This window comes from Salinimicrobium tongyeongense (assembly GCF_026109735.1).
GTDB lineage: Bacteria > Bacteroidota > Bacteroidia > Flavobacteriales > Flavobacteriaceae > Salinimicrobium > Salinimicrobium tongyeongense.
Genome location: NZ_CP069620.1, coordinates 978,973 through 1,036,643, shown reverse-complemented (window position 1 = coordinate 1,036,643; position 57,671 = coordinate 978,973). Strand labels below are relative to the sequence as shown.

The 57,671-nt window shown below is 43.9% G+C and carries 47 protein-coding genes, 1 tRNA gene and 1 pseudogene (2 of these 49 only partly in view); 38 read left to right on the top strand and 11 right to left on the bottom strand.

Annotated features, from left to right (window positions below; translation table 11 throughout):
* The 9 genes from JRG66_RS04505 to bglX form a co-directional block, all read left to right on the top strand.
* On the top strand, positions 1–139 hold the final stretch of the coding sequence (locus JRG66_RS04505) for a helix-turn-helix and ligand-binding sensor domain-containing protein (protein WP_265164565.1). 2,606 nt of this gene lie to the left of the window's left edge; only the last 139 of its 2,745 coding nucleotides appear in the window; its start codon lies beyond the left edge, outside the window; it ends in the stop codon at positions 137–139.
* Positions 140–356: 217 nt separating this feature from the next.
* On the top strand, positions 357–3,362 hold the full coding sequence (locus JRG66_RS04500; protein ID WP_265164564.1) for a SusC/RagA family TonB-linked outer membrane protein: 3,006 nt from the start codon (positions 357–359) through the stop codon (positions 3,360–3,362).
* Between the two features lie 12 nt (positions 3,363–3,374).
* Positions 3,375–4,952 carry a RagB/SusD family nutrient uptake outer membrane protein gene (locus JRG66_RS04495; protein ID WP_265164562.1) on the top strand — a complete coding sequence of 526 codons (1,578 nt, stop codon included), beginning with the start codon at positions 3,375–3,377 and terminating at the stop codon, positions 4,950–4,952.
* Positions 4,953–4,954: 2 nt separating this feature from the next.
* A complete protein-coding gene (locus JRG66_RS04490) occupies positions 4,955–6,667 on the top strand; it encodes a LamG-like jellyroll fold domain-containing protein (RefSeq protein WP_265164561.1) in 1,713 nt (570 codons plus the stop codon).
* A 74-nt stretch (positions 6,668–6,741) separates the two neighbouring features.
* Positions 6,742–8,085 carry a glucoamylase family protein gene (locus JRG66_RS04485; protein WP_265164560.1) on the top strand — a complete coding sequence of 448 codons (1,344 nt, stop codon included), beginning with the start codon at positions 6,742–6,744 and terminating at the stop codon, positions 8,083–8,085.
* Between the two features lie 27 nt (positions 8,086–8,112).
* Entirely contained in the window at positions 8,113–9,489 is a 1,377-nt protein-coding gene (locus tag JRG66_RS04480; RefSeq protein ID WP_265164558.1) for a glucoamylase family protein, read from the top strand.
* A 51-nt stretch (positions 9,490–9,540) separates the two neighbouring features.
* A complete protein-coding gene (locus JRG66_RS04475; protein WP_265164557.1) occupies positions 9,541–10,344 on the top strand; it encodes a carboxylesterase family protein in 804 nt (267 codons plus the stop codon).
* 4 nt (positions 10,345–10,348) lie between these two features.
* On the top strand, positions 10,349–12,154 hold the full coding sequence (locus JRG66_RS04470; protein WP_265164556.1) for a family 43 glycosylhydrolase: 1,806 nt from the start codon (positions 10,349–10,351) through the stop codon (positions 12,152–12,154).
* Between the two features lie 34 nt (positions 12,155–12,188).
* A complete protein-coding gene (bglX, locus tag JRG66_RS04465) occupies positions 12,189–14,459 on the top strand; it encodes a beta-glucosidase BglX (RefSeq protein ID WP_265164555.1) in 2,271 nt (756 codons plus the stop codon).
* Positions 14,460–14,661: 202 nt separating this feature from the next.
* Here the strand turns inward: bglX and JRG66_RS04460 are convergent, their stop codons facing one another.
* Together JRG66_RS04460 and JRG66_RS04455 are read right to left on the bottom strand one after the other, a co-directional pair.
* Entirely contained in the window at positions 14,662–17,256 is a 2,595-nt protein-coding gene (locus tag JRG66_RS04460; protein ID WP_265164554.1) for a glycoside hydrolase family 2 TIM barrel-domain containing protein, read from the bottom strand.
* Between the two features lie 19 nt (positions 17,257–17,275).
* On the bottom strand, positions 17,276–18,175 hold the full coding sequence (locus JRG66_RS04455; protein WP_265164552.1) for an alpha/beta hydrolase: 900 nt from the start codon (positions 18,173–18,175) through the stop codon (positions 17,276–17,278).
* A 208-nt stretch (positions 18,176–18,383) separates the two neighbouring features.
* Here JRG66_RS04455 and JRG66_RS04450 point away from each other — a divergent pair, with 208 nt between their 5' ends.
* The 6 genes from JRG66_RS04450 (at position 18,384) to dnaG (ending at position 23,565) form a co-directional block, all read left to right on the top strand.
* Positions 18,384–18,953, top strand: coding sequence for an RNA polymerase sigma factor (locus JRG66_RS04450; RefSeq protein ID WP_265164551.1), 570 nt, complete (start codon positions 18,384–18,386; stop codon positions 18,951–18,953).
* Complete coding sequence (locus tag JRG66_RS04445; protein ID WP_265164550.1) at positions 18,934–19,647, top strand: hypothetical protein; 714 nt, start codon at positions 18,934–18,936, stop codon at positions 19,645–19,647. Before JRG66_RS04450 ends, JRG66_RS04445 begins: the two co-directional genes overlap by 20 nt.
* Positions 19,648–19,711: 64 nt before the next feature.
* Positions 19,712–20,740 carry a hypothetical protein gene (locus tag JRG66_RS04440; protein WP_265164549.1) on the top strand — a complete coding sequence of 343 codons (1,029 nt, stop codon included), beginning with the start codon at positions 19,712–19,714 and terminating at the stop codon, positions 20,738–20,740.
* A 110-nt stretch (positions 20,741–20,850) separates the two neighbouring features.
* Positions 20,851–21,048, top strand: a complete 198-nt coding sequence (locus JRG66_RS04435) for a hypothetical protein (RefSeq protein ID WP_265164548.1) — start codon at positions 20,851–20,853, stop codon at positions 21,046–21,048.
* A complete protein-coding gene (locus JRG66_RS04430; protein WP_265164547.1) occupies positions 21,048–21,317 on the top strand; it encodes a type II toxin-antitoxin system RelE family toxin in 270 nt (89 codons plus the stop codon). Before JRG66_RS04435 ends, JRG66_RS04430 begins: the two co-directional genes overlap by 1 nt.
* A 295-nt stretch (positions 21,318–21,612) precedes the next feature.
* Positions 21,613–23,565, top strand: coding sequence for a DNA primase (gene dnaG / locus JRG66_RS04425; protein WP_265164545.1), 1,953 nt, complete (start codon positions 21,613–21,615; stop codon positions 23,563–23,565).
* On the opposite strand, the gene JRG66_RS04420 is transcribed toward dnaG, so the two are convergent.
* Together JRG66_RS04420 and nadE are read right to left on the bottom strand one after the other, a co-directional pair.
* Positions 23,558–24,196, bottom strand: coding sequence for a response regulator transcription factor (locus JRG66_RS04420; RefSeq protein ID WP_265164544.1), 639 nt, complete (start codon positions 24,194–24,196; stop codon positions 23,558–23,560). The genes dnaG and JRG66_RS04420 overlap by 8 nt on opposite strands.
* 140 nt (positions 24,197–24,336) lie before the next feature.
* Positions 24,337–25,125 carry an NAD(+) synthase gene (gene nadE, locus JRG66_RS04415; RefSeq protein ID WP_265164543.1) on the bottom strand — a complete coding sequence of 263 codons (789 nt, stop codon included), beginning with the start codon at positions 25,123–25,125 and terminating at the stop codon, positions 24,337–24,339.
* A gap of 103 nt (positions 25,126–25,228) precedes the next feature.
* Here nadE and gldB point away from each other — a divergent pair, with 103 nt between their 5' ends.
* Complete coding sequence (gene gldB, locus JRG66_RS04410; RefSeq protein WP_265164542.1) at positions 25,229–26,188, top strand: gliding motility lipoprotein GldB; 960 nt, start codon at positions 25,229–25,231, stop codon at positions 26,186–26,188.
* The gene (gldC, locus tag JRG66_RS04405; RefSeq protein WP_265164541.1) at positions 26,188–26,523 is read left to right on the top strand and encodes a gliding motility protein GldC; all 336 of its coding nucleotides are present in this window, start codon (positions 26,188–26,190) and stop codon (positions 26,521–26,523) included. Before gldB ends, gldC begins: the two co-directional genes overlap by 1 nt.
* A gap of 354 nt (positions 26,524–26,877) precedes the next feature.
* On the opposite strand, the gene yihA is transcribed toward gldC, so the two are convergent.
* Both yihA and JRG66_RS04395 read right to left on the bottom strand, forming a co-directional pair.
* The gene (gene yihA / locus JRG66_RS04400; RefSeq protein WP_265164539.1) at positions 26,878–27,480 is read right to left on the bottom strand and encodes a ribosome biogenesis GTP-binding protein YihA/YsxC; all 603 of its coding nucleotides are present in this window, start codon (positions 27,478–27,480) and stop codon (positions 26,878–26,880) included.
* A 9-nt stretch (positions 27,481–27,489) separates the two neighbouring features.
* On the bottom strand, positions 27,490–28,254 hold the full coding sequence (locus JRG66_RS04395) for an alpha/beta fold hydrolase (protein ID WP_265164537.1): 765 nt from the start codon (positions 28,252–28,254) through the stop codon (positions 27,490–27,492).
* 286 nt (positions 28,255–28,540) lie between these two features.
* On the opposite strand from JRG66_RS04395, the gene mraZ reads away from it, so the two are divergent.
* From mraZ to JRG66_RS04290, 21 genes and pseudogenes are all read left to right on the top strand, one after another.
* On the top strand, positions 28,541–29,014 hold the full coding sequence (gene mraZ, locus JRG66_RS04390) for a division/cell wall cluster transcriptional repressor MraZ (RefSeq protein WP_265164536.1): 474 nt from the start codon (positions 28,541–28,543) through the stop codon (positions 29,012–29,014).
* The gene (gene rsmH, locus JRG66_RS04385; protein ID WP_265164535.1) at positions 29,001–29,900 is read left to right on the top strand and encodes a 16S rRNA (cytosine(1402)-N(4))-methyltransferase RsmH; all 900 of its coding nucleotides are present in this window, start codon (positions 29,001–29,003) and stop codon (positions 29,898–29,900) included. The genes mraZ and rsmH overlap by 14 nt, the downstream gene beginning before the upstream one ends.
* Before the next feature lies 1 nt (position 29,901).
* Entirely contained in the window at positions 29,902–30,219 is a 318-nt protein-coding gene (locus JRG66_RS04380) for an FtsL-like putative cell division protein (RefSeq protein ID WP_265164534.1), read from the top strand.
* Positions 30,219–32,225 (top strand): PASTA domain-containing penicillin-binding protein, encoded by a 2,007-nt coding sequence (locus JRG66_RS04375; RefSeq protein ID WP_265164533.1) that lies wholly within the window; start codon positions 30,219–30,221, stop codon positions 32,223–32,225. Before JRG66_RS04380 ends, JRG66_RS04375 begins: the two co-directional genes overlap by 1 nt.
* Entirely contained in the window at positions 32,222–33,685 is a 1,464-nt protein-coding gene (locus JRG66_RS04370) for a UDP-N-acetylmuramoyl-L-alanyl-D-glutamate--2,6-diaminopimelate ligase (protein WP_265164532.1), read from the top strand. Before JRG66_RS04375 ends, JRG66_RS04370 begins: the two co-directional genes overlap by 4 nt.
* 27 nt (positions 33,686–33,712) lie before the next feature.
* Positions 33,713–34,954 carry a phospho-N-acetylmuramoyl-pentapeptide-transferase gene (gene mraY / locus JRG66_RS04365; RefSeq protein WP_265164531.1) on the top strand — a complete coding sequence of 414 codons (1,242 nt, stop codon included), beginning with the start codon at positions 33,713–33,715 and terminating at the stop codon, positions 34,952–34,954.
* Positions 34,954–36,315, top strand: coding sequence for a UDP-N-acetylmuramoyl-L-alanine--D-glutamate ligase (murD, locus tag JRG66_RS04360; protein ID WP_265164530.1), 1,362 nt, complete (start codon positions 34,954–34,956; stop codon positions 36,313–36,315). The genes mraY and murD overlap by 1 nt, the downstream gene beginning before the upstream one ends.
* Positions 36,316–36,340: 25 nt before the next feature.
* Positions 36,341–37,549 carry an FtsW/RodA/SpoVE family cell cycle protein gene (locus JRG66_RS04355; RefSeq protein ID WP_265164528.1) on the top strand — a complete coding sequence of 403 codons (1,209 nt, stop codon included), beginning with the start codon at positions 36,341–36,343 and terminating at the stop codon, positions 37,547–37,549.
* On the top strand, positions 37,546–38,649 hold the full coding sequence (murG, locus tag JRG66_RS04350) for an undecaprenyldiphospho-muramoylpentapeptide beta-N-acetylglucosaminyltransferase (RefSeq protein ID WP_265164527.1): 1,104 nt from the start codon (positions 37,546–37,548) through the stop codon (positions 38,647–38,649). Before JRG66_RS04355 ends, murG begins: the two co-directional genes overlap by 4 nt.
* Positions 38,650–40,004: pseudogene (gene murC, locus JRG66_RS04345) on the top strand (UDP-N-acetylmuramate--L-alanine ligase).
* Positions 39,991–40,710 carry a cell division protein FtsQ/DivIB gene (locus JRG66_RS04340; protein ID WP_503827430.1) on the top strand — a complete coding sequence of 240 codons (720 nt, stop codon included), beginning with the start codon at positions 39,991–39,993 and terminating at the stop codon, positions 40,708–40,710. The pseudogene murC and the gene JRG66_RS04340 overlap by 14 nt, the downstream one beginning before the upstream one ends.
* Before the next feature lie 3 nt (positions 40,711–40,713).
* Positions 40,714–42,057, top strand: a complete 1,344-nt coding sequence (gene ftsA, locus JRG66_RS04335; RefSeq protein WP_265164525.1) for a cell division protein FtsA — start codon at positions 40,714–40,716, stop codon at positions 42,055–42,057.
* Between the two features lie 62 nt (positions 42,058–42,119).
* On the top strand, positions 42,120–44,111 hold the full coding sequence (gene ftsZ, locus JRG66_RS04330) for a cell division protein FtsZ (protein ID WP_265164524.1): 1,992 nt from the start codon (positions 42,120–42,122) through the stop codon (positions 44,109–44,111).
* Between the two features lie 120 nt (positions 44,112–44,231).
* Positions 44,232–44,684: a GatB/YqeY domain-containing protein gene (locus JRG66_RS04325; protein ID WP_265164523.1), complete on the top strand. Its 453-nt coding sequence runs from the start codon at positions 44,232–44,234 to the stop codon at positions 44,682–44,684.
* A 147-nt stretch (positions 44,685–44,831) separates the two neighbouring features.
* Positions 44,832–44,905, top strand: a tRNA-Arg gene (locus JRG66_RS04320).
* A 657-nt stretch (positions 44,906–45,562) separates the two neighbouring features.
* Positions 45,563–46,966, top strand: coding sequence for a hypothetical protein (locus JRG66_RS04315; protein ID WP_265164522.1), 1,404 nt, complete (start codon positions 45,563–45,565; stop codon positions 46,964–46,966).
* A gap of 132 nt (positions 46,967–47,098) precedes the next feature.
* Positions 47,099–47,566 (top strand): hypothetical protein, encoded by a 468-nt coding sequence (locus JRG66_RS04310; protein WP_265164521.1) that lies wholly within the window; start codon positions 47,099–47,101, stop codon positions 47,564–47,566.
* Position 47,567: 1 nt separating this feature from the next.
* The gene (locus tag JRG66_RS04305) at positions 47,568–48,353 is read left to right on the top strand and encodes a CsgE family curli-type amyloid fiber assembly protein (RefSeq protein ID WP_265164520.1); all 786 of its coding nucleotides are present in this window, start codon (positions 47,568–47,570) and stop codon (positions 48,351–48,353) included.
* 6 nt (positions 48,354–48,359) lie between these two features.
* On the top strand, positions 48,360–48,767 hold the full coding sequence (locus JRG66_RS04300) for a curli assembly protein CsgF (RefSeq protein ID WP_265164519.1): 408 nt from the start codon (positions 48,360–48,362) through the stop codon (positions 48,765–48,767).
* A 5-nt stretch (positions 48,768–48,772) separates the two neighbouring features.
* The gene (locus JRG66_RS04295; RefSeq protein ID WP_265164517.1) at positions 48,773–50,152 is read left to right on the top strand and encodes a CsgG/HfaB family protein; all 1,380 of its coding nucleotides are present in this window, start codon (positions 48,773–48,775) and stop codon (positions 50,150–50,152) included.
* Between the two features lie 22 nt (positions 50,153–50,174).
* Positions 50,175–51,677: a carboxypeptidase regulatory-like domain-containing protein gene (locus tag JRG66_RS04290; RefSeq protein WP_265164516.1), complete on the top strand. Its 1,503-nt coding sequence runs from the start codon at positions 50,175–50,177 to the stop codon at positions 51,675–51,677.
* A 66-nt stretch (positions 51,678–51,743) separates the two neighbouring features.
* Here JRG66_RS04290 and JRG66_RS04285 read toward each other — a convergent pair whose 3' ends face one another.
* The 5 genes from JRG66_RS04285 to JRG66_RS04265 form a co-directional block, all read right to left on the bottom strand.
* Positions 51,744–52,439 (bottom strand): potassium channel family protein, encoded by a 696-nt coding sequence (locus tag JRG66_RS04285; RefSeq protein ID WP_265164514.1) that lies wholly within the window; start codon positions 52,437–52,439, stop codon positions 51,744–51,746.
* Positions 52,440–52,442: 3 nt separating this feature from the next.
* Positions 52,443–54,161, bottom strand: coding sequence for a TrkH family potassium uptake protein (locus JRG66_RS04280; protein WP_265164512.1), 1,719 nt, complete (start codon positions 54,159–54,161; stop codon positions 52,443–52,445).
* A gap of 301 nt (positions 54,162–54,462) precedes the next feature.
* Complete coding sequence (locus JRG66_RS04275) at positions 54,463–55,140, bottom strand: response regulator (protein ID WP_265164511.1); 678 nt, start codon at positions 55,138–55,140, stop codon at positions 54,463–54,465.
* Positions 55,133–56,209, bottom strand: a complete 1,077-nt coding sequence (locus JRG66_RS04270) for a sensor histidine kinase (protein ID WP_265164510.1) — start codon at positions 56,207–56,209, stop codon at positions 55,133–55,135. Before JRG66_RS04270 ends, JRG66_RS04275 begins: the two co-directional genes overlap by 8 nt.
* Positions 56,210–56,454: 245 nt before the next feature.
* Positions 56,455–57,671 carry the 3' portion of a S9 family peptidase gene (locus JRG66_RS04265; RefSeq protein ID WP_265164508.1) on the bottom strand. It continues 772 nt past the right edge of the window, so the window shows 1,217 of its 1,989 coding nt (coding positions 773–1,989); its start codon lies off the right edge, out of view; the stop codon is at positions 56,455–56,457.

Sequence of the window (57,671 nt, the reverse complement as noted above, 5' to 3'; positions counted from 1 at the left end):
GAACCTTACTTCAAAAGAGATTGCGCCGTTAATGGGTATAAGCGTGAGAGGGGTTGAAGTACATCGATACAGGCTTAGAAAAAAGATCAATGTAGACACTTCAGAAAACCTTACCAACTGGCTAATTGCTAATTTTTAAAAGTTTCAGGTGTCAAAAATGCCTTAAAAACACTACATCATCACTACATCAGGTTGTTATTTTACTTTTAAAATATTACTTCAGGTGGCCGGTAATATGTTTATTTACAGTGTATTTAACACTAAACAGTCTTGATGTAGCAATTGTGTACTATAACGTTTTCGAGTCTTCGGGTTCTAATGTAATTTCATGTCAAATTTTGTAAACGGTTTACCCTATGAAAATTAAATTATTACTCACATTTTTGGCGCTCCTGTTCTGCGGAATTGGATTTGCCCAACAACCAAAAACTATTACGGGTACCATTGTTGGGCCCGATGGTATGCCTTTACCGGGTGCAGAGGTGAAGGTGATTGGTAAGAATATTTTTGATATTACCGATTTCGATGGAAATTTTGCTCTTGAAGGAGTGGTTGAAGGTGATACCTTCAGAATTACTTTTTTAGGATTTAAGCCTCAGGAATTACCTGTGGTTGGGGCGAATGATTATCAGATAACTTTAGAAGAAGACGCCGCTGCTTTAGATGAAGTCGTGGTGGTGGGATACGGTACCCAGCGAAAAGCCGATCTTACCGGTTCAATTGTTACCGTAGAGTCTGAAGAAATTGAAAAAACGCCCACTTCAAACGTCATGCAGTCCTTACAGGGAAAAGTGGCAGGGGTGCAAATTACCTCTGTTGGATCTCCGGGTAATTCGCCCAACGTGAGGGTGAGGGGTCTTGGTACCTACACAAGTGGTACCAATGTGCTTTATGTAGTTGATGGTGCCCTTTATGACAATATTGACTTCTTAAGCACAAAAGACATCAAATCTATCAACGTGTTAAAAGATGCATCCTCTTCAGCCATTTACGGGGTAAGGGCTGCAAACGGGGTTATTATTGTGGAGACCAAATCTGGGCGTATAAACCAGAAACCTCAGTTTGAATACGACGGTTATACCGGGGTGCAGAGAGCTCAGGACGTTGTGAAAATGGCTAATGCCGAACAGTTCACCACCATGGTTTACGAATCGGGGTCACAGGCAGATATCCAGTTCGTTCTTAATGCCATGCAACGCTTTGGGCGCAGCAGGGTTAACCCCAATGTTCCCGATGTGAATACCGACTGGTATGATGAGATTTTAAGAGAAGGCCTTATTCAAAGCCACAGTATTGGTGTTTCGGGTGGGGGAGATAATGTAACCTATTCGGTTGGTGCCAATTATTTTGCTCAGGAAGGTATCCTCGATATGAAGAACGAGTATGAAAGGTTTAACATTCGTTCTAAAATGGATGTGGATATTACCGACAGGTTCAAAACCAGTGTGAACATGGTATTTAGTAATGCCACCCAGTTTCAGCCCGATAATGCTGCCTGGTTCAATGCATATTTCGCGGTACCCATACTTCCGGTTTTTGACCCTCTCAACACTGCAGCTTCACCTGTGAGATATGCTAATGCCCAGCTTTTGGGCTACCGGAACACCCAAAACCCGCTTCCAATCACAAGATTTAATGAAGATCGTCTTAAGATCAGGAAGCTGTTGGCTACTATGGATTTTCAGTATGAGATCATTGAAGATAAGCTGGATTTAAAAACCACTTACAGCCATAACTTCTCTGCATTGGAAGAACGTTATGTCAACCTCCCATATACTCTGGGTAATAACTATGAAGTTCAGTCTTCAATTAAAAGGGAAAACAACACTTTCTCCAACCAGTATTGGGATAACGTCTTAACTTACAAAGACCAGATTGGAGACCACAGGTTTACAGCCATGGTGGGTACTTCCTTTAGAGATGAGGCTTCAAATGAATTTGAGGCAACAGGTGAAAGAATTAGGGGGATAGGCCTGGAATCAAGCTGGTACCTGAATTTTGCCGATCCGGAATCTTTCAATAATAACGTGGAAGAAATAGGAAAAAGATATTACGGAATGTCCTATTTTGGAAGGGTTTCCTACAGCTTTATGGACAGGTACCTGCTCTATGGAACCTACAGAGCCGACGGATCTTCGAAATTTACACTTGATCCATGGGGATATTTCCCTTCCGTTGGTTTAGGATGGGTAATTTCCGAAGAAAATTTTATGGATAATGTAGGCGTTATAGATTTTCTGAAATTACGTGCTGCCTGGGGTAAACTTGGTAATGACAATGTTGCTGCCAGCGCCGGTTCCAATACTATTGATGTTGTTTCTGCGCCCTTTGGCGATAACCCGCGCACCGGGATCGTCTCTACCAGTGTTTTCTCCAACAATACCTGGGAGGTCATAGAAGAACTTAATTTTGGGGTTGATCTTGAAGTTCTGGAAAACAGGCTGTCTCTTACTGCCGATTATTACATCAGGGATACCGAAAATGCCATTCTTCCGGTTTATATTCCTATTGTAGACAAAAGCATAGAGAGAAATTCTGGAGTAATCAGAAACCAGGGTCTTGAATTCAGCGGTAACTACTTTGGTGAGATTGGAGAAGATTTTGAATTTTCTATAGGAGCAAACTTCACCACCCTTAAAAATGAAGCTACCCAAATTGAAGACGAGAGAGGATACATAGATTCCGGCTCGGCAGAATTCCGCCAGAGAACTATTGAAGGTGGTCCTCTTTTTGGGTTTTACGGCTATGAAAGAGTAGGGGTTTACCAAAATCAGGCGCAAATTGATGCCGATCCTATTGCAGTAAATAACAACCTGGTTCCCGGAGATCTTATTTACAGAGATCAAAACAACGACGGAATGATTACCGATGAAGACAGGGTGGTATTAGGATCATTCCTGCCCGACTTCACTTACGGAGGTAATATTTCGATGAACTACAAAGCTTTCGATTTTTCCATGAGCTTTTACGGACAGGCAGGGAATAAGATCCTTAACAGAAGAAGGGGGGAAATTATTTTCACCAATGATACCAATATGGATGCCGACCTGGCCATTAACAGATGGCATGGGGAAGGCACAAGCAATATCTACCCTTCTGCTGCCGGGATGCGCAAGGCATGGAACCAGCGCCTAAGTGACTTTTGGGTTGAGGATGGAGATTTCTTCAGAATTCAAACCATGCAGCTCGGCTATACCGTAGAACAGGAAGATTTCCCATGGATGCGGGTTTATGTTACCGCTGAAAGGCCTTTCTCTTTCTTCGACTATAACGGATTTACTCCTGAAGTGCCCGATGGTGTAGATAGACAAACCTATCCGGTGCCATCAATCTATACAGTGGGAATAAATGTTAAATTTTAATTGACAGACGAAATGAAAACTTCAAAAAATATATTAATCCATCTTTCTGTACTGGTTTTGGCACTGGCAGTAAGCTCCTGTTCCGATAAACTCGATACGCAGGAAGGTCAGCTCAATACGGGAGACATTGATTACACCGATGCCAGCCAGATGATAGACCCTTTAATTGGCGCCTATTATGAAATTAGCAGTCTTGGCTGGGAAGAGCCTTTGCTGCTGGGAGTGCGCGGTGATGATGTGAATTCGGGAGGTCTGGGTGACCAGCCTCTTTATACCGAAACCGATCTTTTCAATTACGACAAAGATTTCTGGATGTACAACCAGGTTTGGAATTCCCATTACAATGACATCATCAACATGAATACTGCAATTTTGCAGATAGAAAACTTCATGGAATATGCCAATGAAACAGATTTTGCCCGTGGCGAACAGTACATTGCCGAAATCAAGGTAATACGGGCCTGGCTTCATTTCAACCTGGCCAGGAACTGGGAAGACATTTTCATTATTACTTCAAATCAGCCTGAAGCCGAACTGGAGCAGGGAGTTGCGACAAAAGATCAAGTGATGCAGTTTATCTCCAGTGAAATGGAGGAGGTGATACCGCTTCTTCCGGATGCAAGACCAAATCAACGTACAGACCTGCCGGGAGGAATTACCCGTTACACCGCTTATGCTATGAAAGCCCTCGCTGAACAGGAACTTCAGAATTACCAGGCCGTGGCCGAGGCTACAGGGGCTATCATAAATTCAGGTTTGTTTTCTCTTTACCCAGATTTTTATCAGCTGTTTAAGAAGCCGGGAGAATTGAGCAATGAAAGCTTACTTGAGCTTCAATATTCAGATTATGGCTCTGAGTCGGGAGAGGCTTTCTACCATCTCTATGCGCCTTTCGGGCCACAAAACTGGGATCCTGCGAGAGAGAATGCCGAAGCAGGATGGGGCTTCTATGAGCCAAGCAACAAGTTCATTGGCTTTATGATTGACAGGAATGAAACCGTACGTCTTGAAACCAGCGTGTTGTTCACTCCCGAAGGAATCGCAGAACTGCAGGCAGAGGGCTATACCATCCCTTCGTTTGTTAGCAATGTGACACCTTCCGATGATGTGATCAACAACTATGTAAGAGCAGATTTTGCCAGCGGAAAACATTATTTACCATCTGTACAGCTTACCGATGGGCGTAATAATTACGGGGCCGGTAAGAACTTTATCGTGATAAGATATGCCGAAATCCTGCTCATGTATGCCGAAGCAGTGACCAGGGGCGCAAGCGCTACCGCAATTCCTGCCGATGAGGCCGTAAACCTGGTGAGGGAACGTGCAGATATGCCGGCACTTTCAGGCGTTACTACTGAACAGGTGCTCGATGAAAAATTTGCCGAACTCGCCATGGAATGGGGAATAAGGTATTACGATATGATTCGTCTTGACAAATACCAGGAACTAAGCTACGATGGCAGAACATTCACCGCCGCAGATGAGTACCTGCCTTATCCACAGGCACAGGTTGACGCCTTGCCTTTAGAAGCTACCAACGTAGATACTAATACGGCACTTAATGATGTATTATCAACTTTAAACAGGTAAAAATGAAAAATTTAAATATAAGAATTTTCGGCTTTCTTGCCTTCTTGTTTATCCTGGCAGGTTGTGAGCGTGAAGGGATTGACCCAATCACCAGGGTAGAACCCGGGCAGGATGAAGGAGCTCCCCAGGTCAATATAAAATACCCCCAGCAGGGCACCGTGATTAAAGAAGCTTCAGAGCTTTCTAATATTACCATAGATCTTGAAGTTGAAGATGACATAGAGATCCAGGAGATCGTGGTTCTTGTAGATGGGCAGGAGGTAGAAACCTTTACCGAATTCACCGATTACCGTATAGCGCTCAAAAAAGTCACTTTTGAAGGGCTTTCAATGGGTGAGCATACAGTGACAGTTAGGGCTACAGATATTGAAGGTAAAGAAACCGTGCAAACCACAACCTTCAGCAAAGAACCTCCATATACGCCTGTTTTTGAAAACGAGATATTCTACATGGCTTTTGATAAAAGCTTTATGGAACTTATAGAGCTGGAAGAGCCCACTCAGGTTGGAGACCCGGGATTTTCAGATGAGGCCAAAGAAGGAACTGGCTCCTATGAGGGGGCTGTAGATTCTTACCTCACGATACCTCTTGCAGAGCTTGAAGATGAGTTCACTCTTGCATTCTGGTACAAGATGGATCCTGCCACAGAGAGAGCCGGAATTTTAACAGCGACCGATGACAGTGATAGAAATCAGGGCTTCAGGTTATTTAGAGAACCTGCTGGCACCGATGCCCAGGTAGTGAAGTTAAATGTAGGTACCGGTGAGAGTGATATCTGGAACGATGGCGGTACTCTTTCTACCGTAGAACCCGAATGGACGCATATTTCCGTTACGGTTTCCCCAACAGGAACAGCAATTTATTTTAATGGCGTTCTCGTAAGAGCCACTACGCTTGATAATGTTGCTATAGATTGGACAGGGGTTGAAAACCTTGTGATAGGCTCAGGGTTAAACTTCGATGGTTGGGGCCATAATTCAGATACAAGTCTTATCGATGAATTAAGGATCTTTGATGAGGCAATGACTGCGGAAGAAGTAAGCCTGATGGTGAACCCTCCTTCCGAAGATATATCCCTTTACCTGCCTTTTGACGGAAATTACAACGAACAGGTCTCCGGCCGAAGCATTAATGTGGTTGGGTCTCCTAAGTTCACACAAGATGCCAAAGAAGGAAGTGATGCTTATCTAGGGGCCGATGGCGCTTATTTGACCTTCCCTTCACAAAATCTTTTAGACGAAGAGTTCAGTGCTACTTTCTGGTACAAGGTCAATGCCAGCCCAGATCGTGCGGGTATAATTTCCATTAGCGCCGTAAATCCTGAAGGGGCTAATAAAAACAACCTCACCAAAGGCTTCCAGTTATTTAGGGAAGCATCTGGCGACAGTCAGCGAATTAAGGCAAGTGTTGGAACCGGGAACGGGAATAGCTGGAATGACGGCGGATTGATAGATCCGGCGGCCGGGGAATGGGTGCATATCGGATTTGTGATTACCGAAAACAAAAGCAGGATCTACATCAATGGAGATCTTGCAACCGAAGCTCCCGTTACCGGAGGGGTTGACTGGACCGGTGCCGATCTTGTTTCGGTAATGTCTGGTGCTCCGCGTTTCGTGGAATGGAACCACCTTTCAGATCAAAGTGCTATAGACGACCTGCGTTTCTACCGGGTTGCTCTAACAGAAGAGGAAATCGAAGCCGATATGAATAATTGATCATAAGCCAAAACACTCCTCAAAAATGGCATTTTTGAGGAGTGTTTTTCTAAAATTTTCCAAACCCCTACTAAATGAAAAGTCTTCTAAAATACTTTTCCCTGCTGAATATTGTCGTGCTTTTCCTTGCCTGTTCAGATGATTCGGGCCCGGGATATCAGGAACCCTACATTCCTGACCCTGGTAATGGCGAAGAACCGGTGCCACAATTGACCGATGAAGAACTGCTGGACCTGGTACAGGAGCGCACTTTCAACTATTTCTGGGATTTTGCCGAACCCAACAGCGGCATGGCCCGCGAAAGGTCTCAAAATGATGCCTATGGCGGCGATGCGCCGCATATAGTCACCACCGGGGGCACAGGTTTTGGTCTGGCATCATTTCCTACGGCGGTAGAACGCGGCTGGATTAGTGAAGCTGAAGCTTTAAGCAGGTTAGACAAAATTTTGAGTTTCCTGGAGGAAGTGCCAACCTATCACGGGGCGTTTTCTCACTGGTACATGGGGAATACTGCTAAGACAAGACCTTTTAGCAATTTGGATAACGGCGGTGATCTTGTGGAAACCGCATTTTTGATGCAGGGCCTGTTGATCAACCGTGAATATTTCGACGATGCCCAAATTGATGAGCGAATTACCACTTTATGGGAAAATGTAGAGTGGGACTGGTACACTAACGGGCAGAATGTGCTTTACTGGCACTGGTCGCCTTCTTATAAATTTGAGATTGGCCTTCCCGTTAAAGGCTGGAACGAATCCCTGATTGTTTATGTACTGGCCGCTTCTTCGCCCACGCACCCAATTTCTGCGGAAGTTTACACTAATGGCTGGGCTTCAAACGGAGGGATCGTTACCAACAGGAACCATTACGGCTTAAACCTGCCGCTGGGGCCATCTTACGGCGGACCGCTATTTTTCAGCCATTATTCCTTCATTGGTTTAGATCCGCGTAACCTGGAAGATCAGTACGCCAATTACTGGCAGCAAAATACCAGTCATACCCTTATTAATTATGAATACGCGGTTCGCAATCCGAAGAATTTTGAAGGCTATGGCGAGAATTCCTGGGGCCTTACAGCTTCCGATAATCACCAGGGCTACGCCGCGCACAGCCCAACAAACGATTTAGGAGTCATTACGCCAACCGCGGCTTTGTCCTCCTTTCCCTACACACCGGAAAAATCTATGGCTGCGCTGCGGCATTTTTATGAAGATTTAAATGATGAACTCTGGGGTGAATATGGATTTTATGATGCTTTTTCTGAAGAACACAACTGGTTTTCTAACGGCTACCTGGCCATAGATCAGGGGCCTATAGTAGCCATGATCGAGAATTACCGCACCGGGCTTCCGTGGAGGCTTTTTATGGCGAATGAAGAAATTCAGGCAGGGCTTGATAAACTCGGCTTTACCTATTGAATTCAGATGAATAAAAAATACAATTAGATGTTTAAAAAATATTCTTTACTGGCTTTTTTATTAGTCCTCACCAGTGTTGGCTGTAAAGAAGGCAGGACAAAGGAGCAGGAGCTTTCGGCTGATAAATCTCAGCAAAAAAATCTTTCAAAAGAGGCACTTTTGGATACCGTGCAAAAGCAAACCCTTAAATACTTCTGGGACTATGCCGAACCCAACAGCGGCATGGCCCGGGAGCGCTTCCACCCCGATGGCAATTACCCGCGCAATGATTCGCATGTGGTCACTACCGGCGGCTCAGGCTTTGGGCTCATGGCCATAGTGGCAGGAATGGAAAGAAATTTCATCCCCCGGGATTCTGCCGTTGCCCGATTAAACAAGATTGCCGATTTTCTTGACAAAACTCCGAGGTTCCATGGCGCATGGCCGCATTGGATCAACGGGGAGACCGGCGACACCCAGGCCTTCGGGAAAAAAGATAATGGCGGCGATATTGTGGAAACTTCCTTTCTCGCGCAGGGATTTATTGTGGTAAGGGAGTATCTCAAAAATGGCACTGAAGCAGAACAGGCTGTTGCCAAAAAGTACAACGACCTCTGGAAAGGCATCGAATGGAACTGGTACACCAATAACAAGAACGGGATCTACTGGCACTGGTCGCCTGTTTACGAATGGGAGATGGATTTTATGATAGAAGGTTATAACGAATGTTTGATCACCTATATCATGGCGGCTTCGTCACCAGGCCACGCTATTGAACCTGCAGCCTATCACGAGGGTTGGGCCAGGGGCGGTGACATTGTTTCTGATGAAGAAGCTTACGGCCTACCGCTTATCCTGAAGCACAACACTTCCGGAAGCAGGGGCGGGCCACTTTTTTGGGCGCATTATTCCTACCTGGGGTTAAATCCGAAGGGATTAAGCGACAGGTACGCCAACTACTGGGATGTGAACGTGAACCACAGCCTCATCAATTATGAATATGCCCTGGAAAATCCGAAAGATTTTGAAACGTACGGCAAAAATTCCTGGGGCCTTACCGCCAGCTACACCCGAAATGAAGACAATGGCGTAGGCTATGCTGCACACTCTCCCGATGATGACCGTGGCGTGGTTTCGCCAACTGCGGCCATAAGCTCTATCCCTTACACTCCAGAGAAATCTTTGGATGCCATGAGGTATTTTTATGAAGATCAACATGAGTTGTTGTGGGGGCCGGCAGGCTTTTATGATGCCTACAGCCTCGAGGGTGAAGACTGGGTGGCACCTTATTACCTTGCAATAGACCAGGGGCCGCAGGTGGTCATGATTGAGAATTACCGTTCCGGATTGATTTGGGATCTGTTCATGCAGGCTCCCGAAATTCAGGAAGGATTGAAAAAACTGGATTTTACCATCCAAAAATGACATTTTTAGAATAATTTTTCTTAAAATCTGTCAGCTTTAAATTTTACAATTATGAAAAATAACATTTCCCTTAATTTTCTTCTGTTTGCAGGCTTTTTCATGCTTATTTCAGCTTCAGGAATGGCCCAGGAGCGGTCAGAGTTTCAAAAAAAGCAGTTTATTCAGCAAAACGACACTTTAAACTATCGCATTCTCTTTCCGAAGAACTTTTCCGAAGAAAAAGAGTATCCGTTAGTGCTTTTTTTACACGGCGCGGGGGAAAGGGGAAGCGATAATGAAGCCCAACTCGTGCACGGGAGCGATTTGTTCCTGAAAGAGGCGAACCGGGAAGATTTTCCGGCTGTGGTTATTTTTCCACAGGCCCCAAAAGAAGATTATTGGGCAAAAGTGGAGGTTGACCGAGACAAAACCCCTTTAGAATTTAATTTTAAGAATGAAGAGGAGCCTACCAAAGCCCTACATTTGGTGATGGCTCTTCTGAATTCTGTTATTTCGGAAGATTATATCAATAAAGACAAAATTTATGTGGGCGGACTTTCAATGGGGGGAATGGGTACTTACGAGATCCTTTCCAGAATGCCCAAAACCTTTGCCGCGGCTTTCGCCATTTGTGGCGGCGCAGATCCCGGCATAGTTCGAAAATATCCTGAAGGATTTAATATCTGGATTTTTCACGGCGAACAGGACAACGTGGTTCCTGCCGAACTTTCCAAAACCATGGCTCGCGAGATCAACACTGCCGGCGGTAATGCAAAATTGTCCCTTTATCCAAACGATAACCACAACAGCTGGGATTCAGCTTTTTCTGAACCCTATCTCCTGCCGTGGTTATTCTCTCATCAAAAAAAGGATTAGATAAATGAAGGCCTTAAATCACATTATCACAGCAGTAGCGGTATTCTTCAGCTTCTTTGCGCACTCGCAGGAAGTTGTGCCCAAGACCTATATCAATCCGCTGGATATCGACTATTCCTACATGGTTTATAATTCCAGCAAGAATATTTCCTACCGTTCGGGTGCAGACCCTGCGGTGATTGAATTCCGTGGGGAATACTACATGTTTGTCACCCGTTCTTTTGGCTACTGGCATTCAAAAGACCTGGTCAATTGGGAATTCATTAAACCTAAACAGTGGTTCTTTGAAGGTTCTAATGCACCAACTGCTTTCAATTACAAAGATTCGCTGGTGTATTTCGCCGGAGACCCTGCGGGTTATGGTAGTATTTTATACACCGATGACCCCAAAAGCGGGGAATGGACGCCCACGGCTTCCATCACCAGCAACATCCAGGATTCCGAATTGTTCATAGATGACGACGGCAAGGCCTATCTTTACTGGGGTTCTTCAAATGTGTACCCGCTTAAGGTGAAGATGTTGAACAAAGATGATCGTTTTCTGGAAACCGGCGTGGAAAAGGAATTGATCAACCTGGTGGAAGAAGAGCATGGCTGGGAACGCTTTGGAGAAAATAATTTTCATCCTACTTTAAAAGAAGGATATATGGAAGGAGCTTCCATGACAAAGCACAACGGCAAATATTACCTGCAATATGCTGCGCCGGGCACTCAATTTAATGTATATGCCGATGCAGCTTACGTGGGTGAAACCCCACTGGGTCCCTTCAATTACATGAAGAATAACCCCTACAGTTTTAAGCCTGGTGGTTTCGCCAATGGTGCCGGTCACGGTATTACTGTGAAACAAACTAATGGGCAGTACTGGCATTTTGCCACAATGGCACTGGCGTCAAATTCTCACTGGGAGCGGCGGCTGGCTATGTGGCCAACCTATTTTGATGATGAAGGCCTGATGTATACCAACACCAGCTATGGAGATTATCCGCTGCACGCACCCGGCCATCCTACCAAAGCAGGCCTGCATACCGGCTGGATGCTGCTGTCTTATAAAGGAAAAGCTACAGTTTCTTCCACACAAAAGCAGATCCGGAAAAGTACTTCTACCGATGGCGATTACGACATCACTGAAATGCCGCTCGAAAAGAACAGCGACGGAGAGATCATCTCTAAAGTACTTACAGACGAAAGCCCTAAATCTTTCTGGGTTGCCGAAGCTAATGATGATCAACAATGGGTGGAAATAGAAATGCTTTCCCCCGGAAATATTTACGCTTTTCAGCTGAATTTTCACGATGAAGACTCTGGCATTTATACCCGCACCGAAGGTTTACGTCACAGGTTTACGCTGAAGGTTTCAGAAAATGGCAAAGACTGGAAAACCGTGGTAGACAGGAGCAACAGCTATATAGATGCACCAAATGCTTACCTGCCGCTGAATGAGCCTGTAAAAGCAAAATACGTGCGCTATAACAATCTGCAAGTTCCGGGGAAGAACCTTGCCTTGTCAGAAATCAGGGTGTTTGGAAAAGGATTGGGTAAGAAACCGGCAAAAGTAAAAGGTTTTACCATAAACCGCCAGGAAGACCGAAGAGATGCTGCCTTTAAGTGGGAACCGGTGAAAGGAGCCCAGGGTTACAACATCCGCTGGGGAATAGCACCCGATAAGCTATACCAGTCGTGGCTCATCTACGGTGAAAACGAACATTTTATGCGGAACCTCGATAAGGGAACTACCTATTACTTCAGCATAGAAGCATTTAATGAAAATGGCATTTCAGAAAAAACTGAGATCCGGGAAGTAAAATAAGAACAGGCAATTATAATTTTTAAAGGATACAAGAATGAGAAAATTTAATCTTTCAGTCGCATTTCTGTTATTTATGGGGCTTTCATATCTCCAGGCACAGGAAAGAATCCCGCAGGTGGAAGCCCTGCTGGAGAAAATGACTTTAGAGGAAAAAATAGGGCAGCTCAACCTGCTCACTCCCGGTGGCGGGATAGCCACAGGATCTGTAGTGAGTGAAGATGTGGAGGCCAAGATTAAAGCCGGTCAGGTGGGTGGTGTTTTTGGGGTATCTAGCCCCGAGAGGGTGCGCCAGGCCCAGGAGCTGGCTGTGAAGAACTCCCGCCTGGGAATTCCGCTGCTTATCGGGTCCGATGTTATTCATGGTTACAAAACCACTTTTCCTACTCCGCTGGGGCTTTCTTCCAGCTGGGATATGGAGTTGATCAAAGAAACTGCTAAAGTGGCGGCCAAAGAAGCTACTGCTGATGGGATCAACTGGAACTTTTCCCCTATGGTAGATATTTCCCGCGATCCAAGATGGGGCCGTGTAGCCGAAGGTGCCGGGGAAGATGCATATTTGGGCTCTCAGATTGCGATTGCTATGGTAGAAGGTTACCAGCAGGATGATCTTACACAGCCTCAAACCATGATGGCAACGGTGAAGCACCTTGCGCTTTATGGTGCTCCCGAAGGGGGGCGCGATTACAACCGCGTAGACATGAGCCGCACCAAGATGTTCAATGAATACCTGCCGCCTTACAAAGCTGCTGTAGACGCCGGTGTGGGAAGTGTGATGACTTCTTTTAACGATATAGATGGTGTGCCTGCAAGCGGGAACAAATGGCTGCTTACCGACCTGCTTCGAGAAAGATGGGGCTTTGACGGATTTGTAGTTTCCGATTACACTTCGGTAAATGAGATGATCGCCCACGGAATGGGAGACCTGCAGGATGTATCGGCAATGGCTTTAAAAGCAGGTTTGGATATGGACATGGTAGGCGAAGGATTCCTCACCACGCTGAAAAAATCTGTGGAAGAAGGAAGGGTTTCCGAAGGAGAGATCACTACTGCCGCCCGTCGTATACTTGAAGCCAAGCATAAATTAGGTTTACTTGATGATCCTTACAGATATTCTGATATAAGCAGGCCCGAAAAAGATATCCTAACGGCAGAGAACAGGCAGCTGGCACGTGAAGCAGCAGCCCAGTCATTTGTTTTGCTGAAGGATCACAACCAGGTGCTTCCGGTGTCAAAAAAGGCAAAAATCGCACTCATTGGTCCGTTGGCAGATGATCAATCAAATATGCTGGGAACCTGGGCGCCAACCGGAGACTTCAAACTTTCGGTTCCCGTACTTGAAGGTTTCAAAAATGTAGCCCCAAAGGCAAAGATCACTTATGCTAAAGGTGCGAACATCACTAACGATACAGCTTATGCGAAAAAAGTAAATGTATTTGGCCCCAAAGTAGAAATTTCTGATCGCTCTCCCGAAAAATTGCTTCAGGAAGCCTTAAAAGTTGCCAAAGCAGCCGATGTTGTTGTGGCTGTGGTGGGGGAAGCCAGTGAAATGAGCGGGGAAGCGGCCAGCCGTACCAATATTCAGATTCCGGAGAGCCAAAAAAGGCTTATCAGGGAACTCGTTGCCACCGGCAAGCCTGTTGCCCTTGTGCTTATGAGCGGTCGCCCCCTTGATATTTCCGAAGAAATGGACATGCCCCTAAGCATCCTGCAGGTTTGGCACCCGGGTGTGGAAGCCGGAAATGCCATTGCCGATGTGGTTTTTGGCGACGTAAACCCTTCAGGAAAACTAACAATGAGCTGGCCGAGAAACGTAGGACAAATCCCCGTGTACTACGGCGAAAGAACTACCGGAAGGCCTGCTGCTTCAGAAGAATTTGAGAAGTTCAAATCGAATTACCTCGATGTGGTTAATTCCCCGCTCCTGCCGTTTGGTTACGGGTTGAGCTACACCAGTTTTGAGTACGGGAACAGCAAAGCCAGCAGCGAAACTTTGCGTCCAGACGAAGAGATTATCATTAGCACCACCGTGACCAACACCGGGAAAAAAGCCGGAAAGGAAGTTGTACAGCTTTACATTCACGACAAAGTGAGAAGCCTTACCCCTCCAAAAAAGCAACTTATCGCTTTCAAAAAGATCGAGCTGAAACCGGGAGAATCAATGACTGTTGAATTTCCGGTTACTGTAGACGATCTCAGGTTTTACAACGGGTCTTTGGAATATGTGTATGAGCCGGGGGAATTTGATTTCTTTGTGGCTGGTAGCTCTGATAGTGATTTTGACGGCACATTTACCGTGGTAGAATAATACAATGAATTGAATTTATAAGCCCTGTTACTGCGGAAGCGGTACAGGGCTTTATTTTTTAGTGGCAATCCGGGCAGGCTATTTTAAAGCCAGTTTAAACTGAAGCTTTAAAAAACAGTAAATAAAAGTAGCTTAGCTTCCAAAAAGGGGATTTAAAATGCCATTTTTGGAAGTTGATTTTAAAGTTGGTACAAGCATTACATTATAATTTTTCCAGTTTAATTCCTGAAAGCAGCGATCTGCCTGCATTTTCAGAAAATTCTACGCTAATACCTCTTTCTGTCTTCACCCTATAAGAAATTTCTACGGCGCGAATTCGGCCGTAATCGCGTGCCAGGTTAAGGTCTTCAGAAACAATTTTCCCGTTAATTTTCACATCAAAACTCCGCACTCTTTCCGGTTTCTTTTCTTCGGAAGTGTTGAGGTTGTAAATGTTCTCTTCGGAAGCATTGAACTCGGGTTCTGCAAACAATAAGGTGACTCTGTAAGTGCCTGCTTCCACATCAAATTTATAAGCTTCGATGCCTTCGCGCATGGTTTGGAACAGCGGATCATTCCCGGTTCCCTGGATATCTGAAGCCGTGCCCTGGAACTTGGAAGCCGATTTCTGGTATACCTCGCCGCCCACATAACCAAAGCCGCCCGGTTCATACTGCTGGTCGCTGATCCAGATTTCTTTTGTTACGGGATCTTCGTAATTCACATGTGTACCCACATTGATGGACAAATCCGGCCTGTCGAGGTTTTTCAGAAGGTCTTTTCTGGGGAGCACGTGGATGGTTCTGGAGTGGGAGATGTCGCCGGTGGTGGCGGTGAGCTGGTGGGTTCCTTCGGGAAGCTGCAGTTCAAAAAATGCGATTCCGTCATTTACTTCCGAAGAAATTTTAAGACTGTCATTGATGCTTAGGCTCACCCTTTCAGCATTTGAAAAAACCGGGATGCTAATTGGGTCATTTTTATGCTGCGGAAATTTTTGTTCATAATTCTCCCCGGCTATATAGATCATTGGTTCATCTAACAGTCTCGCCTGGTAGTAATAGTAAATATCCTTCTTGCTGCGGTCAAAATTGAGCAGGCCTTTCTGGTTGATGTAAGGCATGGCGTCCTGCCTGAAGGAGGAACCAAAATCGGCGAAATTCCAGGCGGCCATTCCCACCACAAAGTCACGTGCCAGCACCTGATTGATGTAGCTGCGGTGCAATTTTAACTGGTAGGCTTCACTGTAGTCCCAGGGTTTGGGATCTTCGGTCTGGATGCGCACATCGGCGCCCGGCCCGTATTCCGAAATGATGAGTGGCCGGTTTGGATAGCGTTCGTGCTGCTCATCAAGAAATTTCCCGAAGTTTTCAAGCCCCGGCGAATACCAGCCAAAATAGAGGTTCCAGCCAATCACCTCGGGAATGTCGGCAATTCCCGAGGTATTGTAAAGTTCATTTTCGTGCAGTGCCATCACGCTCAGTCGGTGAGGATCGAGTGCTTTGGTGAACTTTTCAAGCTTTTCGGCCAGGGCTACAGAGGTTTCAATTTTGTCTTCTTTTTCGCTTTCCGTCAACTCGTTGTTGAAAACCAGCCGAATGAAGATCTCGTTCATATAACCCCAGAAGATCACCGATGGATGGTTGAAAAACTGCTGAATCTGTTCCTGCTGCATTTGCAGGGCCACGTTGTGATACTCGTCTGTCGCGGTGACATCGTTGATCACCGGCACTTCAGACCACACGATGAGTCCCAGCTCATCACAGATCCTGTAAACTTCGGGGTCTTGCGGGTAATGAGCAGTACGCACAAAATTCGCCCCCATTTCTTTGATCATCCTGTAATCGCTTTTGTGAATGGAGTTGGGAAGTGCATTTCCCAGTCCTTGTAGATCCTGGTGTCGGTTTGCACCAATAAGTTTAATTGGTTTTCCATTCAGGAAAAAGCCTTTTTCGGGATCGGCTTCAAACCAGCGAAATCCGAATTTAGAACTGAATTCATCCAGCTTTTCTGAAGATTTCCCGTTCGCTAAACTGATCTCAAAACTGTACAGCTGCGGATATTGGGGAGACCAGAGGGCGGGGTTTTCTACTGAGGTTTCAAAAATGACATTTTTTGACTCCTTTGCTTTTAACCGGATTTTTTTAGTCAGTTTTTTTAATTTTTGAGCATTGGGATCAAATATTTCTAAGCTTACAATGGCATTTCTGAAAGCTTCACCGTCATTTACCACTCTGGCTTCTACCTGTACCAGGGCCTTTTCTTCTGAAACTTGGGGCGTGCGAACCAAAATATTGCCCGCAGCAGCATTTTCCAGTTCAAAATGAAGTTTATCGGTGATAATTAATTCGAGATCGCGGTAAATTCCGCCGTAAAAATTGAAATCGGCATCCAGCGGCGGGATATTGGTGTCGTGGCTGTTGTCAACGACTATTTTTAGTTCATTTTCGGAAGCGAACTTCAATTCTTCAGAAATATCAATGACAAATCCGGTATAGCCGCCAATGTGTTTTCCGGCAGAAGTGCCGTTTACAAAAACTTCGGTCACCTGGTTGCTGCCTTCAAACTTCAGGAAAACCTGTTTATTTTGCCATTTTTGAGGGGCAAAGAGGGTTTTTGTGTAGGTTCCTTTTCCGCGGAAATATTCCTTCCCGTCTTTAAATGCGTCTTCGGCATTCCAGGTATGAGGAATATTCACAATTTTTTCAGGCTGAACTTCCGAAGAAAAAATCCAGGCCGAATTAAGGCTTTGCACCTGTCGCTGGGCGATTGCCGTACTGCTTAAAAGAACAAAAAGGAAGAAAGAACAGGTGGTTTTCATGATTAAAGGTTTTTAAATGTTAGCGCCCAACTTCTATCTGGAGCTGCTCTTTGTTGAGGAAAACCCGGTGGAAGAAATCGAAAACCTGATCGAGTTCATTAAAGGGCATCCCCGAATGCTCGTGTTGGCCGCCTTCAAAGCTGTACAACAGGTAGGAGGTGTTGAGGTCCTTCAGTTTTTGGGCGATGGTTTTTGAGCCGTCCAGCATCAGGTAACCTGGCGCACCTGGTTCGCAAAGATGGTGTGGCGCGGTGGCATAGGGCACGAGCTTGTCTTTAGTGCCGTGAAAAAATACGCCGGGAACGGCATTTTTGGCAGTGAGGTAGCGGGCGTCAACAATGGCACCGGCCAGAGAGAAAACCCCGTCGATATCTATATTTTTATATTTACCCGGTTCGCTGAACATGAGCTGGGGGTTGTACACCGCATTTAAAACGGCTTCGGCGCCGGCACTGCTGCCGCCCACAATGATCTGTTCGGGATTGATGCGGTATTTCTCAGCATTTGTTATCAGAAATTGCACGGCATCCATAAAATCTTCAGCAGCTTTTTGAAAGGTTTCTATTTTTCCGGAAGCTTCATAATCACAGCCAAAAGACCGGCCTTTTCGGGTGAGGCGGTAAGAGATTTGAACCGCCACGTAGCCTTTGCGGGCCGCTTGTTGCGAAAATTTCACCAGATCTTCATGTGCACGGGAGCCGCCAGAGAATCCGCCGCCATGCATAAAAACGATCAAAGGCCTTGAGCGGGCAGTATCATTTTTAGGAGTATAAATATCCAGTTTTAAAGCTTCGGCGTCTTTTACGGCATAAGTTTCGGTAAGGGCGGGAGCAACTTCAAAAATGAGGTCTAAAAAACGTTCCTGAGCGGGGCAGAGGCAGTAAATAAAGAGGAAGCAAAAGCTTAAAAAATAGCGCATAAGGTAGGGGTGTTAAAAGCCTCTAAGATAAGTTTTTTTCTTGTTTCTATTGGGCTGAGGCCTGTTAATCTCCACTTGAATTTCCCTTTTTGAGAAGATTTGAATGAAGCTGCCACAGCTTATTTTGAAAAAAATCTAAAGCCTCAGGCAACCTTTTGTAACTTTCACTCGTCTATGTTAATAGAAGGCCTTTTGAAAAGCTAAGCAGGTGAAAGTAATTCAACTCTTTAAAAATGATGCTCTGTTGATAAAACGTGCGGCTGCGGGCAACCGGCAGGCACAGCGAAAGATCTATGAGAAAAATTCGGGGAAGATGTTAAGCATTTGCAGGCAATATGTGAAAGATTTGCATCACGCCGAAGAAGTGATGCTCAACGGCTTTTTTAAGGTCTTCACCCACCTGGAAGATTTTAGGGAGGAAGGCAGTTTTGAAGGCTGGATGCGCAAGATCATGGTGCGGGAGGCAATTTCTTTTCTCAGAACCAATAAGCGCAACATTTTTGCTGAAGACGAGCTGCCCGAAAATGCAGATTTTTCATACTCTTTCACTTCTGAATTTAATGCGGCACACATTCAGGAGGTGATAGACGGTTTGCCCGAGGGTTATAAAATGGTGTTTTTAATGTATGCTGTTGAAGGTTATAAGCACCATGAAATAGCAAAAATGCTGAATATTTCAGAAGGAACTTCTAAATCGCAGCTTTTCAAGGCGCGAAAAATGCTCCAGGAAAAGCTGGCACAGGAAAACAGGACAGAATATGGAACCGGAAAGATTTGAAAAGAACCTAAAAAAGCTGCTCGATGGCAGGGAGATCAGGCCCTCGGCCAGTGGCTGGGAAAAGCTGGAACAGCGGCTGGAGCACAAAAAGAAAAAACGGCCTTACCTGCTGTGGATAAGCGCAGTTGCAGCTGTTGCCACTTTCTTCTTTGTGGTGGAGACCTATTTTAATACCCCATTTACTTCGGAAGAACCACAACTGGTAGAGGAAAAGCCTGCACCACCCGTGCTGGAAGAAAAAACTTTAGAGCCGGAAATGATTCAAATAGCTGCTGCTGAAGAAAACGAAAAAGCAGAAGAGGAAGAGAAAGCTTCAGAAGAAACACCTGTCAAAAATGCCATTTTTGAGGCCCCTGTAGCTATGGTTTCTGAAGCAGAAAGCGAAGTAGCTTCGGGGAATTTTTCCGAAGTAACCGAAGAAAAAAAGCCGCTAAAAGAAATCTATCCTGCCGAAGCTAATGTGGAAGTTGCCGTAAATGAAAACCGTGCTGCAGTGAGTGATAATGAGGTGGAAGCCCTGCTATTGCTGGCAACTGCCGAATTAAAAGCTGATACTGTTTTTACGGTAAATTCTAAAGACCTGCTTTACCAGGTAGAATACGAGCTGGAGCAGTCTTTCAGGCAAAAGGTCTTTGAAGTGGTAAAAGAAGGCATTTCACGAGCTAAAACGGCAGTGGCAAATCGCGATTTTTAATACGAAACAATTCATCAATCAATCAATTAACGGGCTTATTTAAAAGCCTCTAAAAACCAGAACCATGAAAAAAAATATCTTTTTAATGCTCCTCATCTTTTGTTCGGTAGTTGTTAACCCGGCTGTAGCCCAGGAACAAACGAATTCAGAAAAGATCGAACAGCTTGAACAGCAGAAGGAGCAGATCATCGCCGAAGAAAAGCAGGAGCTTAAAAAAGAAGTGGAGGCCATAAACCGGCGTGCCGAAGCAAAAGAAATTGACTGGGAAGAAGCCGAAAAGCTGAAAAGTGAGGCAGCCCGAAAACGCGCAATGAACATTCAAAACCGCGTGGCCATTATCGATAACCAGATCGCTTTACTTACAAGGGAAGAAAGTCGCGATGAATGGTCGTGGGGTGAAGCAGAAGAAATGGAAGACCAGGAGGATGACAACTGGTTTGACAAAAGCCGTTACAGCCGCACTTCTACGCACCTTGTAATGGCGGTGGGTTTCAATAATGCTTTGGCCGACGGGCAGTCGGTCAATGATTCAGATTTTAAAGTAGGGGGCAGCCGTTTCTTTGAAATTGGGATGGCATGGAGGACCCGGGTGTTCGAAAAATCTAATTTTATGAGGTTGAGGTATGGGTTTTCCTTTCAGTTTAACGGCTTAAAACCTACAGATAACCGCTATTTTGTAGAGGATGAGGGAGAGATCGGACTTGAAGAATTTCCGCTGGAACTTGACAAGTCGAAATTCAGAATGGATCACCTGGTTTTCCCGGTACACTTTGAATTTGGCCCTTCAAAGAAAGTGGAATCTCCCCGCAGCGTTTGGTTCTCAACCCGAAATCAATTCAAGATTGGGCTGGGGGGTTACGCAGGGGTGAACCTGGGAGAACGTCAAAAACTGAAGTACGAAGAAGACGGGGAGAAGGTAAAGGAGAAACTGAAAGGTGATTACAACACCAATGACTTTATCTACGGCCTTAGCGGATATGTGGGCCTTGGTGGCACAGCCTTGTATGTGAAGTACGATCTTAATACGATTTTTAAAGATCAGGCTACCGATCTACATAATATTTCTGTGGGATTGAGATTTGATGTGAATTAGTCGTTACTTTCAATAAAATAAAGGATTACTGTATTTATCAGCTCCATACCTGAGAGTAAGAAAGATTCCGTTTTTTATTATCTTTAAAACAAAGAACAATATCACGACAAATGGATACTTTAATTATTAATACAAAGAAATCTGGGAATGCCGAGTTAATTCTTGAACTGGTTAAAAGATTGGGAGAAGAAGGAAAAATCCTTTCTAAGGAAGAGCAGGAAGATTTTCTTTTAGGGCAAATCATGGATACGGAAATAACCGGTAGGGATGTGAGCAAGACTTCAATATTGAAGAAACTCAGGGAATAATGGAATTAGAATTTGATCGCAGTTTTGAAAAAGCACTTGATAAAATTAAGGACAAAAAACTTTTTGAAGCTATTGAATTTTTAATTCTGGAATATGCAGAAGCAACGACTTTAAAAGATCTTAAAAATGTCAGGAAAATTGTTGGCTATTCTAATTACTACAGAGTTAAAATTGGGGATTATAGAATGGGAATACAGTTTCTTAAACCAAACACTATACGCTTTGTGACTGTACTGCACCGCAAGGATATATACAAAAAATTCCCATAATGAATTATTAGAAAAAAATTAGATGTTATAAGGAGGCCATATTTTTACTGGGGTAAATCTGTAAAGGAAATAGAAGGAGGTCTCAAATAGTATAATCTCATTGTGATACGTATTAAATATCCTCATCCTCACCATCTGGGACTGCCGGCAAAACCCTGCAAAATTGAGCTTGTGAGTATCATTAGAAGAGAATATACAATAAAGCCTCACAGGAAAACCAGGTAAGTATTTTCAATAGCCTGATCCTTTTCTTTTTTTTAGATAGCTTACATTTGCCAAAATTTCCGCAGTAAAAGTGATCTCAAAAAACACCATAGATAAGGTTTTTGAAGCTTCCCGCGTAGAGGAGGTGCTGGGTGATTTTGTGAACCTGAAGAAATCGGGTAGTAACTACAAGGGATTGAGCCCGTTCAGCGATGAGCGCACACCCAGTTTCATGGTGTCTCCGGTGAAGCAGATATGGAAAGATTTCTCCAGCGGAAAAGGTGGAAATGTGGTGGCTTTCCTGATGGAACACGAACATTTCACTTATCCTGAAGCTATAAAATACCTCGCCAATAAATACAATATTGAGGTGGAGGAGACCGAGCAGAGCCAGGAACAAAAGGAGCAGGCCAATGAGCGGGAAAGCATGTACCTGGTATCTGAGTTTGCTGCAAAGTACTTTCAGGATAACCTGCTTAAAACCGAATTGGGCAAGGCAATTGGCCTGAGCTACTTCAGGGAGCGCGGATTTACCGATGAAACCATTGCTAAATTTGGCCTGGGCTATTGTCTTGATGACTGGAACGCCTTTACCAATGAAGCCCTGGGCAAAGGTTATAAGCTGGAATACCTCGAGAAGACCGGGCTTACTATAGTTAAGGAGGACAAACAGTTCGACAGGTTTAAAGGCCGGGTGATGTTTCCCATTCAGTCAATGTCGGGCAGGGTTTTGGGTTTTGGCGGCAGGATACTCGGGAATGACAGAAAAGCTGCGAAATACCTCAACAGTCCCGAGAGCGAGATCTACCATAAAAGCAAGGTGCTTTACGGGATTTACCATGCCAAACAGGCTATCGCCAAAGAAGATAACTGTTACCTGGTAGAGGGATATACCGATGTGATACAGTTCAACCAGGCGGGGATAGAAAATGTGGTCTCTTCTTCGGGAACGGCTTTGACGCCAGAACAGATAAGGCTTATTAACCGCCTCACAAAGAATATCACGGTACTTTTTGACAGCGATGCCGCAGGGCAGCGCGCTTCCATTAGAGGGATAGATCTTATTCTGGAGCAGGGCATGAACGTGAAGGTGTGTGCTTTCCCGGAAGGAGAAGACCCCGATAGTTTTGCAAAGAAGAATTCCGAAGAAGATATAAGGCTTTACCTGGAGCATAATTCCAAGGATTTTATCAATTATAAAGCTTCCCTGTTGATGGAGGAGGCAAAGAATGATCCGGTAAAGAAAGCTTCCCTTATCAGGGATATGGTGAGCAGTATCTCCAAAATTCCGGATAATATTCAGCAGGAAGTTTATGTGCAGGAGACCTCGCGCATCATGGATATTTCTGAAGATGTTTTGTTTACCACTTTGGCCCAGTTGTCCGGGAAATCAACTGCTAAATCGGCACCAAAGAAAACGAAGCAGTTTGAAGTAGTGAGGGATGAGCCGGGGCCACAGGTGAAAGTTGATGAACTCTATGTGTTGGAGCGAACTATTATAAGCCTTTTGCTGCATTATGGCATGATAGAAGAAGATTTTGAAGACCTGGTGGTGAAAGTTGACGAGAAAGGCGAGATCTCCCTGGAACCCGAAATAGTGAGGGCCAAGGTATACGAAAAGATCTTTCTTGATTTGCAGGAAGATGAGGTGGCTTTTGCCAATGAACATTTTCAGAAGATCTATCAGCTGGTCATTAAGAAATACAACGAAGAGCAGGAATTTTCTATAGACACTTTTGTGAATGAGCTCGCGCCTGAAAATGCTTCGGAAGTTACAAGTATTCTAATGGACGAAGAGCAGTATGTGCTTCACGACTGGGAGAGGATGGAAATTTTTGTGAAGGGGAAAAAAGCTGAAATCGGCCGACTCGTAAATGAGACCATTCTGGCTTTAAGGAGGTATCTTGTCAACAGGAAAATAAACGAACTCAACCGCAAAATTAAGGAAGTTCCCCCCGAAGAATCAACCGGTATTCTACAGGATATTATGGATTACATTTCCCTTAAAAAAGTCCTTTCGGGCAAGCTCAACCGGGTTATGTAGGTCTAATTTGCAGCAGGCGTGCCTGGTTAATAAGATCGGCAAGGTTGTCTACCCTCAATTTTTTAAGCAGCCTGGTCTTGTATGTGCTCACCGTTTTTTCATTAATATCCAAAGCTTCGGCAATATCTTTATTGCGTTTCCCGGTAGAAAGCAGGTTGAGCACTTCAATCTCACGGGTAGAAAGTTTTTTGTACCGGGAAACAAGGTTGTTTGTTCTCGTGGTGCCGGTATTAATTTTTTCACTTATTTCCTTGTTGAGGTAGATGCCGCCGCGTGCTACCTGGTGAACTGCTTCGGTAAGCACCTCTGTAGATGCCGTTTTTGAGAGGTAAGCAGAGGCTCCTGCCTTTATGGAATTGAGGGCGTACATCTCTTCGGGATGGCAGCTAAGAATGAGGATCTTTGTTCCCGGGTTTTCAGATTTTATGGTTCGTAAGGCGGTGATTCCGTTAATTTCGGGCAGGTCAATTTCCAGGATCAGTACATCGGGATTTTTGGTTTTCAAGGCTTTAAAAAGATCCTTCCCGTTGGTCACTTTTCCCACTACTTCGTACACCCCTTCCTTCTCCAGGAGAGAAGAAATTCCCATTCGGGTTATGGGGTGGTGGTCTGCAATTAGAATTTTAGTCATTGTTCGAATTTTAGCACAAGAAATTCCATGGGCATTCCCATCATAATCTTCTGATTAATAGTTTTCGATCGTAAAGTAAGGGGGAGAATGAAATTTACTGCCTAATTCTCTCGAAAAATAATTTTTTCGATAAACTGCAATTATTTCAGGTCAAGAGGAATTTCACAAACGGGAATGGGTTCCATTTTGTGTTTATTGGCATTATGCCGCATTTTGTAAATGTGAAAAACTTCCTGCTGGCGTCCTGTAAAATCGTCTTGCGTTTTGCCTTTTTCGGCTTCCTTCATAGCCCATTCGAGTTCGTCGTAACTGGCTCCTATCTGGTCCTCATCGCTGCGGCTGTCGCCAAATAGGCCATCGGTAGGGGCAGCGATTATAATACTGTTAATCACATCGAGTTCCCGGGCAATCTCGTAGACTTCACTTTTCATGAGGTCGGCAATGGGAGAAAGGTCTACACCGCCATCCCCGTATTTTGTAAAGAATCCCACGCCAAAATCTTCCACTTTATTGCCTGTTCCGGCTACCAGGTAATTGTGTAGTCCTGCGAAATAGTAAAGGCTGGTCATACGCAATCTTGCGCGCACGTTGGCCATGGAGAGATGCAGCTTTGGGCTTTCCTCTACCTGGGGCACTGCCTGGGAAAAAGTATCGAAAGTAGAAGTGAGGTCTACCTGCACATCGGCCACGTTGGCAAATTTCTTCTTGAGGTTACCAATGTGTTCCTGTGCCCTGGTCACCTGGTCTTGAGACTGATGAATGGGAAGTTCAACACAAAGAGTTCTCATTCCGGTTTTGGCGCAAAGGGCCGAAACCACTGCCGAATCTACACCCCCACTTATTCCAACCACAAAACCGTTCATTTTGGCCTGAGCGGCATAATCTTTTAACCAGTTTACAATGTGATCAATTACCTGTTTAGTTTTCATAAGTGTTGGTCAGTTTCTTTTGGAGATATATCTTTGTTAACAAATATAGTTCTTCAGCCAATTATCTGGAAATAGCTTGCGTTAAACCATTCTTAATTTGCTTATGTTAAAAAAAGTCCTTTTTTACTGCCTGTTTGCCAGCCTTTTATCTTGTGCCGAAGATGACAGGAAGGAAAAAGAGATCGCAGCTATTCCTGTAGATTTGGAGGTGCAGAGATTTGATCAACGCTTTGCAAATGCCACAGCCGATAGTCTGCCGGCCCTAAAAAAAGAATTTTCTTTCCTTTTTCCGCGGCAGTATCCCGACATTCTTTGGGTACAAAAAATGGAAGACACCATTCAACTGGAGCTTAACAAAGCCGTAGCTACCCAGTTCCCCGATCTAAAGGAAACAGAAGATGAGCTGGAGCAGCTTTTCCAGCATATAAAGTACTATTTCCCGGAGCGCAACATTCCGAAGGTAATTACCCTCACTTCTGATGTTGACTATCGCAACCAGGTGGTGTGGGCAGATTCCCTGCTGCTGGTGGCCCTCGATACGTATTTGGGCATGGATCACCCGCTCTATGTAGGCGTACAGGATTACATAAAAAAGGAAATGCGCAAAGAGCAAATCGCCGTTGATGCCGCCGAAGCATTTGCTCAAACCCTGGTGCCCGGGCCTTCTTCACGAAGTTTCCTTGCGCACATGGTTTACTATGGAAAGCTCCTGTACCTCAAAGATATTTTACTGCCGTTTAAAACGGAAGCCCAAAAAATGACCTATTTACCTGAAGAACTGGCCTGGGCTGAAGCTAATGAAGACCAGATTTGGCGCTATTTTGTTGAGCGGGAACTGCTGTATTCTTCAGATTCCGATCTGCAGACGAGGTTTTTGTATCCGGCGCCTTTCTCTAAATTCTTTCTGGAACTTGATGCTGAAGCTCCGCCACGCCTGGGCCAATATCTTGGCTGGCAGATAGTGCGGCAATTCATGGAAAAAAATGACGTTTCTGTTGAGGAGATGATAAAGACAGATGCAGAAAGCATATTCAATAAATCTAAATATAAACCCCGAAAGTAATGGCAATAGCAAAAAAATCAAATATCAATATTAAAGTATCTTTAGACGAAAACCGCGTACCCGAAGAACTCCATTGGAGCGCCGAAGACGGAGGGGTGGAAAACCAGGAGGCCAAGGCCATGCTGCTTTCCATGTGGGATGCCGAACAAAAAGAGACGCTAAAAATCGACCTGTGGACCAAAGATATGCCGCTTGACGATATGAAGATGTTCTTTCACCAGACCCTCGTCACCATGAGCGACACCTTTTACCGCGCCACCCAGGACGACAAAATGAGAGATACCATGAAAGATTTCTGTGATTTCTTCGCCGAAAAAATGGAAATCAAGAAGTAGTTTTTTAGTCATTAGTCATTAGTCATCAGTCATTAGTGGTCAGTAACCTGAAATTTTTGAGACGAGATTATATATGAATTCCAGGCTGAAAAAGGTTCTAAAAATCACATTTTAGAACCTTTTTTTCAGAATTCCATCCTGATATTTTTGGTAGAATAATTTCGTATAAGCAGGTTTTTCAGAAGTATTTCCGAAGAAATGTTCGTGGATTCGTGGCAGAAAGGTTAGCCTTCAAAAATGACATTTTCAGGACCTTTTCAGAAAGTTTCAGAATGATGTTTTATGTGTATTTCCGAAGAAATATTCGTGTATTGGTAGCAGAAACTTCCCCTTCAAAAAAGGCATTTTTGGGGCCTACTCCTTAAGGTTGTCGTTGATGTTCTGGATGTATCCCAAAACTTCTTCGCTTCCCAACCCGTTGGCCGATGAAGTGACAAAGTACTGTGGCATTTCTTCCCAGACCTGCAGCATTTCTTCCTGGTAATTTTTAATATTGCGCTCCAGGGCATTGGGTTTTAGCTTATCGGCTTTGGTGAAGATGATGCAAAAAGGAATCTGGTGTTCCCCCAGCCAGCTCATAAATTCCATGTCTATGGCCTGTGGCTTATGGCGGCTGTCTATGAGCACAAAAGCACAAAGCATTTGCTCGCGCTTCTCAAAATACTGCGTGATAAACTTCTGAAAAGTCTTTTTAGCCGATTTTGACACCCGGGCATAGCCATAGCCGGGCAAATCTACAAGGTACCAGCTCTGGTTGATCAAAAAATGGTTGATGAGCTGTGTTTTTCCGGGCCGACCAGAGGTCTTGGCGAGATCTTTTCGGTTTGTGAGGGCGTTGATGAGCGAGGATTTGCCCACGTTACTGCGGCCAATAAAAGCATATTCGGGCAGTTTGCTATCCGGACATTTGGAAACATCGGAATTGCTGATCACAAATTCGGCCGATTTGATCTTCATAAGACAGGTTTAGTATTTACGGGTGGTAAACCACCTGTAGAGAATCTCGTTGAAGGCGTCGGGATGTTCCATCATGGCTGCATGGCCACATTTCTCGATCCAGTAAAGATCGGAGTCGGGTAGCAGGCGGTGAAAATCCTCGGCGACTTCGGGAGGGGTAACATTGTCATTGCGGCCCCAGATAATGCAGGTGGGAGTTTGCATTTTTGGAAGGTCTTTAGACATATTGTGGCGAATGGCGCTCTTGGCAATGGCCAGGGTTTTGATCAATTTGTTGCGGTCATTAACCGTTTCAAATACGTCATCAACTATTTCTTTGGTCGCCACTTTTGGGTCGTAGAACACATTTTCGGCTTTTTTCCTGATGTAGTCGTAATCTCCCCTTTTTGGATAGCTTTCGCCCATGGCGCTTTCGTAAAGGCCAGAACTTCCGGTGATTACCAGGGCTTTGATAGCTTCAGGATAAAGTTTTGTGCAGAGTAGTGCGATGTGGCCGCCAAGGGAATTCCCCAAAAGAATGACTTTCGAATAGTTCTTGTGATCTATAAACTCCTTCAGGTATTTGGCAAAGGTGGCAACACTTGTTTTTAAAAGGGAGAGTTCGTAAAGAGGTAATTTAAGCAGAACAACTTTGTACCCCTTTTTCGGGAAAAAACTCAGCACGCCTTCAAAGTTGCTCAATCCTCCCATTAAACCGTGGAGGATGATAATTGGTGTTCCTTCACCTTCCTCCACATAACTGAATTTTCCTTCTTCCCGTAGATTATTTTCCATTGATGCCTTTGCTGTTAGCTTCGCAAATATAATGATTTCCCTACAAGTATATCGATTTTGCAGAAGCTGCCATAATTTTCAGGGACCCAATTTTCACATTTTTCCGGTGAATCACTCAAAAAAATCCTAAAATTTTTTAACAAATTCTTCTTACAACTAAAACTGCTTCAAGTAGTTGGTTTAACAGGTGCTTGAGTGGGCAGATGGGGAAAATTTATCAACAATGTGGTAAAAAGTGGTAAAATGTGGTTTAAAATTCAATATATTTGAATCATAAACTGTAGGAGTGGTAAATCTCATTGGTACATACGAATGCAAAGTAGACGCAAAGGGCCGGCTCATGGTGCCTGCGCCTATGAAAAAGCAGCTTGTGCCCATCATTCAGGACGGTTTTGTGCTTAAACGTTCCCTGTTTGGAAACTGTTTAGAGCTCTATCCCATGCAGCGATGGAACGAGTTGATGCAGGAGGTGGGGAAGCTCAACAGGTTCGTTAAAGAGAACATGGACTTTATAAGAAAATTTACGGCAGGTGTTAAAATTGTAGAAGTAGATACCAACGGGCGGCTTCTCATTCCAAAAGACCTTATTCGCATTGCAGGCATCAATAAAGAAGTGGTGATTACTTCTCCTATTGATACTATTGAAATCTGGGATAAGGATGAGTATGAGAAAGCTATAGATACACCGCCTGAAGAGTTTGCTGAACTTGCCGAACGTGTAATGGGTAATAAAAGTGTAGAAGGAAATGGCTTATCATAACCCTGTATTGCTGAAGGAGAGTGTAGATGGTTTGAATATCCAGCCTTCGGGGGTTTACGTGGATGTGACTTTTGGTGGTGGCGGGCATTCCCGGGAGATCCTTAAAAAATTGGGGCCCCAGGGAAAGCTTTTTGCTTTTGATCAGGATAAGGATGCTTTGGCGAACAAGATCGACGATGAAAGGTTTAGCCTTATCAATGAGAATTTCAGGTTCATAAAACGCTTTTTAAGGTTTTATGGCGTAAAGAAAGTTGATGGCATTTTGGGTGATTTTGGGGTTTCTTCCCATCAGTTTGACGTGGCCGAACGCGGCTTCTCCACACGCTTTGAGTCAAAGCTCGACATGAGGATGAATCAAAGTAGTAGCCTTAGCGCTTTTGAGGTGGTTAATAATTATGAAGAAAAGCAGCTGCGCACAGTGCTCTCCCAATATGGAGAACTGCGTAATGCCCCAAAAATAGCGCGTACTTTAGTCTCTGCGCGCAAGGACGGGGAGATAGCGACCAGTGAAAAATTAAAGGAGGTGTTGCAGCCTTTTTTGCCTGCGGGGCGGGAGCATAAAATTCTGGCGCAGGTATACCAGGCCATAAGAATAGAGGTGAACCAGGAAATTGAGGTGCTCAAAGAATTCCTGCTTCAAACCGAGACTTTGCTGAAACCGGGAGGCAGGTTGAGCCTTATCAGTTATCATTCTTTGGAAGACAGGCTGGTGAAAAGGTATATAAGAAACGGGATGTTTGAAGGAGAGCCAGAAAAGGATTTCTACGGAAATATTTCTGTGCCTTTTCAAAAAGTGGGAAAAATGATAGTGCCTGGTTCCGAAGAGATTAAGCAGAACAACAGGGCGCGCAGTGCAAGATTGAGAATAGCCGAAAGAACTGAGTAGTATGAAAGAGAGTTTGTACAACATCCTTAAAGGAAAGTTTCTTATTAGCAACGACGCCTTTAACAACTGGCGTTTTATCCTTTTTTGTACGGTGCTGGCAATTTTTATGATTGGCAGCTCTCACAGTGCAGAACAAAAGGTGCATGAAATAGCGAGGCTTAACGATGAGGTGCTCGAGTTGAGGACAGAATTTCTTGACGGCAGGTCTAACCTCATGAAGCTTAAAATGGAATCGACAATTACAGGGAGAATGGCGCAAAAGGGTATCAAGCCGTCTGATGTGCCTCCCACAAAGATCATAGTTAAAGAAAAAGAGTAATGGCAACTACCGAGAAGCACATACTTTATCGCATCTACGTAGTGGCGGGTTTTATGTTCCTGCTTGCTTTTGCTGTGGGCTTTAAGCTTCTTAATATACAGGTGGTTGAGGGGGAGAATTACCGGGAGATGGCCGAGCAGCGCACTTACCGGAATTTTGTTATTCCGGCAAACCGCGGAAATCTTTACGATGCCAACGGTAATTTGCTGGCAACATCAATACCCAAATATGATATAAGGTTTGATGCGGTCACGGTTTCAGATAAGAACTTCCAGGAAAATGTGGGCCCGCTTGCCAAAGAACTCGCCAAAATGTTCGGGGAAGATTCTTCGCGCTGGGTGCGAAAACTGCGTTCGGCCAGGGCTAATAAACACAGGTATTTGCTTATTGCACGTAACCTTGGATATTCAGAATATATTAAGGTAAAGAATTTTCCGATGTTCAAACTGGGTTCTAACCGCGGCGGAATTATCGTGGAGCAGAGAACGGTTCGGGAACATCCTTTAGGGAAAATGGCCGAACGCACTGTGGGTTACGAGCGGCAGGACGACAGCGGTTACTATACACGGGTGGGCCTTGAAGGTGCTTTTGGACCCTATCTTAGGGGCAAGGAAGGCAGGCGTTTAAAGCAGCGTATCGCCAAAGGCCAGTGGAAACCGATAAGCGACAATAACGAGGTGGAGCCAAAAGATGGCTATGACCTTATTTCAACCATAGATGTGAAAATTCAGGATATCGCCCACCACGCTTTGCTGAAACAGTTGGAGAAATATGAGGCCGATCATGGCTCGGTAGTGGTGATGGAAACCGAAACCGGCGAGATCAAGGCAATCTCAAACCTGGGGCGCACTTCCAAAGGCACTTATTTTGAAAAACTGAACTATGCCGTGGGGGAAGCCCATGAACCGGGATCTACCTTTAAGCTCATGTCTATGATCGTGGCTCTTGAAGATAAAGTGATTGATACCAGTACCGTGGTAGACACAGAGAAGGGCCAGATGATCATTTACCGAAGAAGAGTGCGGGATTCCAAACACGGGGGCTACGGAAAAATTTCAGCAGGAAAAGCTTTTGAAGTTTCCTCAAACGTGGGGATCGTAAAGCTGATCTATGAGAACTACAAAGATCAGCCCGAGAAGTTTGTAGACAGGCTAAAAGACATGCACCTTGATGAAAGCCTTGGCCTTGCCATCAAGGGCGAGGGCACGCCTTATATTCCTACTCCGGGAGATAAGACCTGGAGCGGGTTATCGCTGCCGTGGATGGCTTACGGGTATGGAAGTATCCAGATCACGCCCTTGCAAACCCTTACATTTTACAACGCCATTGCCAATGGGGGCGAAATGGTAAAACCCCGCTTTATCAAAGAGGTTAAAGAGTGGGATAAGACCATCGAGAAGTTTGATAAAGAGATCATAGATCCACAAATATGCAGTCCCGAGACTGTGGCCAAAGTTACCGATCTGCTTAAAAATGTGGTTGAAAAGGGTACTGGAAAAGGGCTTTATGACCCGAATTTTTCCATGGCCGGAAAAACCGGAACTGCCCAAACCGAATACTGGAAAGAGGGCTGGGCCCAGAATCCGCAGTACATTTCTTCTTTTGTCGGCTTTTTCCCGGTAGAGAACCCTAAGTATTCATGTATTGTGGTGATTCACAAGCCCAATAACAAAACCGGTTATTACGGGGCCGATGTAAGCGGGCCGGTCTTTAAAAGGATCGCCCAGAAGATCTTTACAGATACGCCTGTGCTCGATGAGTTTGAGACGCTGGAGCGGGTTGACCCTGCTATTGAAAAGAATTACGAAAAATATTATGCCGCCGCCAGGAAACTGGGCAAAGTAGTGCCCGACCTGAGGGGGATGCCTGCCATGGATGCAGTTTCCCTCCTGGAAAATCTTGGGGTGAAATATGAAATATCCGGAAACGGAGAGGTGAGTCAGCAGTCGGTTAAACCCGGAACAAGCATTGCTGAAGGCCTTACCATAAAATTAAAATTGAGTTGATTTATTTAAAAGACATATTATACAGGGTTTCTCTTGAAGCAGTAGTGGGGAATACGAACATTGCTGTTAACAACATTCATTTTGATTCCCGGAAAGTGGGGTTCAATGATGTTTTTGTAGCTATTCGCGGAACCCAAACCGATGGGCATGCTTATATAGCTAAAGCTGTTGAGCAGGGCGCCCTGGCCGTAATCTGTGAAGAAATGCCCGGCAACACCGTCAACGGGATTACTTATGTGAAAGTCAAAAATTCACAGGAGGCCCTGGCTTTTATGGCCGATAATTTCTTCGGAAACCCTTCTGAAAACCTTAAACTGGTGGGGGTTACGGGAACAAATGGAAAGACTACCGTGGCCTCGCTCCTGTACCAGCTCTTTACAAAAGCCGGGTATAAGGTTGGCCTGCTTTCTACGGTAAATGTAATGGTGGGCGAAGAGAAATTTCCGGCCACCCATACCACCCCAGACTCCCTTAGCATCAACTCATACCTGCAAAAGATGAATGAGGCCGGTGTGGAGTTCTGTTTTATGGAAGTAAGCTCTCATGGCATTGCCCAGCACCGCACTACCGGATTGAAATTTGCCGGCGGGATTTTTACGAACCTCACTCACGAGCACCTCGATTACCACAAAAGTTTTGCAGAATACAGGGATGTCAAAAAGGCCTTTTTTGACCAGCTTCCTGCTTCGGCTTTTGCCCTTACCAATGGAGATGACAAGAATGGAAAAGTGATGCTTCAGAATACAAAGGCGAAGAAATACTCTTATGCCCTAAAGTCTGTAGCCGATTATAAAGCCCAGATCCTCGAAAACGGATTTGGCGGAATGCTGCTGAAGGTCAATGAGCAGGAAGTCTGGACCAAACTGATAGGAAACTTCAATGCCTACAACATACTCGCAATTTATGCGGCTTCAGAATTACTTGGGTTAAGCACTTTGGAAAGCCTGAAGCACATTAGCGAGCTCAATGCTGTTAGCGGCCGGTTTCAGTATTACATTTCCGAAGGAAAGATTACTGCCATTGTAGATTACGCACATACGCCCGATGCTTTACAGAATGTGCTCGAAACCATTAACAGCATAAGGACCAAAAATGAAGAATTGATCACGGTTGTGGGTTGCGGGGGAGATCGTGACCGCTCAAAAAGGCCAAAAATGGGGCATATTGCCTCGGCCCTAAGCACCAGGGTGGTGTTTACCAGCGACAATCCGCGTACCGAAGACCCCGATAAGATCATAGAAGAAGTGGAGGCCGGGGTGGAGCCGCAGCATTTTAAGAAAATAATGTCGGTTACCAGCAGGTTGCAGGCCATAAAGACAGCCTGCCAGCTGGCCAGTAAAAATGATATCATCCTCATTGCCGGGAAGGGCCATGAAACCTACCAGGAAATTAACGGAGTGAGAAAGGATTTTGACGATTTTAAGATCGTAAGTGAATATTTAAACGAGTTAAAAAAATAATTTCTCCAGGAGAAGAAGCAAAAGCATATGTTGTACCATCTGTTCGAATATCTTGAAGATGCCTATACCTTTCCGGGGGAGAGACTTTACCAGTACATCTCCTTTAGATCGGCTGTGGCAATAATCCTTTCTTTGGGAATATCGACCATTTACGGAAAAAGGATCATCAATTTCCTTCAGAAGAAGCAGATAGGTGAGAGTGTAAGGGATCTTGGGCTTGAAGGTCAAAGCCAAAAAGCCGGCACCCCAACCATGGGCGGAATTATCATTATCATTTCCACGCTCATACCGGTTTTGCTGGTAGCCAAGCTGGACAATATCTACGTTATCCTGTTGATTGTTACCACCCTCTGGATGGGCGCGATAGGGTTCCTGGATGATTATATAAAAACCTTCCGTAAGGATAAGGCGGGCTTAAAAGGCATTTTTAAGGTGGTAGGCCAGGTAGGGCTTGGTGTGATTGTGGGTGCGACCATTTATTTTCACCCCGATATCACCATTAATGAGAATCCGCAGTTGCCGGGAAGTACAGAGGCTGTAGAACTCATCTCTTCAGCTGAAAATCCTGTCACTACTTCTGTGGAAGAAAAATCGACCAAGACCACTATCCCGTTCGTGAAGAATAACGAGTTTGATTACGCAAGCCTTATTACCTGGATCAATCCTGAATACGCCAAATACGCCTGGTTGATCTTTATCCCAATCGTGATCTTTATTGTAACTGCTGTTTCAAACGGTGCCAATCTCACTGATGGGATTGATGGGCTTGCAGCCGGGACTTCGACTATCATCGTGCTTGCCCTGGGGATATTTGCATGGGTCTCGGGGAACATCATTTTTTCAGATTACCTGAATGTGATGTACATTCCCAGAACAGGGGAAATGACCATTTACATTTCGGCTTTTGCAGGAGCTTTGGTGGGATTCCTCTGGTACAATACCTTCCCGGCCCAGGTCTTTATGGGAGACACCGGGAGCTTGACCATTGGCGGGATCATTGCCGTACTGGCGCTGGCCACAAGAAAAGAGTTACTGATCCCCATTTTGTGCGGGGTATTTCTAATTGAGAACCTTTCGGTAGTGATGCAGGTGGGCTGGTTTAAATATACCCGTAAGAAATACGGGGAAGGAAGAAGGATTTTCCTGATGTCACCACTGCACCACCATTTCCAGAAAGCCGGCTTTCATGAGAGCAAAATTGTGGTGAGGTTCTGGATTATTGGAATCTTTCTGGCTATTGTAACCATTGTAACCCTAAAAATTCGATAATGTCTACAGGAGCAAATAATAAAGAACGCAATCTACTGGTCATTCTTGGCGCAGGCGAAAGCGGTGTGGGCACGGCCATTCTTGGAGAGAAAGAAGGCTTCCGCGTATTTGTTTCAGACAAAGGCAGGATCAGGGATAACTTTAAAGCCCAGCTGGAGGAACATGAAATTGAGTGGGAAGAAGGGCAGCATTCCGAAGAAAAAATATTTGAAGCGCACCTGGTAATGAAAAGTCCGGGGATTCCCGATGATGCGCCGCTGGTGAGCAGGCTTAGAGGAGAGGGCATTCCAGTAATTTCTGAAATCGAGTTTGCCTACAGCTATACCAATGCCGTTTTGGTGGGAATAACCGGCAGTAATGGCAAGACCACCACTACCAAGCTCACCCATCACCTTTTGAAGAATGGCGGGCTAAACGTGGGAATGGCTGGCAATGTAGGCCAGAGCTTTGCCAAGCAGGTCGCCGAAACCGACGCAGATCACTATGTGCTTGAGCTTAGCAGTTTTCAGCTTGACGGGATTGAAGATTTTAATCCGCACATAGCAGTATTAACCAATATCACACCCGATCACCTTGACCGTTACCGGCACGATTTCAACCAGTATATTGCCAGTAAGTTCAGGATTGTTAAAAACCAGACAGAAAAAGACTATTTCATTTATGACGCAGATGATCCTGTGATCATGAAATGGCTTCAGGAAAACCCGATACTATCTCAAAAATTGCCTTTTTCACTCCGGGAGGAACTCGAGAAAGGAGCTTTTATAAAAGATGAACAACTTATTATTCGTACAGATAATTCAGAAATGACCATGTCAACATCCAAATTAACCATAGAGGGAAAGCATAATGCCAAGAATGCGATGGCAGCAGCGACCGTTGCACAATTACTACGCATTAGAAAAGAGACCATAAGACAGAGCATGGAGAGTTTTCAGGGGGTGGAACACCGCCTTGAAAAAGTGCTCAAAATAAATAACGTGCAGTATATTAATGACTCTAAGGCTACAAATGTCAATGCCACATACTATGCGCTGGAAAGCATGGAATCTGAGACTATCTGGATTGTTGGAGGGGTAGACAAAGGCAACGAATATGCCGAATTGCTCCCATTGGTGAACGAAAAAGTAAAAGCCATTGTTTGCCTTGGAGTTAACAATGAACCCATATTGAATGCATTTGGGAATTGCGTAGACCTTATCGTAGAGACCCGCTCTATGGAAGATGCCGTGCAGCAGGCTTATAAACTGGCAGAAAAAGGGGATACCGTACTGCTTTCACCGGCCTGTGCAAGCTTTGATCTTTTTCAGAATTATGAAGACAGGGGGCGGCAATTTAAAGAAGCCGTAAGAAATTTATAAAAACAGAAGTGTCAAAAAGGGGATAATGACAGGATTTTTTTCAAGGGTAAAAGGAGATAAAACTATCTGGGCTGCGGCTGCACTACTGGCGATTTTTTCGTTTTTGCCGGTGTACAGTGCCAGTAGCAACCTGGCTTACCTTTATGGCGACGGCAGTACGCTGCCTTACCTGGTGAGCCATTTTATCCATCTTTTCCTTGGTTTTGTCATTATGTTCTTTGTGCATAAAGTGCCTTATCATTACTTTGTAGGGCTGTCAATCATTACGCTTCCGCTTTTAATTCTCCTGCTGTTGTTCACAGTATCACAGGGGGTAGTGATAGATGGTGCCAATGCCAGCCGGTGGATCAATATCCCCATTCTCAACAAGACCTTTCAGCCTTCAACCCTGGCCTCGGTAGTATTGTTGACCTACGTGGCCAAGTACATGGCAAAAGTGAAAGATAAAACTTACACTTTTAAACAGACCATACTTCCGCTTTGGTTACCCGTTGCCGTGGTGATGGGCCTTATTTTGCCGGCTAACTTTTCAACCACCGCCATATTATTTCTAATGGTGCTGCTGGTCACTTTTATTGGTGGTTACCCCTGGAAGTACCTGCTGGGCATTATAGGTGCGGGGATTGTGGTGCTGGGAATATTTATGTTAACAGCAAAGGCTTTTCCGGGGCTATTCCCAAACCGGGTTGATACCTGGATAAGCCGAATCGAAAATTTCACCAATGACGAGGTTACTGAAGCCGATTACCAGATTGAAAAGGCAAAAATCGCCATTGCCAGTGGGGGGGTGACCGGCCAGGGAATTGGAAAAAGCGTACAGCGGAATTTTCTTCCGCAGTCATCTTCAGACTTTATTTACGCCATTATTGTTGAAGAAATGGGATTGATTGGGGGCATAGGGGTCATGTTTGCCTATTTGCTGCTCTTTTTTAGAATAATTATTGTGGCTACAAAAGCCAATACGGTGTTCGGGAAATTACTGGTGATAGGCGTAGGCCTGCCCATTGTTTTTCAGGCGCTGGTGAATATGGCCGTTGCCGTAGAATTATTTCCCGTAACCGGCCAAACCCTGCCGCTTATAAGCAGCGGGGGTTCTTCAATCTGGATGACCTGCCTTGCGCTGGGAATGGTGTTGAGCGTGAGCGCCAAGCGGGAAGAAGAACTGCAACAAATAGAAGACGAAACAAAAACGGATGAAGACAATCCGTTGGAAATATTAAGTGAGGCAATATGAAAAATCAGTTGAGAGTGATCATATCGGGTGGCGGTACGGGAGGACATATATTTCCGGCAATTTCTATTGCCAATGAACTCAGGTTGCGGTATCCCTCCTGTGAGATCCTTTTTGTGGGGGCGCAGGATAAAATGGAAATGCAAAAAGTACCCGAAGCAGGCTATGAGATTGAAGGCCTTTGGATAAGTGGTTTTCAACGCCGCATCACCGCCAAAAACCTGCTTTTCCCTGTAAAGCTTGTAAAAAGCCTTTGGAAGGCGCGTGATATTATAAAAAGATTTAAGCCTAATGTTGTGATTGGCACCGGCGGTTTTGCCAGCGGGCCATTATTGCAGATGGCCAACCGGGAAGATATTCCCACATTGATACAGGAACAGAACTCCTATCCCGGCATCACCAATAAACTTTTGGCAAAAGGAGCCAATACCATTTGCACTGCTTATCCCGATATGGGAAGGTTCTTCCCCGAAGAAAAGATCGTGCTAACCGGAAATCCTGTACGCCAGGATCTGCTGAAGGTGGATGAAAAGAGGAAAGAAGCTCAGGATTTCTTCGGAATTGACCCTGCCATGAAGACCGTGCTGGTTCTGGGAGGAAGCCTGGGTGCAAGAAAGATAAATCAGCTGGTAGAAGATAACCTGAAGGAATTCGAAAAACACAAGCTGCAGGTATTGTGGCAAACCGGGACCTTATATTTCGAAGAATACAGCAAATATGCCGAGCTGGAAAACATTCAGACTTTTGCCTTTTTAAAGAGGATGGACCTGGCTTACGCCGCGGCAGATGTGATCATCTCACGCGCAGGTGCCGGTACGGTGTCTGAACTATGTATTGTAGGGAAGCCGGTGGTATTTATCCCTTCACCAAATGTGGCCGAAGACCATCAAACCAAGAATGCCATGGCAGTAGCCGAAAAAGATGCGGCGGTGGTTCTTTCTGAAAGCCACCTGGAGCAGGGGTTCAGGTCGATCTTTTTTCCGCTGGTGGAGTCAGATGAAAAGATGCAAAACTTAGGAAAGAACATCAAAAAGCTGGAAAAGCCGAATGCTACGGCAAATATTGTAAATGAAGTTGAAAAATTATTGACAACCTGGCCATAAATGGGGCACTACGACAACATACAAAACATTTATTTTATAGGCATCGGCGGGATCGGGATGAGTGCCCTCGCCCGGTATTTTAGTGCCCGGGGTAAAAATGTTTCAGGGTTTGATAAAACTGAAACACAGCTTACCCGAGAGCTTCAAAAAGAGGGTATAGAAGTGATCACTTCCCCCAAAGTAGAAGACCTTCCAGATGCCATTTTAGAAGATAAACAATCACTTATCGTTTATACGCCGGCTATTCCGCTAGATCATGCACAATACCTGCACTTCGCAGCCGATGGTTATACCATGGAAAAACGTGCGGTGGTACTTGGCAACCTCACTAAAGGGCATTTTACGCTTGCTGTTGCCGGAACTCATGGTAAAACCACTACCAGCAGTATGTTGGCGCATTTATTAAAGGAAACAGGCAGCTCGATAACGGCATTTTTGGGAGGTATAGCCGAAAATTATCATTCTAACCTCATTCTGGATGGTGACAGCGCAATGGTTGTGGAAGCCGACGAGTTTGACAGGTCTTTTTTGCAGCTTTCGCCCAACCTTGCGGCCATTACCTCGATGGATGCCGATCATCTCGATATTTACGGGGAAGATGCCCAGATAAAAGAGTCTTTTCACGCGTTTGCGGCCCTGGTACCAAAAGACGGGAAGTTGTTTTTTGCCAACGGCCTGCCACTAAACGGAACATCTGTAGGCGTAAATGATGATGCCGATATTTCGGCGGTGAACGTGGGTGTCAAAAATGGCACTTATCAGTTCGATTTAAGGACAAAAGAGAAAACCTACCCAGGCTTTGAATTGAGCCTTCCGGGAAAACATAATTTACAAAATGCAGTTACAGCTTTAGCCATGGCAATGGAATTTGGTGCCCCCCCGAGATCCTTGCCAAAGCTTTGGCTACTTTTAAAGGTGTGCACAGGCGTTTTTCATACAGGATTAAGCGAGACGACCTGGTAGTAATTGATGATTATGCACATCACCCGGCCGAGATCGCTGCAGTGCACCAGGCAGTGCGGGAAATGCACCCGGGAAAGCGCATTTTAGCGATATTTCAGCCACACCTCTTTAGTCGTACCAGAGATTTTGCTGAAGGCTTTGCAAACAGCCTTAGTCTCTTTGATGAGCTGCTGCTGATGGATATTTACCCGGCCAGGGAGAAGCCCATTGAAGGAATTTCTTCAAAATGGCTTCTGAAAATGGTCAACAATGACAAAAAAGAGTTGGTTCAAAAGAAGGATCTTTCCGAAGTAATCAAAGCTAAAAAAGCTGAGGTAGTGGTGCTTATGGGAGCCGGTGATATAGGGGAAGAAGTAGGGAAAATACGTAAAGAACTGAGTGGTGAAAATTAATTGGAATTACATAAAAACATTCTTGCTCATTGGCGTAGTGTTCTTTTTATTTGCATTCGCCGAAAAGCGCAATCACGCACGGGTTCTTTCCGAAGTTAATCTGCATTTTACGAACAGCGAAAATCTGTATCTCACTGAAGAAGCGGTTAATAAATTGTTAATACAAAATGAGGTGAGACCCAGAAGTATAGGTAAAGAAACTTTAGATTTGAGTAGGGTGGAGGCTTTGCTTGAATCGCATGACATGGTGGAGAATGCTGAAGTGTTTCTCACTGTTGACGGAAAGATGGGGGCAAGCATCACCCAAAGGCAACCTTTGGCCCGCGTGATGGCCAGTGCGCCCTTCTACCTGGACAGGCAGGGCTTGATGATGCCGCTATCACAGTATCATTCGGCCAGGGTGCCGCTGGTGACAGGGGTAAAGGAGGAGCAGCTCAAGGAATTGCACCCGCTTATGGCTTTTATAAATGAAGATGAGTTTCTTACCCGGCACGTAACTGGTATTAACCGCCAGCCTAACGGGAAGTACGAACTCTACCTAAGGCAACTCGATTTTGCGGTGGTATTTGGTGAGGTGAAGGATATTGAACTGAAGTTTAAAAATTTTAAAGCTTTTTATCAAAAGGCGCTAAAAGATAAAAAGCTTGACGCATATAAAAAAGTGGACCTACAATTTGGGAATCAGGTTGTATGCACTAAAAAGTAAGGTATGGAACAGAACGACATCGCAGTAGGATTAGACATTGGTACTACTAAGATTGTAGCCATGATTGGCCGTAAGAACGATTACGGTAAAATGGAGATCATTGGTATAGGCAAGGCAAAGAGCCTTGGGGTTCACAGGGGGGTTGTTAATAACATTACCCAGACTATACAATCTATCCAGCAGGCCATACAGGAAGCAGAGGCCGATAGCGGCATGAAAATAAAAGATGTGGTGGTAGGCATTGCCGGCCAGCACATTCGCAGTTTACAACACAGCGATTACATTACGCGTCCCAACCCCGATGAGGTGATAGACGCTACAGATATAGAAACTTTATGTAACCAGGTGCATAAGCTGGTGATGCTTCCGGGAGAAGAGATCATTCATGTACTTCCGCAGGAATTTAAAGTTGACGGGCAGGCAGAAATCAAGGAACCCATTGGCATGTACGGCGGAAGGTTGGAAGCCAATTTTCACGTGGTAGTTGGCCAGGTATCGTCTATACGAAATGTAGGCAGGTGTGTGAAGAGTTCGGGGCTTGAGCTTTCGGCTGTGACCCTGGAGCCTTTGGCATCGGCGAATGCAGTATTAAGTCAGGAAGAAAAAGAAGCCGGTGTGGCTTTGGTCGATATAGGTGGCGGAACTACAGATCTTGCCATTTTTAAAGACGGAATAATAAGGCATACCGCGGTGATCCCTTTTGGAGGTGGGGTTATTACTGAAGATATTAAGGAAGGCTGTTCAATTATTGAAAAACAGGCAGAATTGCTAAAGGTGAAATTCGGTTCGGCCTGGCCGGGGGAAAATAAAGATAACGAGATCGTTTCTATCCCCGGATTGAGAGGCAGGGAGCCCAAGGAGATCACTTTAAAGAACCTTTCAAAGATCATTCACGCACGGGTTGTGGAGATCATTGAACAGGTTTACCTGGAGATCAAGAACTACGGCCACGAGGAACAAAAGAAGAAACTTATTGCGGGGATCGTGCTCACAGGAGGCGGTGCCCAGCTAAAGCATATTAAGCAGCTGGTGGAATATATTACCGGGATGGATACACGTATAGGCTATCCAAACGAGCACCTGGCAGGAGATAGCGACAGTGAAACCACAAGTCCTGTTTTTGCCACCGCGGTTGGGCTGGTTTTAAACAGCCTGGAGATTAACAGTAAGCAGCATGTAACCGAAGAGGAGGAGCAGGAAGAAGTAGCCTCGGGAACAACGCCTACCGCAGTGCCACAAGAGGAGCCAGAAGAGCGGGAAGAGCCGGTAACGGTAAGCCAGCCGCGAAGAACAATATTTGAGAAATGGTTTGAAAAATTCAAGGATTTTTTAGACAACGCCGAGTAGATCGGCGAAGAAGTAACTATGAAAAAGAATAAAAGAAGTAGAAAACCAGTAAAAAAGAATTTATGAGCAGCACAGAATTCGGAAACATCACATTCGATCTCCCCAAGAATCAATCGAACGTCATAAAAGTTATTGGTGTAGGTGGAGGCGGTAGCAACGCAATCAACCACATGTTTCAGCAGGGGATTAAAGGAGTTGATTTTGTAATTTGCAATACAGATGCACAGGCGCTTGACAATAGCCCTGTACCCAACAAGATCCAGCTGGGGGTAAGAGAAACAGAAGGCCTTGGAGCAGGCGCCGATCCTGAAGTCGGTCGCAAAGCAGCAGAAGAAAGTTTTGACGAGATAAGAGCCCTTTTAGACACCAATACCAAGATGGTATTCATCACCGCCGGGATGGGGGGTGGAACCGGTACCGGAGCTGCGCCAATTATTGCCAAACAGGCAAAGGATATGGGAATACTTACGGTGGGGATCGTAACCAGTCCTTTTTTGTTTGAAGGGAAAACGAGAAATGAACAGGCACAGCTGGGAGTAGAAAACCTGCGGAAGCATGTTGACTCATTAATTGTGATCAATAACAACAAACTAAGAGAAGTATATGGCAACCTCGGATTCAAAGCCGGATTCTCCAAGGCCGATGAGGTTTTGGCCACTGCTTCGAGAGGGATAGCAGAAGTAATTACGCATCACTATACCCAGAATATTGACTTGCGCGACGCAAAGACAGTGCTTAGCAATAGTGGAACAGCCATAATGGGGTCTGCGCAGGCTTCAGGTGGAAACCGTGCCCAGGATGCCATTTCAAAGGCGCTGGATTCGCCGCTGCTTAACGATAACAAAATTACAGGTGCCAAAAATGTGCTGCTGCTTATCATTTCCGGTTCCGAAGAAATTACTATTGATGAAATTGGGGAGATTTCAGATCATATTCAGGCAGAAGCCGGTCACAGTGCCAATATCATAATGGGGGTTGGGGAAGATGAAAATCTTGACGATGCCATTTCTGTAACCATTATTGCTACGGGTTTTGACATTGAGCAACAAAATGACATTGTAAATACCGAGACCAAGAAGATCATACATACGCTTGAAGATGAGCAGAGGGCAGAGCACGAGCTTTCTCCAAAGAAAACCTCTTCGGCATACGACGGGCCTGCCCCGGCACCAAAAGAAGAAACAAAAATAGTTCACACGCTTTCACTTGACGATGAAGATATAGATAACGAAGCCGGGACAGATGAACCTTCGGCCGCTGTTAGGGAAATGAATGTGGAGTATGAGGAAGTAAAGCCTGCAGAAGAACCTGAATTTATCATTACAGACAGCGTGAGGGACGTGGAAGTTTCGGAGCCTGAAGAGGTGACGCCAGAGCCGCAGGAGCAACAGTTTATGTTTACTTTTGACATGCCCAGGAACAACACTTCCGAAGAAAAAAAGGAGCCAAAGACTGAACAGGAAGTTTCGCAGGGCGGGCATAAAGAACCTGTGAAGCAACAGAGGATTGTACATAGCCTTTCTGAAGATTCAGAATCAGAAAATTCTGTAAAGAAGGAAAGTGCGATACAGGCAAAGACTGAAAATGGGGTGACCCGATATTCGCTACAGGATTACATGCAGGTGGAAGAAATGCTGAAGAGCTCTCAGCCCGTGCAGAAGAGCAGGCCCCAGCCACAACAACCTGAGCCAAAACTTAAGAGTGAGCCAGCACCGGTGCAGCCTCCTGTTGCAAAAGGAAACCCTGCGCCCGAAGAAAGTAAGGAGGCGCCCGAAGATGACATAGATCCTTTCAACATTCCTATTAATGAAAGCCTTATAAAAAGATCGGCTGAAAGAAGGGCTAAGATGAAGGAGTTCAATTATAAGTTCAGGAATAATGTGAGCAAGGTTGACGAGTACGAAAGACAGCCTGCTTACAAAAGACAGGGAATAGATCTTGACCACAGCGAGCCGGGTGAAGGAAAACTTTCACGCACCAGTTTAGGGGGAGGTAATGATGATGAAATAAGGTTTAGAACGAACAATTCTTTCCTGCACGATAACGTGGATTAATAAAATTCCGCACCATAAAAACCCGAAGCCCAATACCGGCTTCGGGTTTTTTGTTTATTGTAATTCCCTGCTATGGCGTATTTCGCTATCTTCGCAAGATCAATAAAAAATCCAGATACAATGAGTTTACAGGACAAAGTGATGGCCGAAATGAAAGAAGCCATGCGGGCGAAAGACAGCAATAAACTAGAGGCTTTAAGGGCGGTTAAAAGTGCAATTTTACTTGCACGCACCAATGCGTCGGGCAAGGACGGGCTAAGTGAGGATGAAGAGCTAAAATTATTGCAGCGGCTTGTAAAACAACGAAAGGAAAGTGCAGCCATATATAAAGAGCAGGGAAGGGATGATCTCGCTCAACCCGAACTGGACCAGGCGGCGGTGATAGAAGGCTTTCTTCCTGAGCAAATGAGTGAAGAGGAGATAGAGGCTGAAGTAGATAAGATTATTGCTCAAACCGGTGCAAGCGGTATGCAGGATATGGGTAAAGTAATGGGTATGGCTTCAAAAGAACTGGCCGGAAAGGCAGATGGTAAAACCATATCGGCAATAGTAAAGAAGAAACTGGCAAATTAGAAGTGAGGTTTTAGAATTACAAAGTTAGAAGTATGCAATTATATTCCTTCCAAAAATTGCATTTTTTGACACCTTTGATTCAGATGGAAAGAGCGTAAATTTCTTGTTACAGTTTAAAGAATTTATGTAAATTGCGCCTTCTAAAAAGGCCCCGTGGCGCAACTGAATAGCGCATCAGATTTCGGCTCTGAGGGTTGGGGGTTTGAATCCCTCCGGGGTCACTTTATTTTAAAAGCCTGTAGAAATTTTTCTACAGGCTTTTTTTGTTTCATCTCTCATCTTACAGATTAAATTTAGGGATGTCTATACTTATTTAGAAGTTATATTATGTTGATAAATAGTTGCTTAAGTTTTTAATAGTTCTTTTTGATATAACTTCTTAAATATCCGGAAATAACCTTCCTGCTTCTCATAGTTGAAGATGATAAATTTCACTTTGGTACAATTGATAACGGAGTAATTTTAGTATAAAAGTGTGGAAATCAGCAGTTTTTTGGGGAATAACTCTATAAAAGCAGGTGAATTTGTAAGTTTTTTCCTCATAACAAATAACACTTTTACCTTTAACATAAGTTTAACTTTTTAAGATATTCTTGGGAGAATGGTTGTTTTGAATTGATACTACCTAGAAGTAGGTATTGTAGTTCATCGATTCGTCGACCAGACTGTTGGCAGGGAATTCATTTTAAGTAAATTAGCATAGTGAAAGAGATAAAGATTAAAAAATTTACCCTACTTCCTCTTTCAGGTGAATTCAATTTTTGAGTTCCAATTATTTCCCCCTTTTATTATTAGATGCTGTATTGATGGTGCCGAAATGTCTTTGCCCCAAACAAGGATGTGTAAACTCAATTTTTTAACCTTAAATTATTTTTATTATGAAAAAAGTTATGTTAAGCGCAGCAGCGCTAATGATTGGGGCAATTGGATTTGCTCAGGTACCAGGGGCAAACAATGCCACACCTGTAGCCAATCAAAACCCCGGAGGAGCGCCATTGGCAAACACTACAGAAACAGATCAGTATGGCAATGATCAACGTTTGGAAGTGACTCAGGTCGGAGTGTTGAACTCAGCTAGAGTTTTTCAAGCAGACGCGGCAGGCCTCGATAACAACGAAGCTCGCATTACACAAGAGGGGCCAAATAGTCCTACATGGTGGGGCCCTTATAGTAGGGCAATTAATAATGAGGCAGAAGCTAACCAGTCAGGATGGAACAATGAATCTTCTATTAACCAAAAAGGATGGGTAAATGATGCTCGTACAGAGCAGGGTACTCAAGGAATTTACAGTACTCGTAACAAAATTTTAGTACAGCAAGGTGTTAACAACCCAGTAGAAAATCTTTCAATTGGGAATTATGCTTATGGAGTTCAGAATGGTTCTTACAACCAGTCTTTAATTCAGCAAAATGACGATAACAATGACGCCTGGACAAATCAAACTGGAAACTATAACATGGTCCAGGTAAAGCAGTCTTCTGATCCAGGGACATTTAGTGCAAACGAAGGACAACTTGCACGAGCTATTCAAAGTGGTAATTCAAACAATGGTTTGATTGAACAAGAGGGCGAAGGAGCTCGGAATGAAGCTTACCTCAACCAATATGGTGACTCGAATGAATCTTATCAATTTCAAAATGCGGAATCTGGTGTGGCTGGAGAAGGTAATACTGCAACAGTCAACCAAGGTTACTACTCTTATGATGCTGAAGCTTACCAGTCTCAAGTAGGTGAAGAGAATACGGCTACTATGAATCAATATGGCGGCACCACCTATGGTTCAAATCACGGTGAGCAGGTACAAGATGGTGATGGTAACACAGCTACAATGACTCAAAATTATTCTGGATTTGGCTATTATGGTGTTGGTGATGATAACTATGGGAGACAATATCAAGAAGGCGATGATAATGATGCTACTCTAGGTCAGACAGGAGAAGGGAATAAAGCTCTTCAAGTTCAGGATGGTAATGACAACTATGTATTGTCAGGGCAAAATGGCAATGACAATAAATTAAACACTCATCAAATAGGCAGCGATAACTACGCCATCACTGCACAATGGGGAAATAATAATTCAGGACTGGTCGTGCAACATGATGGTCAAAGTGCTAATATGTTCCAATCAGGCAATGGGAATTCTGCGAATATCTTTCAGGCGGGACCATGGGGTGGAGCTTTAATAGGTTGTGGTTTTGATAACCCAATGGATATTCCGAACCCTACTCCTGTGCCAGACATCACTGTTAGTGATCCTTGTGCAACAGGAAACTGTAACTAGGAATTGTGTTTTATATGTAAACAGAAGGAAAAACATTCCTTCTGTTTACTTTTTTCATAAAATTTTGATAAATTTATTATTATGAGGGTTCATGTTTTTATAAAAATGATTTTGTCCTGCTTTCTGCTGTCTATGAGCTCTGGAGTTTTAGCGCAGACTTACATTAATGAAGAAGAAGTCGATCAGAAGGTACTGGAGGCCAATTTAAATGGTTTGATAGGCGGGATATCTATAACTCAACCTAATTTTAGTACGGTACAGGGAAATGCCGTAGCTTTAAAACAAATAGGGGAGTATAATCAAGCTGAGATTCGAACTCAAACAACTTCAAGTGAAATTACACTAACTCAGAATGGCAGGTATAATTATACTAAACTTGATTATATAGCCAACACAGCTATAGCTAAGCTTCTTCAGGAAGGGAATAACAATCAAATTAGGGATTATGTGAATGATGCAGGAACAAATGTCTCACTTGAACTTGAGCAAAGGGGAGACGATAAGGTTTTTGAGAGAAATGGGGCTAACGATCTTACCCAGTCGTTGAAATTCATACAAACCGATGCCACGCCTTCGCTAATAATTAGAAGCTATAATTAATATGAGAATTGGAAAAACAAATATTGTAAAGATGTTTATAGTGTCTTTGGCACTTCTTCTTTCCGGTAGTTGTTTTTCGCAGTTTTACAATAAAGAGATTGTAGCTAAAATTAAAGTAGAAGACAGAGGTGAGTTTTTAGATTTTAGTGCAACTGCCGAGAATGTGACTCCTGCGGGTCATAATTTAAGGTATGATTTCACGCTCTTCAAAAAGGATGGGGCTGGAAACGTTACGAAATCCAGCCAGGGAAACCGCTTCTATTTAGAGCCAAATCAAAAAGTTATTCTTTCCTCAACACAAGTCAACAGGAGTGATGAAGGGGGAATTATTATTCTTCTTATGATTTATGATCAGGATGATAAACCAGTCGGGAAAGACAGGCTGGAGTTTAAAATAACAGAAGAATCTATTCAGGAGATAAAGGAACAGGAGAGGCAGGTAATAGCGCTTCCAAAAGATCAGGCCAAACCACAGGATGGAGTAATAATTAACGGTCTTGTTATAGAAAATACTATTACTAAGGCAGGACGCGACTTTTACCGTTATTTTTATTCAGAATACTATAACCGGGAAATTGTGAGTCCCCAGAACATTGAAATCGAAGAAGTGCCGGGAAGGGGAAGAATGACCCGAATTTCTGTGAGTGTGGGAGATCAACTTGTGATGCGGTTCTTTGCCCAGCCTAAAAAAGAATACCTCAAACAAATAGCCAATGTGACACTGGCTCGTGTTTTAGCTCAAATACAGAGACTGGAACAGCAGGCCAATAATTTTAAACACTATTAAATTTTGATGAAAAAATTACTTTTACTCAGCTGTTTATTGTTTTTAGGATTTAACGTACAATCTCAACAGCTTACATACCAACCTACTAATCCTGCGTTTGGTGGAAATTACCTTAATTATAGTTGGATGCTGGCATCTGCTACCGCACAAAATCAATTAAAAGCTCCCGGAAATCAAGCTCAACAGGAATCTGAACTGGAGAGATTAGGAAAAGATATTAACCGTCAGATCTTAACTCAAATTTCACGATCTCTTCTGCGGGAACAGTTAGATGGGTTTCAGTTTGATGAAGAAGGTACCTTTACTTACGGCTCTTTAAGCATTGAAATTTATGAAACCCTGGAGGGGCTGGTAATAAATATTCTGGATACCTCGACGGGGGAAGAATCACAAATAGTTATCCCAAATAATTAAGTTTTATGAACAAGACCTACCAGGTAGTGCTATTTCTCGTGATTAGCACTTTAAGCTCTTGCGGGGCATATTTTAATCAACCATTCAGTAATGACCCTGCCCGACCGGGGGAAAAATCCACAAATTCACAACTTTTGACAGGTCTGCCTCCCGCTAATGACCCTGTTGAAGTGGCTGTCTATAACTTTAGCGATCAAACAGGGCAGTACAAAGCAGTAGAGAATGGTTCTACTTTTAGCACCGCAGTAACTCAGGGTGCTACTACAATCTTAATTAAAGCTTTAGAAGATTCGGGATGGTTCATTCCCATAGAGAGAGAAAATTTAAGCAATCTTTCTACGGAGAGAAATATCATTAGAAATACCAAACAGGAATATATCAAAAACCTGAATCCAAATGAACCTCCCCTGCCTGCTTTACTTTATGCAGGTCTTATCTTAGAAGGAGGCATCATTTCCTATGACACAAATATTCTTACCGGTGGAATAGGGGCAAGATATTTTGGTCTTGGAGGTTCAGCAAAATACCGACAAGACAGAATCACGGTTTATTTGAGAGCTGTTTCAACCAATACAGGAGAAATCCTCAAAACTGTATATGTGTCGAAAACTATCCTGTCCCAGGGTCTGGACGGTAGTTTTTTCAGGTTTGTGAAGTTCCAGAGATTGCTTGAGGCAGAAACGGGAATTACACAGAATGAGCCGGTACAGCTAGCCGTTCAAGACGCAATTGAAAAAGCTGTAAGGGATCTAATTCTTGAAGGAATAAAAGACCGCTTGTGGGCTGCCCAGGGAGGTAGGGAAGTAAATCAGCAGTTAGTTGATAATTACATTGCAGGAAAGAAAGAAGAGGAAGCGATGGGCTTGTATGACAGGTTGTTTGTTGAAGATGTACCCGCAAATAATTTTAATTTTTCAGGCGGTGTAAGTATGATGGATGGGGATTATTCAAACAAGGAACCGGGTTATTTTGCCCAAATAGGTTATCAAAAAAGCCTTTTTCCACATCTGAGTTTAGGTGGGAATTTTAATTACATAAGCCTGGATAACGGGAGGCAGTTTAAAGGTGAATTCGCAGGGATAGATATAAATGCGAGATTCAATTTTTTACCAAAAGATGATTTTGCACCCTTTGTATATGGAGGCCCTGGCTTTCTCATGGAGCTTGGAGATCCGGAATTGGCCGCAGATGAAGAAAACCTGGAATCTAATTTTCTTAAATTTCAATATGGGGGCGGATTGCGATACTTATTTAATTCGAGGGTGGGAGCGCAGATTTTTGCTGAGCATAATATTATCACCAATGATAAGCTGGATAATTTCATTCATGGCAAAAGAGACGACCATTACTTCAACTTTGGTTTAGGCCTAAATATTTATTTTTAATTGATTTGAACTTGTAGAACTTATGAAGACATTCTTTAAATATATTACAATTGCAGGTTTACTTTTGCTGATAAGTTGTTCAGAAGATACAGTTGGGGAATCATTAACAGGTACCATATCGGGGAAAGTGGTTGAGAATTCCAGTAATGAACCTCTTGAAAATGTCAAAATCACGACCACTCCTGCTTCCAGCACGGTTTTTACAGATGAAAACGGAGAGTTTGTTATTGAAGATGTTCTTATTGACCAATATTCTGTCAAGGCTGAAATTAAAGATTACACCACCGCTTTTGAAGCAGTTACGGTGACAGAAGGTGCTACTTCAAATGTAGCTTTTGAATTACTAAAATCAGGAGCAAACAATAGGCAGCCTTCCACACCACAACTTGTTTCCCCCGAAGATAATGCTGAAGAAGTTGACATGACCGCAGAATTTGTTTGGAATTCCTCAGACCCTGAAGATGATGAATTGACTTACGAGTTGGAATTGTGGAACAACGTGAATGAGGAAGTGCTTAGATATTCCAATATTCAGGATACTACCTATACCGTGGAAGGCCTGAATTCAGGCTACAGGTATTTTTGGCAGGTGAAGGTATCAGATAGTGTTAACGATCCTGTTTTAAGCCCCCTATACTCCTTTAGAACCAGAAATGTTCCTGAAAGCAGGATCTTATTTACGCGCCTCATCAACGGTAATAATGTGATCTATTCCCGTAATTCTGAAGGGGAGGAGTTTAGGCTGACCTCACCAGATCAAAACAGCTTTAGACCAAGAAAAAATAATTCGGTGAATAAAATAGCCTTTTTGAGGGTTGTGAATGGCCAAACCCATTTGTTTACCATGAATCCAGATGGTTCTCAGGAGAAACGCATCACTTCAAATATTCCGGTGAATGGTTTTAATCTCAATATGGTCGATTTTTCATGGGCCGATGATGGGGCAGCACTGGTTTACCCGAATTTTAGCAAGTTGTATAAAATAAATTCCACAGGGGGAGGAACGACTTTAATCTATGAAACCCAAAATGGAGATTTTATTACCGAAGTAGATGTAAGCGAAAATAACGAAACTATCGCTTTGATAACCAACAACAGTAACGGTTATGATGCAGATCTTTTGACCATTAATTTTGAAGGGGAAATTCAGGAGAGAATATTAAATAATGTTGAAGGTGCTTTGGGAGGGATAGACCTTTCTTTGCAGGGAGATAAAATACTCTACACTTATGACAGTTCCGGATTTAGAAGTGATTCATATCGAAGACTCGATTCAGAATTGTTTATATATGATTTTTCAACCAGGCAATTTCAAAATCTTTCAGTAGAAAAATCAGATGGGACTAATGACCTTGATCCAAGATTTTCTCCTAATGAAGCTGAAGTGATTTTTGTAAATACCTCAAATGATGATTTATCGCCCAAAGATATATATACCATGCCTGTAAATACTGGTAATAGTACAGGGAATGAAGACGATAGAGAGATGCTAATAGAAAACGCGGCTATGCCAGATTGGGAATAACAGAGCTTAGAAATAATTTAAACAGGAATACCGGGAACACAGAGTTTTGGATATTCCTGTTTTACACTAATATCTTTCCTGATCTTTTAGCAGTTTTTTTAAATTCTTGTTATTTCCGTAGAGCACCATAATATCGTGCTTGTGCAAAATCGTTTTGGCCGAGGCTACCCCCTGTACAGTCGAAACATCCCTGTTTGTGCCAATCTCGTTCTTCTCCCTGGTGATCTTGATTGTGGTGAGAACAATGATATCATATTTTCTCTTAAGGCCTATTTCCTCGAGAGTTCTTCCGTCAAATTCGGCAGGGATCTCAGTTTCAATAATACTGTAGTCGCGGTTAACCTCAAAAGAGTCTACCACCCCGTGCAGGTTGAGCTTTTTGGCCCATCTTTCTGCGGTCTCTTCTTCAGGATGAATGATTTCATCTACGCCCATAGCTTCTAGCACCATTTCCTGAAGTGGGGAAACTGCCCTGCTTATCAGGCGTTTAACATGCAGTTGCTTCATTAAAGCAGTGGCCATGATGTTTGCCCCTTTGTCTTCCCCAATGCCCACAATTACTATATCGGTATCGCTAAGGGGTAAACTTGACACGGCTGTAATATCTGTGGAGTCTAGGTTTACGGCATGAGTGATCTTGTCTTTTATGGCTTCAACCTTGCTCATATTCATGTCTACTCCAATCACTTCATTGCCCATTTTGGTGAGCTTTTCAGCAAGCGAAGCTCCAAAATTCCCCAATCCAATTATGATGTATTTCATAGCTTAGTTCATTAATATGTCTTCCTGCGGATATTTATAATTAAGATACTTAACCCTTCTCAGCAGCGCAATTAGGATGGTCAACATGCTCACCCGGCCAATGAACATTGTGGCGATTATTACCATTTTTGAGGCTTCACTCAACTGCGAGGTTATCCCAATACTAAGGCCTACTGTACTATATGCTGAAAAACATTCAAAAGCAATGCTCAACAGTGTCTTTTCTTCATCAAAAGATGCAATTAAAAAAATAGAAGTCCCTATTACCATTAAGGAGAGGGAGATGATGGCAAAAGCTCTTCTTATGGAAATATCAGAAATTTGTCTTCTGAATACTTCTACTCTGTCTTTGCCTCGTGCCAGACTAATAAAGTTGAGCGTGGCAAGGGCAAAAGTACTGGTCTTAATCCCTCCTCCAGTAGAACTTGGGGATGCCCCTATCCACATGAGAATAAAAATAATCATGATGGTAGAGAAGTTGAGGGCACTCATGTCAACCGAATTAAATCCGGCTGTTCTTGGAGTAGCGGCACCAAAGAATGATACCACCAGCTTGCCAAATTCCGAATGTTCATCAAGCGTATTATTGTATTCAAAAAAGTAAAATAAAAGGGTTCCTGTCACCAGCAAAATTGAAGTTGTTACTAAAACGATACGGGTATTTATGTTGATCACCCACGGCACGTATACCGAATTTGCAGGATGCTGAATCCTGGCATACTGGTTCTTAAAGTAATAAGTGAAGTACTTATATAAATTAAAAAGTATGGGAAACCCGATTCCTCCCAGTATAAACAGGAAGACTATAATTAACTGAAGGGAATAATTGAACTTGAATTCCGGTTCGTACAGGCTGTTTTCAAGCGTTGAGAATCCGGCATTGCAGAAAGCGGAAATACTGTGGAAAATGGAAAAGAATACCTGATCTACAAATCCCTTTACAATGCTCGGATCTAAATTCACAAACACGAGTATGGCCCCAATAGTTTCTATAGCCAGGGTGAGCAAAACAATCTTTTTAAGCACACTAAACACTTCCCCTATTTTTTCAGAATTCGTCATGTCTTTCAGCATGATCTGGTTCTCATAGGAGCTTTTTCCGCGGAAGAAGTAGGAGAAATAACTGGCAAAAGTCATAATCCCCAGGCCGCCTAACTGAATGAGAATAAGGATAATGGTTTGTCCCAGGCTGGTAAAGTAGGTGCCGGTATCTACAACGATCAAGCCTGTGACGCAAACAGCACTTGTCGCAGTAAAGAGCGCGTCTACGGCCGAAATTCCTTCATGGGTAGCCCTGGGCAGCATTAGAAGTAAAGTTCCTATTAAGATAAGGCCTAAAAAGCTGGCCATGAATAACTGTGCAGGGTTGAGCAGCTTTCGGTTAAAATTTAATCTGATAGCTGAAAATTCCCTGATAAAATAAATAAACAACGCCAGGTAGAGCCAGCCCATGTTGTTGAAAAACTCCAGGAATGGCACAAGTTCCAGCGAAAGATCAAGTCTTACAACGATCAATAAAATATTCAAAATAAAAATCGTGCTGTCAAAGAACCGCACCTTAAGAGGGAACTTTTGTCGGGAAACCCCATACCTTACCAGGATTGTTGTGCTTCCTACGAGCAGCGCGATAAGGTAAAAATCGGTGAGATAAAGTTCGGTTTCAGATCTATGGGTGAAGCCAAGGTCAAATACGATCAGGCAAACTGTAAACAGACTGAGCAAAAAAGAGGACCTTTTTAAAATGCTGAGCCTCCTTTCGATTTTTTCCCGTTTTTGAAGGTTTGGAAAATTCAAATTTGAGGAATTAGTTCTTTCCGGTTATTGCAAGGCTTACAGGTCATTTGCACTGAACAGGTGCAAACATCAGGATCATCTTCACCCACTGCTAGTGTTTGAAGAGTTATTTTATTGCTGTGCCTGGATGTTCCCGTGTTCTTCTCCATAAAAAAGAACAACAAAGGTAATTTGGATAATATAAGGAGAGTGTAAAGATTAGGAGATAGGTATAAAGATTTTATAAAGATTATAAAAACCTGTAGCCCACCCCGCTTTCGGTAATAAAATGTTGTGGCTTGTTGGGGTCTTTCTCAAGCTTTTTTCTCAACTGGGCTATAAATACCCGTAAATACTGGGTTTCGGTTTGAGCGCCAGGCCCCCAGATGCTTTTCAGGAGGTACTGGTGAGTAAGTACCCTGCCCTGATTTTTTGCAAGGAGAACCAGGAGGTTGTATTCGGTAGAGGTGAGTTTTACCATCTCCTTATCTTTATAAACATTCCGTGAGGTAAGGTCAATTTCCAGGTCGTCTGCGCAAATTGTTTGTTGCAATTCAATATTTTGGTTAAGGCGCATGGAAGAGCGAATTCTTGCCAGTAGTTCTCCGGTTCTAAAAGGCTTGGTAAGATAATCTGTTGCACCATTGTCCAAAGCTTTTACAATATCTTCTTCCGAATCGAGTACCGAGAGTATAATGATTGATTTTTCGAACCAGTTTCGCAAATCTTTTAAGATTTCATGGCCGCTCCTGTCGGGTAAACCCAGGTCCAGGATAATGAGTTCGGGAGAATGATTGGCGGCGAGGTGCAAACCTTCCATTCCATCAACAGCCTGCACCACTTTGTAATCATTGCTTTCAAGAACAATCTTCAGCAGCTTTCTTATTTGCGGCTCATCATCAATAATAAGGATCTCCCCTTTATTCATCTTGCATCATATTTAAGGTGGTAACTTCAGCAGGAATAGAAATAGTGAATTTTGCGCCTCCCGAACTTAAATTTTCTAATGTAATAGTGCCGTTATGGGCATTTGTAAAACCTCTTGCAATAGAAAGCCCTAACCCTGTGCCGCCTGTTGCGGTATCCGGAAGCCGGTAAAACTTTTCGAACACCTGTTCAAGTTTGTCTTCTGGAAAGCCACGGCCATTGTCACAAATTTGAATAACAAGGCTTCCGGCTTCAAAATTAACCGAAATATTTATTTCTGAGCCGGCAGGGGTATATTCCAGCGCATTGTGAACAATATTGTGTATCACCTGTTCAATTAATGGGCCGTCAATCTTAAATAGCGGAAGATCTTCGGAAGACAAAAGATTGATCTTATGAGATTCTTTTGGATTATTGACAATTACGGTGTTGACAATTTCCTTTATGTCATACCAGTCCAGCTGAAGCCTGAAGAAATTTGATTCCAGGCGGCTCATGCTCAAAAGGTTGTTTACCTGCCTGTGCAGCCTGTTACCGGCAAGTTCTATCTCGCTGTACAGTTCGGTTTTGTTGTCTTCAGAAATCTTTCCGGAATTCATCTTAAGGGTATCTACAGCTCCAATTATGGTCGAGATCGGCGTTTTTAGCTCATGCGAAAGCGAATTGAGCAGGGTATTGTAAAGCTGTAACGTCTTTTCTTTTTCTTTTCGCTGCCTTGCCACGGCCTCTGCTTTTCTTATCCTGGAAGTAAAGACGCCATTCATCACGGCCACCACAAAATACATAAGAAAGAGCAGGGCGTCTTCGGGAGTGGTGATGCTAAGGGTAGAACGTGGCTGGATGAATAGGAAATTCCAGATTAAGGCACTTGCAATGGCTATAATTACTATCGGAAATGTTTCCAGAAACATGGCCAGTACTGAGACCGCCAGCAGCAAAATAAGGGCTACAACATGATAGCCAATAATATTGATGAATAAATAGCAGATTAGTGAAACAAGAAAAATGCAGCCCAGGCCTATGATGTACTGCAGACTTTGATTGTTCTCTAACTTTTTTACATGCTCCACCAGGCTTAATTTTCTTCAAATATAAACATGCCTCGCGAGTTAGTTTAGAAACAGTACATAAAAAAGCTTGTCTAAAAAGGCATTTTTAGACAAGCTTTTTTTAAGCTGAAGGAAATAATCGAACCCCTGAAATTTAAACCCTGTCACAAAATAGCTGTGAAAAATGCCATTTCTGAAGGGTGATGTCTGGGATTTCCCGGCTTTCAGTTACGGCTTCAGCTTAACAGGTCCAAATTCTCTTTTACTTATTTACCGGCAGGAGCAAGATGAGTTTCAGGCATTTCACTGTCTTTGTTTTTCAAATAGGTGTTAAACCAGCGCATCATTCTTAGGTTGAAGTCATACCTGGCGGTAGAATTTCGGTTTCCATGACCTTCTCCGGGATAGAGAACAAGCCTTACGGGCGTATCGGTCCTGGTTTTAATATGGCGGTACAGTTCATATGACTGGCCCGGATCTACGCGCGTATCCTCTTTCCCGTGCAGGATCAAAAGTGGGGTTTTTGCCTGGTCTGCATAAAAAATGGGGCTGCGCTCCAGAAAAAACTGATAGTCATCCCAAATCCTTTTTCGGCTGTGCACTAAAAACATCTCTTCAGGAATATCACTGGTTCCCCATTTTGAGATATTATTACTAATTCCAACCGACATTACCCCGGCAGCAAACCTCCCGGTATGGCGGGTAGACATCCAGGCGGTGGCATAACCTCCGTAAGATCCGCCGGTAACGCCAACCCTGTCTTCGTCTACATTTTGATTTTCAATAAGATAATCTATGCCGTCAATAATATCATCAAATTCTTTTCCGCCGGGATCGCCCTGACTCGAAATGGCAAATTCTACCCCGCGGCCGGTGCTTCCTCTGTAATTTGGATAAAACACCGCATAACCATCACCGGCACCAACCTGGCCGGGCATGCTGTAATTGGTAAGCCAGCCATTGTCGTAATGCGCTTCGGGCCCTCCATGAACCACAGTGATCAAAGGTTTTTTCCCCGAATTGTTCACAGGATGAATTAATATTCCCTGAATTTCCAACCCGTCAGCAGCTTTGTAAGTGATTACTTCCTGCTCTCCAAAAGTTTCATCTTTTAACCAGGGGTTTGAATCGGTAAGCTTTTTAGCATCAGCATTTGCTTTTTTCAGAAGAAAAAGTTCTCCCGGATGTTGAGCGGTGTTCCCTACAAAAGCAATCTCATTTTTGGCATTTTGTGAAAAGGAAGTAACATTTACGTTATTGTCACTGTAAAGCTTTTGCATTTTACCGTCTAATTTCAGGGTACCAAGGCTGCTGTAAACGCCTTCACTTGCAAGAAAGCTCAGGGTCTTGTTGTCTCTCCAGTCAAGATCGTGGAACATGCCTTTAAAATCCTGTTGCAGGATTTGTGGTGAACCGCCGGTAGCCTTAACTATAAAAATGCGCCCGTCAATAGGGTCGTTTTCATCCTTTCCTGCTATGAATG

Coding starts and splice junctions, on each gene's coding strand:
- JRG66_RS04325 (WP_265164523.1), top strand. CDS start 44,232: ATGAGTTTACAGGACAAAGTGATGGCCGAAATGAAAGAAGCCATGCGG.
- nadE (WP_265164543.1), bottom strand. CDS start 25,125: ATGAAAACTAAACAGGTAATTGATCACATTGTAAACTGGTTAAAAGAT.
- JRG66_RS04435 (WP_265164548.1), top strand. CDS start 20,851: ATGGATACTTTAATTATTAATACAAAGAAATCTGGGAATGCCGAGTTA.
- murD (WP_265164530.1), top strand. CDS start 34,954: ATGTCTACAGGAGCAAATAATAAAGAACGCAATCTACTGGTCATTCTT.
- mraY (WP_265164531.1), top strand. CDS start 33,713: ATGTTGTACCATCTGTTCGAATATCTTGAAGATGCCTATACCTTTCCG.
- bglX (WP_265164555.1), top strand. CDS start 12,189: ATGAGAAAATTTAATCTTTCAGTCGCATTTCTGTTATTTATGGGGCTT.
- JRG66_RS04430 (WP_265164547.1), top strand. CDS start 21,048: ATGGAATTAGAATTTGATCGCAGTTTTGAAAAAGCACTTGATAAAATT.
- JRG66_RS04500 (WP_265164564.1), top strand. CDS start 357: ATGAAAATTAAATTATTACTCACATTTTTGGCGCTCCTGTTCTGCGGA.
- JRG66_RS04420 (WP_265164544.1), bottom strand. CDS start 24,196: ATGACTAAAATTCTAATTGCAGACCACCACCCCATAACCCGAATGGGA.
- JRG66_RS04310 (WP_265164521.1), top strand. CDS start 47,099: ATGAGCTCTGGAGTTTTAGCGCAGACTTACATTAATGAAGAAGAAGTC.
- yihA (WP_265164539.1), bottom strand. CDS start 27,480: ATGAAGATCAAATCGGCCGAATTTGTGATCAGCAATTCCGATGTTTCC.
- ftsZ (WP_265164524.1), top strand. CDS start 42,120: ATGAGCAGCACAGAATTCGGAAACATCACATTCGATCTCCCCAAGAAT.
- JRG66_RS04475 (WP_265164557.1), top strand. CDS start 9,541: ATGAAAAATAACATTTCCCTTAATTTTCTTCTGTTTGCAGGCTTTTTC.
- JRG66_RS04300 (WP_265164519.1), top strand. CDS start 48,360: ATGAAAAAATTACTTTTACTCAGCTGTTTATTGTTTTTAGGATTTAAC.
- JRG66_RS04355 (WP_265164528.1), top strand. CDS start 36,341: ATGACAGGATTTTTTTCAAGGGTAAAAGGAGATAAAACTATCTGGGCT.
- JRG66_RS04445 (WP_265164550.1), top strand. CDS start 18,934: ATGGAACCGGAAAGATTTGAAAAGAACCTAAAAAAGCTGCTCGATGGC.
- rsmH (WP_265164535.1), top strand. CDS start 29,001: ATGGCTTATCATAACCCTGTATTGCTGAAGGAGAGTGTAGATGGTTTG.
- ftsA (WP_265164525.1), top strand. CDS start 40,714: ATGGAACAGAACGACATCGCAGTAGGATTAGACATTGGTACTACTAAG.
- JRG66_RS04295 (WP_265164517.1), top strand. CDS start 48,773: ATGAACAAGACCTACCAGGTAGTGCTATTTCTCGTGATTAGCACTTTA.
- JRG66_RS04375 (WP_265164533.1), top strand. CDS start 30,219: ATGGCAACTACCGAGAAGCACATACTTTATCGCATCTACGTAGTGGCG.
- JRG66_RS04315 (WP_265164522.1), top strand. CDS start 45,563: ATGAAAAAAGTTATGTTAAGCGCAGCAGCGCTAATGATTGGGGCAATT.
- gldB (WP_265164542.1), top strand. CDS start 25,229: ATGTTAAAAAAAGTCCTTTTTTACTGCCTGTTTGCCAGCCTTTTATCT.
- JRG66_RS04460 (WP_265164554.1), bottom strand. CDS start 17,256: ATGAAAACCACCTGTTCTTTCTTCCTTTTTGTTCTTTTAAGCAGTACG.
- JRG66_RS04455 (WP_265164552.1), bottom strand. CDS start 18,175: ATGCGCTATTTTTTAAGCTTTTGCTTCCTCTTTATTTACTGCCTCTGC.
- JRG66_RS04380 (WP_265164534.1), top strand. CDS start 29,902: ATGAAAGAGAGTTTGTACAACATCCTTAAAGGAAAGTTTCTTATTAGC.
- JRG66_RS04495 (WP_265164562.1), top strand. CDS start 3,375: ATGAAAACTTCAAAAAATATATTAATCCATCTTTCTGTACTGGTTTTG.
- JRG66_RS04490 (WP_265164561.1), top strand. CDS start 4,955: ATGAAAAATTTAAATATAAGAATTTTCGGCTTTCTTGCCTTCTTGTTT.
- JRG66_RS04470 (WP_265164556.1), top strand. CDS start 10,349: ATGAAGGCCTTAAATCACATTATCACAGCAGTAGCGGTATTCTTCAGC.
- JRG66_RS04395 (WP_265164537.1), bottom strand. CDS start 28,254: ATGGAAAATAATCTACGGGAAGAAGGAAAATTCAGTTATGTGGAGGAA.
- JRG66_RS04480 (WP_265164558.1), top strand. CDS start 8,113: ATGTTTAAAAAATATTCTTTACTGGCTTTTTTATTAGTCCTCACCAGT.
- JRG66_RS04305 (WP_265164520.1), top strand. CDS start 47,568: ATGAGAATTGGAAAAACAAATATTGTAAAGATGTTTATAGTGTCTTTG.
- JRG66_RS04485 (WP_265164560.1), top strand. CDS start 6,742: ATGAAAAGTCTTCTAAAATACTTTTCCCTGCTGAATATTGTCGTGCTT.
- JRG66_RS04285 (WP_265164514.1), bottom strand. CDS start 52,439: ATGAAATACATCATAATTGGATTGGGGAATTTTGGAGCTTCGCTTGCT.
- gldC (WP_265164541.1), top strand. CDS start 26,188: ATGGCAATAGCAAAAAAATCAAATATCAATATTAAAGTATCTTTAGAC.
- JRG66_RS04290 (WP_265164516.1), top strand. CDS start 50,175: ATGAAGACATTCTTTAAATATATTACAATTGCAGGTTTACTTTTGCTG.
- murG (WP_265164527.1), top strand. CDS start 37,546: ATGAAAAATCAGTTGAGAGTGATCATATCGGGTGGCGGTACGGGAGGA.
- JRG66_RS04275 (WP_265164511.1), bottom strand. CDS start 55,140: ATGAATAAAGGGGAGATCCTTATTATTGATGATGAGCCGCAAATAAGA.
- JRG66_RS04440 (WP_265164549.1), top strand. CDS start 19,712: ATGAAAAAAAATATCTTTTTAATGCTCCTCATCTTTTGTTCGGTAGTT.